Annotated in this window: 50 protein-coding genes and 1 tRNA gene (1 of these 51 cut by a window edge); 26 read left to right on the top strand and 25 right to left on the bottom strand. The window is 54.1% G+C overall.

Annotated features, from left to right (window positions below; genetic code table 11):
- Together ACJ9N4_RS05775 and tssD are read right to left on the bottom strand one after the other, a co-directional pair.
- The coding region (locus ACJ9N4_RS05775; RefSeq protein WP_411500320.1) for a DUF2931 family protein at positions 1-422 on the bottom strand (422 nt) is incomplete at its 3' end.
- Positions 419-2,404 carry a type VI secretion system tube protein TssD gene (tssD, locus tag ACJ9N4_RS05770; protein ID WP_182918952.1) on the bottom strand — a complete coding sequence of 662 codons (1,986 nt, stop codon included), beginning with the start codon at positions 2,402-2,404 and terminating at the stop codon, positions 419-421. The genes ACJ9N4_RS05775 and tssD, both read right to left, overlap by 4 nt.
- Before the next feature lie 278 nt (positions 2,405-2,682).
- Between tssD and parC the strand changes: the two genes are divergently transcribed.
- The 3 genes from parC to ftsP all read left to right on the top strand — a co-directional run bounded on the left by parC (position 2,683) and on the right by ftsP (position 7,315).
- Positions 2,683-4,941 carry a DNA topoisomerase IV subunit A gene (gene parC / locus ACJ9N4_RS05765; RefSeq protein ID WP_182272641.1) on the top strand — a complete coding sequence of 753 codons (2,259 nt, stop codon included), beginning with the start codon at positions 2,683-2,685 and terminating at the stop codon, positions 4,939-4,941.
- A 164-nt stretch (positions 4,942-5,105) separates the two neighbouring features.
- A complete protein-coding gene (plsC, locus tag ACJ9N4_RS05760; protein WP_182272640.1) occupies positions 5,106-5,843 on the top strand; it encodes a 1-acylglycerol-3-phosphate O-acyltransferase in 738 nt (245 codons plus the stop codon).
- Between the two features lie 59 nt (positions 5,844-5,902).
- Positions 5,903-7,315, top strand: a complete 1,413-nt coding sequence (gene ftsP / locus ACJ9N4_RS05755; RefSeq protein ID WP_182272639.1) for a cell division protein FtsP — start codon at positions 5,903-5,905, stop codon at positions 7,313-7,315.
- Between the two features lie 31 nt (positions 7,316-7,346).
- Here ftsP and ACJ9N4_RS05750 read toward each other — a convergent pair whose 3' ends face one another.
- Complete coding sequence (locus ACJ9N4_RS05750; protein WP_182272638.1) at positions 7,347-8,822, bottom strand: TrkH family potassium uptake protein; 1,476 nt, start codon at positions 8,820-8,822, stop codon at positions 7,347-7,349.
- A gap of 111 nt (positions 8,823-8,933) precedes the next feature.
- Here ACJ9N4_RS05750 and ACJ9N4_RS05745 point away from each other — a divergent pair, with 111 nt between their 5' ends.
- On the top strand, positions 8,934-11,195 hold the full coding sequence (locus tag ACJ9N4_RS05745; protein WP_182272637.1) for a YgiQ family radical SAM protein: 2,262 nt from the start codon (positions 8,934-8,936) through the stop codon (positions 11,193-11,195).
- A 32-nt stretch (positions 11,196-11,227) separates the two neighbouring features.
- Here the strand turns inward: ACJ9N4_RS05745 and dkgA are convergent, their stop codons facing one another.
- A complete protein-coding gene (dkgA, locus tag ACJ9N4_RS05740; protein ID WP_182272636.1) occupies positions 11,228-12,055 on the bottom strand; it encodes a 2,5-didehydrogluconate reductase DkgA in 828 nt (275 codons plus the stop codon).
- A 106-nt stretch (positions 12,056-12,161) separates the two neighbouring features.
- On the bottom strand, positions 12,162-13,325 hold the full coding sequence (yqhD, locus tag ACJ9N4_RS05735) for an alcohol dehydrogenase (protein WP_182272635.1): 1,164 nt from the start codon (positions 13,323-13,325) through the stop codon (positions 12,162-12,164).
- A gap of 194 nt (positions 13,326-13,519) precedes the next feature.
- Between yqhD and ACJ9N4_RS05730 the strand changes: the two genes are divergently transcribed.
- Entirely contained in the window at positions 13,520-14,419 is a 900-nt protein-coding gene (locus ACJ9N4_RS05730) for an AraC family transcriptional regulator (protein WP_182272634.1), read from the top strand.
- A 48-nt stretch (positions 14,420-14,467) separates the two neighbouring features.
- Here the strand turns inward: ACJ9N4_RS05730 and yghB are convergent, their stop codons facing one another.
- Both yghB and metC read right to left on the bottom strand, forming a co-directional pair.
- A complete protein-coding gene (yghB, locus tag ACJ9N4_RS05725) occupies positions 14,468-15,127 on the bottom strand; it encodes a DedA family general envelope maintenance protein YghB (RefSeq protein WP_182272633.1) in 660 nt (219 codons plus the stop codon).
- Between the two features lie 142 nt (positions 15,128-15,269).
- Positions 15,270-16,457: a cystathionine beta-lyase gene (gene metC / locus ACJ9N4_RS05720; RefSeq protein ID WP_182272632.1), complete on the bottom strand. Its 1,188-nt coding sequence runs from the start codon at positions 16,455-16,457 to the stop codon at positions 15,270-15,272.
- Between the two features lie 251 nt (positions 16,458-16,708).
- Here metC and exbB point away from each other — a divergent pair, with 251 nt between their 5' ends.
- Both exbB and exbD read left to right on the top strand, forming a co-directional pair.
- Positions 16,709-17,440 carry a tol-pal system-associated acyl-CoA thioesterase gene (exbB, locus tag ACJ9N4_RS05715; RefSeq protein WP_182272631.1) on the top strand — a complete coding sequence of 244 codons (732 nt, stop codon included), beginning with the start codon at positions 16,709-16,711 and terminating at the stop codon, positions 17,438-17,440.
- Positions 17,441-17,446: 6 nt separating this feature from the next.
- On the top strand, positions 17,447-17,872 hold the full coding sequence (exbD, locus tag ACJ9N4_RS05710; RefSeq protein ID WP_182272630.1) for a TonB system transport protein ExbD: 426 nt from the start codon (positions 17,447-17,449) through the stop codon (positions 17,870-17,872).
- A gap of 45 nt (positions 17,873-17,917) precedes the next feature.
- Here exbD and ACJ9N4_RS05705 read toward each other — a convergent pair whose 3' ends face one another.
- Together ACJ9N4_RS05705 and ACJ9N4_RS05700 are read right to left on the bottom strand one after the other, a co-directional pair.
- Positions 17,918-18,349, bottom strand: coding sequence for a cytoplasmic protein (locus ACJ9N4_RS05705; RefSeq protein ID WP_182918951.1), 432 nt, complete (start codon positions 18,347-18,349; stop codon positions 17,918-17,920).
- A 1-nt stretch (position 18,350) separates the two neighbouring features.
- The gene (locus ACJ9N4_RS05700; RefSeq protein WP_182272628.1) at positions 18,351-18,755 is read right to left on the bottom strand and encodes a hypothetical protein; all 405 of its coding nucleotides are present in this window, start codon (positions 18,753-18,755) and stop codon (positions 18,351-18,353) included.
- 104 nt (positions 18,756-18,859) lie between these two features.
- Between ACJ9N4_RS05700 and ACJ9N4_RS05695 the strand changes: the two genes are divergently transcribed.
- The gene (locus ACJ9N4_RS05695) at positions 18,860-19,363 is read left to right on the top strand and encodes an ESA_00282 family adhesion-associated protein (protein WP_182272627.1); all 504 of its coding nucleotides are present in this window, start codon (positions 18,860-18,862) and stop codon (positions 19,361-19,363) included.
- Between the two features lie 81 nt (positions 19,364-19,444).
- Positions 19,445-19,933: a TIGR00645 family protein gene (locus ACJ9N4_RS05690; protein WP_182272626.1), complete on the top strand. Its 489-nt coding sequence runs from the start codon at positions 19,445-19,447 to the stop codon at positions 19,931-19,933.
- Positions 19,934-19,985: 52 nt separating this feature from the next.
- Here the strand turns inward: ACJ9N4_RS05690 and ACJ9N4_RS05685 are convergent, their stop codons facing one another.
- The gene (locus ACJ9N4_RS05685; RefSeq protein ID WP_411500319.1) at positions 19,986-21,026 is read right to left on the bottom strand and encodes an aldo/keto reductase; all 1,041 of its coding nucleotides are present in this window, start codon (positions 21,024-21,026) and stop codon (positions 19,986-19,988) included.
- Positions 21,027-21,244: 218 nt separating this feature from the next.
- On the opposite strand from ACJ9N4_RS05685, the gene ACJ9N4_RS05680 reads away from it, so the two are divergent.
- A complete protein-coding gene (locus tag ACJ9N4_RS05680; protein ID WP_182272624.1) occupies positions 21,245-22,888 on the top strand; it encodes a methyl-accepting chemotaxis protein in 1,644 nt (547 codons plus the stop codon).
- Between the two features lie 39 nt (positions 22,889-22,927).
- On the opposite strand, the gene ACJ9N4_RS05675 is transcribed toward ACJ9N4_RS05680, so the two are convergent.
- The gene (locus tag ACJ9N4_RS05675) at positions 22,928-23,911 is read right to left on the bottom strand and encodes a sensor domain-containing diguanylate cyclase (protein ID WP_182918948.1); all 984 of its coding nucleotides are present in this window, start codon (positions 23,909-23,911) and stop codon (positions 22,928-22,930) included.
- A gap of 345 nt (positions 23,912-24,256) precedes the next feature.
- Here ACJ9N4_RS05675 and ACJ9N4_RS05670 point away from each other — a divergent pair, with 345 nt between their 5' ends.
- A complete protein-coding gene (locus tag ACJ9N4_RS05670; protein ID WP_182272622.1) occupies positions 24,257-24,529 on the top strand; it encodes a hypothetical protein in 273 nt (90 codons plus the stop codon).
- 87 nt (positions 24,530-24,616) lie between these two features.
- Here the strand turns inward: ACJ9N4_RS05670 and ACJ9N4_RS05665 are convergent, their stop codons facing one another.
- Together ACJ9N4_RS05665 and yghU are read right to left on the bottom strand one after the other, a co-directional pair.
- The gene (locus tag ACJ9N4_RS05665; protein ID WP_411500318.1) at positions 24,617-24,949 is read right to left on the bottom strand and encodes a glycine zipper family protein; all 333 of its coding nucleotides are present in this window, start codon (positions 24,947-24,949) and stop codon (positions 24,617-24,619) included.
- A 189-nt stretch (positions 24,950-25,138) separates the two neighbouring features.
- Positions 25,139-26,005: a glutathione-dependent disulfide-bond oxidoreductase gene (yghU, locus tag ACJ9N4_RS05660; RefSeq protein WP_182272620.1), complete on the bottom strand. Its 867-nt coding sequence runs from the start codon at positions 26,003-26,005 to the stop codon at positions 25,139-25,141.
- Between the two features lie 182 nt (positions 26,006-26,187).
- On the opposite strand from yghU, the gene gss reads away from it, so the two are divergent.
- The 4 genes from gss (at position 26,188) to ACJ9N4_RS05640 (ending at position 30,160) form a co-directional block, all read left to right on the top strand.
- Positions 26,188-28,050: a bifunctional glutathionylspermidine amidase/synthase gene (gene gss / locus ACJ9N4_RS05655; protein ID WP_182918947.1), complete on the top strand. Its 1,863-nt coding sequence runs from the start codon at positions 26,188-26,190 to the stop codon at positions 28,048-28,050.
- A 162-nt stretch (positions 28,051-28,212) separates the two neighbouring features.
- Positions 28,213-28,446 carry a helix-turn-helix domain-containing protein gene (locus ACJ9N4_RS05650; RefSeq protein ID WP_182272618.1) on the top strand — a complete coding sequence of 78 codons (234 nt, stop codon included), beginning with the start codon at positions 28,213-28,215 and terminating at the stop codon, positions 28,444-28,446.
- On the top strand, positions 28,439-29,005 hold the full coding sequence (locus ACJ9N4_RS05645) for a hypothetical protein (protein ID WP_182272617.1): 567 nt from the start codon (positions 28,439-28,441) through the stop codon (positions 29,003-29,005). Before ACJ9N4_RS05650 ends, ACJ9N4_RS05645 begins: the two co-directional genes overlap by 8 nt.
- Positions 29,006-29,008: 3 nt before the next feature.
- Positions 29,009-30,160, top strand: a complete 1,152-nt coding sequence (locus ACJ9N4_RS05640) for a DNA cytosine methyltransferase (protein ID WP_182272616.1) — start codon at positions 29,009-29,011, stop codon at positions 30,158-30,160.
- A gap of 125 nt (positions 30,161-30,285) precedes the next feature.
- Here ACJ9N4_RS05640 and ACJ9N4_RS05635 read toward each other — a convergent pair whose 3' ends face one another.
- From ACJ9N4_RS05635 to ACJ9N4_RS05615, 5 genes are read right to left on the bottom strand one after another with little or no spacing between them, the layout of a single operon-like run.
- A complete protein-coding gene (locus ACJ9N4_RS05635; RefSeq protein ID WP_196390490.1) occupies positions 30,286-31,056 on the bottom strand; it encodes a 3-hydroxybutyrate dehydrogenase in 771 nt (256 codons plus the stop codon).
- A gap of 10 nt (positions 31,057-31,066) precedes the next feature.
- Positions 31,067-32,458, bottom strand: a complete 1,392-nt coding sequence (locus tag ACJ9N4_RS05630; RefSeq protein ID WP_182918943.1) for a GntP family permease — start codon at positions 32,456-32,458, stop codon at positions 31,067-31,069.
- Between the two features lie 56 nt (positions 32,459-32,514).
- On the bottom strand, positions 32,515-33,696 hold the full coding sequence (locus ACJ9N4_RS05625; RefSeq protein WP_182272613.1) for an acetyl-CoA C-acetyltransferase: 1,182 nt from the start codon (positions 33,694-33,696) through the stop codon (positions 32,515-32,517).
- Positions 33,693-34,361, bottom strand: coding sequence for a CoA transferase subunit B (locus ACJ9N4_RS05620; RefSeq protein ID WP_182272612.1), 669 nt, complete (start codon positions 34,359-34,361; stop codon positions 33,693-33,695). The genes ACJ9N4_RS05625 and ACJ9N4_RS05620 overlap by 4 nt, the downstream gene beginning before the upstream one ends.
- Positions 34,362-34,363: 2 nt before the next feature.
- The gene (locus ACJ9N4_RS05615) at positions 34,364-35,071 is read right to left on the bottom strand and encodes a CoA transferase subunit A (protein ID WP_411500317.1); all 708 of its coding nucleotides are present in this window, start codon (positions 35,069-35,071) and stop codon (positions 34,364-34,366) included.
- 140 nt (positions 35,072-35,211) lie between these two features.
- On the opposite strand from ACJ9N4_RS05615, the gene ACJ9N4_RS05610 reads away from it, so the two are divergent.
- The gene (locus tag ACJ9N4_RS05610; RefSeq protein ID WP_196390488.1) at positions 35,212-36,096 is read left to right on the top strand and encodes a LysR family transcriptional regulator; all 885 of its coding nucleotides are present in this window, start codon (positions 35,212-35,214) and stop codon (positions 36,094-36,096) included.
- A gap of 176 nt (positions 36,097-36,272) precedes the next feature.
- Here ACJ9N4_RS05610 and ACJ9N4_RS05605 read toward each other — a convergent pair.
- Positions 36,273-36,348: transfer RNA gene (locus ACJ9N4_RS05605), tRNA-Phe, on the bottom strand.
- A 470-nt stretch (positions 36,349-36,818) separates the two neighbouring features.
- Between ACJ9N4_RS05605 and ACJ9N4_RS05600 the strand changes: the two genes are divergently transcribed.
- Entirely contained in the window at positions 36,819-38,954 is a 2,136-nt protein-coding gene (locus ACJ9N4_RS05600; protein WP_411500316.1) for an ornithine decarboxylase, read from the top strand.
- A gap of 54 nt (positions 38,955-39,008) precedes the next feature.
- On the opposite strand, the gene ACJ9N4_RS05595 is transcribed toward ACJ9N4_RS05600, so the two are convergent.
- Complete coding sequence (locus ACJ9N4_RS05595; RefSeq protein WP_182272607.1) at positions 39,009-39,701, bottom strand: response regulator; 693 nt, start codon at positions 39,699-39,701, stop codon at positions 39,009-39,011.
- Positions 39,691-41,328, bottom strand: a complete 1,638-nt coding sequence (locus tag ACJ9N4_RS05590; RefSeq protein WP_395122970.1) for an ATP-binding protein — start codon at positions 41,326-41,328, stop codon at positions 39,691-39,693. Before ACJ9N4_RS05590 ends, ACJ9N4_RS05595 begins: the two co-directional genes overlap by 11 nt.
- 336 nt (positions 41,329-41,664) lie before the next feature.
- Here ACJ9N4_RS05590 and ACJ9N4_RS05585 point away from each other — a divergent pair, with 336 nt between their 5' ends.
- Genes ACJ9N4_RS05585 through citG form a run of 8 tightly spaced genes read left to right on the top strand, consistent with a single transcriptional unit; the run spans position 41,665 to position 48,988 of the window.
- On the top strand, positions 41,665-43,026 hold the full coding sequence (locus ACJ9N4_RS05585; RefSeq protein WP_411500315.1) for a 2-hydroxycarboxylate transporter family protein: 1,362 nt from the start codon (positions 41,665-41,667) through the stop codon (positions 43,024-43,026).
- Positions 43,027-43,043: 17 nt separating this feature from the next.
- Positions 43,044-43,907, top strand: a complete 864-nt coding sequence (locus ACJ9N4_RS05580; protein WP_182272605.1) for a fumarylacetoacetate hydrolase family protein — start codon at positions 43,044-43,046, stop codon at positions 43,905-43,907.
- A gap of 13 nt (positions 43,908-43,920) precedes the next feature.
- Entirely contained in the window at positions 43,921-44,943 is a 1,023-nt protein-coding gene (gene citC, locus ACJ9N4_RS05575; RefSeq protein ID WP_182272604.1) for a [citrate (pro-3S)-lyase] ligase, read from the top strand.
- A 16-nt stretch (positions 44,944-44,959) separates the two neighbouring features.
- The gene (citD, locus tag ACJ9N4_RS05570) at positions 44,960-45,253 is read left to right on the top strand and encodes a citrate lyase acyl carrier protein (protein ID WP_182272603.1); all 294 of its coding nucleotides are present in this window, start codon (positions 44,960-44,962) and stop codon (positions 45,251-45,253) included.
- On the top strand, positions 45,250-46,125 hold the full coding sequence (citE, locus tag ACJ9N4_RS05565; RefSeq protein WP_182272602.1) for a citrate (pro-3S)-lyase subunit beta: 876 nt from the start codon (positions 45,250-45,252) through the stop codon (positions 46,123-46,125). Before citD ends, citE begins: the two co-directional genes overlap by 4 nt.
- A 10-nt stretch (positions 46,126-46,135) precedes the next feature.
- Entirely contained in the window at positions 46,136-47,653 is a 1,518-nt protein-coding gene (gene citF, locus ACJ9N4_RS05560) for a citrate lyase subunit alpha (RefSeq protein WP_182272601.1), read from the top strand.
- Positions 47,654-47,655: 2 nt separating this feature from the next.
- On the top strand, positions 47,656-48,195 hold the full coding sequence (citX, locus tag ACJ9N4_RS05555) for a citrate lyase holo-[acyl-carrier protein] synthase (RefSeq protein WP_196390459.1): 540 nt from the start codon (positions 47,656-47,658) through the stop codon (positions 48,193-48,195).
- A complete protein-coding gene (citG, locus tag ACJ9N4_RS05550; RefSeq protein ID WP_182272599.1) occupies positions 48,173-48,988 on the top strand; it encodes a triphosphoribosyl-dephospho-CoA synthase CitG in 816 nt (271 codons plus the stop codon). Before citX ends, citG begins: the two co-directional genes overlap by 23 nt.
- 75 nt (positions 48,989-49,063) lie before the next feature.
- On the opposite strand, the gene ACJ9N4_RS05545 is transcribed toward citG, so the two are convergent.
- The 4 genes from ACJ9N4_RS05545 to mutY all read right to left on the bottom strand — a co-directional run bounded on the left by ACJ9N4_RS05545 (position 49,064) and on the right by mutY (position 53,472).
- Positions 49,064-50,320, bottom strand: a complete 1,257-nt coding sequence (locus ACJ9N4_RS05545) for a nucleoside permease (protein WP_182272598.1) — start codon at positions 50,318-50,320, stop codon at positions 49,064-49,066.
- Between the two features lie 667 nt (positions 50,321-50,987).
- Complete coding sequence (gene mltC, locus ACJ9N4_RS05540; RefSeq protein ID WP_182274572.1) at positions 50,988-52,064, bottom strand: membrane-bound lytic murein transglycosylase MltC; 1,077 nt, start codon at positions 52,062-52,064, stop codon at positions 50,988-50,990.
- Between the two features lie 56 nt (positions 52,065-52,120).
- On the bottom strand, positions 52,121-52,393 hold the full coding sequence (locus ACJ9N4_RS05535) for an oxidative damage protection protein (RefSeq protein ID WP_182918927.1): 273 nt from the start codon (positions 52,391-52,393) through the stop codon (positions 52,121-52,123).
- A 26-nt stretch (positions 52,394-52,419) separates the two neighbouring features.
- A complete protein-coding gene (gene mutY / locus ACJ9N4_RS05530; protein WP_411500314.1) occupies positions 52,420-53,472 on the bottom strand; it encodes an A/G-specific adenine glycosylase in 1,053 nt (350 codons plus the stop codon).
- A 144-nt stretch (positions 53,473-53,616) separates the two neighbouring features.
- On the opposite strand from mutY, the gene trmB reads away from it, so the two are divergent.
- Positions 53,617-53,703: the beginning of a tRNA (guanosine(46)-N7)-methyltransferase TrmB gene (gene trmB, locus ACJ9N4_RS05525; RefSeq protein ID WP_182272595.1), read on the top strand. It continues 633 nt past the right edge of the window; the window shows 87 of its 720 coding nt (coding positions 1-87); the start codon lies at positions 53,617-53,619; its stop codon lies beyond the right edge, outside the window.

Here is a 53,703-nt window from a genome sequence, read left to right as displayed (position 1 = left end):
TCGGCAGGCGTTTTCATTCTTTGCCAGGTTTCCGGCCCGAATACGGCGCGGGTTTCATAGGTTTTTTGATCGGCATAAGAATCCCAGCAGAAGACGATGTATTGCGGCGGTTTTTTGACTTTGTTGAAATTGACGCTGGGGCCACGAATGTCTGAAGCCCAATTGTTGATGGAATCCGGGCTCTGGAACGTTGGATCAAGCATGTAGAAGGTATAAAGATAACCATCCGTATCGATTATCCGCACATGACTGGTATCAGCCATCAAATCTCTGGGGGTGACAAAGGTAAAGCTCCATTCCCCATAGGGAAGCGTCCAGTCGCCGCTGGCGGCCTGCTTTGACTGCAAAGGGTATTTTTTTTGTGGGCTGCAAGCAGCCGTCGTCAGGAGTAGGGCAAGTGCAACTATGTTGTGTATTTTCATCGTTTTTTTCCATCCATATTGTAAATCGTTCTCTTCCAGTTTGTGTCTGGCCTGTTCACAAAGCCGACCGTTTCGGAGGCCGATACGCCACCCTGTAATTCCCCGGTCTGCTTAAGTTCCACTGCGTTCCAGTGTGCAGAGCAGTGGATATAGTTTCTCGCTATTATGTCCACCTCTTCAGGTGTAAAACCGGATGCCGTTGCATGCCGACGAACCGCTTTCCCCATCTCCCGGGCATGTACACAAAACGGTTTTAATTCATCAGGGATGCGATGTTTACTCATCGTCTCTACATCCTTAAACGCTGCACCCGCTTCTGTCGCCGCATCGACCATGACCCGCAAGACCACCTTCGACCAGTCATATCTCACAATGCGATGGCGTAGCGTCAGGGCTGCATAAGTGCGCTTTTGCGGCTGGCTGTAGCGGTCGGCAGGGGCAAAATCGTCTTCCCAGACTTCGGGCGTGATGGTATGAGAATGTGCTATGGGCATGATGGCCGGTGAGTGCTCCAGCCTCTCTAGCTGCGCTATGGCTTGATGGTAGACGCGGGACTGTGCCCAGGGGTGATTGTATGGCAGCGTTTCAACCTGCGGGCGGGTCAGAAAGAGATCCTCGCGAAGCTGCGGCAGATAGCCACCGCCGATATCAGAATGCGCGCCGGGAAGTTCCAGCTCCGGCCAGGCGGGAACGACGCTGTTGAGGGCGAAGTTATAGCGGCATTCATGTCCGGCGGTGATGTGAAACACCTTCTGCGCCACGCCGGGACGCAGAGCGATATTGACGCTGCCTGTATCGGCGCTGTGTGGATCCAGACCGTTCGCTACCGTGCCGACTGCGGCCACGGTGTCCATAATGCCGAGAAAACGGGTATGACCTGCAGGTTTTCCACGATAGCTGTACTCGGCCATTCCTTTCAATATGGCCTTAGTAATTGCCATGTCTTCAGTCTGTACACGATTAGCAAAGTGACGGGCTGCGGCTGCGCCCCGGCTGAAGCCAAAGATATCAAACAGCAGATTCTCGACGACAAACTTCCCTTTCAGCAACGTTAAGGTGGCATCTATCACTTTAGCCAGTTGCTTAACCGCGTCGTCGGTTTTAGCAATAATCCCCGTCTCTGCGGTTCCCAGCCCCAGTCCTATCGGGTCATCGGGTTCACCTGCCCGAGTGCCTATTCCTTCAACATAGACAAAACCCTGAATGTAGCAGCCTTCTGGTGGAAATTTTTGCTCATACAACTCATTCAGCCAGTAGATATTCGTGTAGTACCCCAGATAGCTGCCTGCCCCAATGCCGTTAACCCCCATCTTCTCTGACGCATTTCTGGCAAGAATGCTTTCCGCGTCCAGGTTATCGATATCATAGTGCTGCGCCTGAAGCGTCTCGAGCATGCTTTGCGTGTTTACCGCGTTATTGCCCGTGCCGTCGAAGAACACGCCCAGCACCAGCGTCACCTTACGCTCCGGTGGCTCTGGCGGAAGCCGCATTTTCTGCACTACCGGAAAAAGACGGCCGTAATTTTCCGGCGTCAGCAGGTAGTCAAACTCGGTACCGGCTATCAGATGGCGACACAGGATATAATCGTAATTCACCGAAATATATTCGTAATGTAAATTATCTCCCCTGTATTGCTGATGAATGGACTGCATCGTCGCGCCACGAAGTTCGATAAGATAATATTTCTCCAGTCGCCCATATCTATTTGTTCGGTAAATATCAAACGTCATCTTCAGGCGTTCATTATTATTAATGGCATTGCAAAGTAACGGAGAGCTTTTATCCAGGAGTTTGCAAAAATTCAGCCCATGGTGGTGAATGCCACCCGGCGAGCCGCTTTCCACCTGCGTCAGGCTGAAGACCTGAATTTCGTCTTCACGCCCCAGTTGATAGCGGTTGCCGATGGAGGCTTGCGAACCACAGCCAGCAGAAATTTTTCCCTGAATCTCACCCTCAAGCGTTAAATAAATAAGATGGCTCATCTATTTTCCCTGAATGAGGTTTTTCATCATGGAAAAGCGTAACGATAAGGCCAAATAATTAACCTGCTATTTATCACATTAAGCAGTAAACGCTGCTGATTATTTAAACGTAAAAAGAAACGCTAATAAATTAAATATCGGTAATGCGTATCTGCTATGCACCAGAAAGGGCCGCTTAAGCGGCCCTTTTTCTTTGTGACTCAACACGGCAGATAGGGTAGTATCTGCGGCAATATTGCCTGAAACCCATCGGTTTCTGAGTTGAGGAATCACACGTAATGAGCGATATGGCAGAGCGCCTCGCGCTACATGAATTCACGGAAAACGCCTACCTGAACTACTCCATGTACGTCATCATGGACAGGGCGTTGCCGTTTATCGGTGATGGCCTGAAGCCCGTCCAGCGTCGCATCGTCTATGCGATGTCTGAGCTGGGGCTGAGCGCCAGCGCCAAGTTCAAGAAATCCGCCCGTACCGTCGGTGACGTGCTGGGTAAATACCATCCGCACGGTGATAGCGCTTGCTACGAAGCGATGGTACTGATGGCTCAGCCGTTCTCTTACCGTTACCCGCTGGTCGACGGGCAGGGGAACTGGGGTGCGCCGGATGATCCGAAATCCTTCGCGGCGATGCGTTATACCGAATCCCGTCTGTCTAAATATGCTGAAGTGCTGCTGGGTGAGCTGGGTCAGGGAACCGTCGACTGGGTGCCAAACTTCGACGGTACGATGCAGGAGCCGAAAATGCTGCCTGCGCGTCTGCCGAACATCCTGCTGAACGGGACCACCGGTATTGCGGTTGGTATGGCGACGGACATCCCGCCGCACAACCTGCGTGAAGTGGCGAAAGCCGCCATCACCCTGATTGAACAGCCGAAAACCTCGCTGGATGAGCTGCTGGATATCGTTCAGGGGCCGGACTACCCAACCGAAGCCGAAATCATCACTTCGCGCGCGGAAATCCGCAAAATCTACCAGAACGGTCGTGGCTCCGTGCGTATGCGCGCGGTGTGGACCAAAGAGGACGGTGCGGTGGTGATCACCGCGCTGCCGCATCAGGTTTCCGGTGCGAAAGTGCTGGAGCAAATCGCGGCTCAGATGCGCAATAAAAAGCTGCCGATGGTGGACGACCTGCGCGATGAATCTGACCACGAGAACCCGACCCGTCTGGTGATCGTGCCGCGCTCCAACCGCGTCGACATGGAGCAGGTGATGAACCACCTGTTCGCGACGACCGATCTGGAAAAAAGCTACCGCATCAACCTGAACATGATTGGCCTGGACGGTCGCCCGGCGGTGAAAAACTTGCTGGAGATCCTCAGCGAGTGGCTGACTTTCCGCCGCGATACGGTGCGCCGTCGTCTGAACCATCGTCTGGAAAAAGTGCTTAAGCGCCTGCATATCCTTGAAGGTTTGCTGGTGGCGTTCCTCAATATTGATGAAGTGATCGAGATCATCCGTACCGAGGACGAACCGAAACCCGCGCTGATGTCGCGTTTTGGCATTAGTGAAACCCAGGCCGAAGCGATCCTCGAGCTGAAACTGCGCCATCTCGCCAAACTGGAAGAGATGAAGATCCGCGGTGAGCAGAACGACCTGGAAAAAGAGCGCGATCAGCTGCAGGCGATCCTGGCGTCCGAACGCAAGATGAACAACCTGCTGAAGAAAGAGCTGCAGGCCGATGCCGATGCCTTTGGCGATGACCGTCGTTCTCCGCTGCACGAGCGCGAAGAAGCGAAGGCGATGAACGAGCACGACATGCAGCCGTCAGAGCCGGTGACGATTGTGCTGTCCCAGAGCGGCTGGGTGCGCAGTGCCAAAGGGCATGATATCGACGCGCCTGGGCTGAGCTACAAAGCGGGCGACAGCTTCAAAGCGGCAGTGAAAGGGAAAAGCAACCAGCCGGTGGCATTTATCGATTCCACGGGCCGCAGCTACGCCATTGACCCCATCACGCTGCCTTCCGCGCGTGGACAGGGTGAACCGCTGACCGGCAAGCTGACGCTGCCGCCGGGGGCGACGGTTGACCATATGCTGATGGAAGCCGATGAGCAGAAACTGTTGCTGGCCTCCGACGCGGGTTATGGCTTTATCTGTACCTTTAACGATCTCGTGTCGCGCAACCGTGCCGGTAAGGCGCTGATTAGCCTGCCGGATAACGCGCACGTCATGACGCCGCTGGTGATTGAGAACGAGAGCGACATGCTGCTGGCGATCACCACCGCCGGGCGAATGCTGATGTTCCCGGTCAGCGACCTGCCGGAACTGTCGAAAGGGAAGGGCAACAAGATCATCAATATCCCGTCGGCGGAAGCGGCAAAAGGCGAAGATGGCCTGGCGCACCTCTTTATTCTGCCGCCGCAGAGTACGCTGACCATCCACGTGGGCAAGCGTAAAATCAAACTTCGTCCGGAAGAGTTGCAGAAAGTGGTGGGTGAGCGCGGTCGCCGTGGCTCACTGATGCGCGGCCTGCAGCGCATCGACCGCGTGGAGATTGACTCTCCTGCGCGAAGCCACGCGGGCGACAGCGAAGAGTAATCTGGCTCTGACCCCCTCTTTCCCGGAGGGGGTATTTCAGTAAAATTTCCCGCAAAAACGTTGTTAATTCATGCGTTGCGATTAACAATACGCGCTCGTAATAAAGTCCTTACCTGGCCACAGGTGAAGTATAATTGTCAGCTGTTGGGGCTTCAGAGGTCGCTATGCTATACATTGTTCGTCTTATTCTTACCGTTATCTATTGCATTCTGGTCTGTGTTTTCGGCTGCATTTATTGCCTGTTCAGCCCGCGTAATCCGAAGCATGTCGCCACTTTTGGCCACATGTTTGGCCGTCTTGCACCGTTATTTGGCCTGAAGGTTGAAAAACGTATTCCTGAAGGCGCAGAGCAGTTTGGTAACGCCATCTATATCGCTAACCATCAGAACAACTACGATATGGTGACAGCCGCAAACATCGTTCTGCCACCGACGGTGACCGTGGGGAAAAAGAGCCTGCTGTGGATCCCGTTTTTTGGCCAGCTGTACTGGCTTACCGGTAACCTGCTTATCGACCGCAACAACCGTGCAAAAGCGCACAGCACCATTGCGGAAGTGGTGAATCACTTTAAAAAGCGCAAAATCTCTATCTGGATGTTCCCGGAAGGGACGCGTAGCCGTGGCCGTGGCTTGCTGCCATTCAAAACGGGTGCGTTTCATGCAGCAATTGCGGCAGGCGTTCCAATTATTCCAGTGTGTGTTTCTAATACTTCTAATAAGATTAATCTTAACCGCCTGAATAACGGGCTGGTGATTGTCGAAATGCTGCCGCCGGTGGATACCAGTAAATACGGTAAAGATCAGGTACGCGAGCTGGCAGCACACTGCCGTGAACTGATGGCTCAACATATTGCATTGCTCGACAAAGAAGTCGCAGAGAGAGAAGCCGCCGGTAAGGTATAAACCGGCGTTAAAAGGGAAAACGAATTCCCGCGTTGTTAGTCGTTTCAGATGGAGCTTATATGTCACTCAGTCGGCGTCAGTTTATTCAGGCTTCGGGGATCGCCCTTTGTGCAGGCGCAATACCGCTGACAGCCAACGCCGCCGGGCAGCAACAGCCGCTGCCCATTCCGCCGTTAATTGAATCCCGTCGCGGGCAGCCGCTTTTCCTGACGCTACAGCGCGGCCACTGGTCATTTACTCAGGGAACGCGAGCGTCTGTCTGGGGGATTAACGGGCGCTATCTTGGGCCAACCATTCGCGTGTGGAATGGCGATGACGTTAAGCTGATCTACAGTAACCGTACGTCCGAAAATGTCGCCATGACCATCAGCGGGTTGCAGGTACCAGGGCCGTTGATTGGTGGTGCTGCTCGCATGATGTCGCCAAACGCCGACTGGGCCCCCGTGCTGCCTATTCGTCAGGGCGCGTCCACCCTGTGGTACCACGCCAACACGCCTAACCGCACCGCTCAGCAGGTTTACAACGGCCTGGCCGGGATGTGGCTGGTGGAAGACGACGTCAGCAAATCCCTGCCGCTCCCGAACCACTATGGTGTGGATGACTTCCCGGTCATTATCCAGGACAAACGTCTGGATAACTTCGGTACGCCGGAATACAGTGAGCCGGGCAGCGGTGGCTTTGTCGGCGACACGCTGCTGGTTAACGGCGCGCAAAGCCCGTATGTCGACGTCTCGCGCGGCTGGGTGCGCCTGCGTCTGCTTAACGCCTCTAACTCGCGTCGCTATCAGCTGCAGATGAGCGATGGCCGGGCACTGCACGTGGTTGCAGGTGATCAGGGCTTTTTACCTGCGCCGGTTTCCGTCAAACAGCTTGCGCTCGCGCCAGGTGAACGCCGTGAAATTCTCATTGATATGACCAACGGGGATGAAGTGTCGATCACCTGCGGTGAAGCGGCGAGCATCGTTGACCGTATTCGTGGTTTCTTTGAGCCGTCGAGCATTCTGGTCTCCACGCTGGTGCTGACCCTGCGACCAACGGGCCTGTTGCCACTGGTGACCGATAGCCTGCCAATGCGCTTGCTGCCGCAGGAGATCATGAGCGGTTCGCCGGTACGTAGCCGTGAGATCCACCTGGGTGATGATCCGGGCATTAACGGTGCGTTGTGGGACGTCAAGCGCATTGATATCACCGCACAGCAGGGAACCTGGGAGCGCTGGACGGTACGCTCGGACATGCCGCAGTCGTTCCACATTGAAGGGGTAAGCTTCCTTATTCGCAACGTTAACGGTGCGATGCCCTTCCCGGAAGACCGTGGCTGGAAAGATACCGTCTGGGTGGATGGACAGGTCGAGCTGCTCGTCTACTATGGCCAGCCTTCGTGGCCGCACTTCCCGTTCCTGTTCCACAGCCAGACGCTGGAGATGATGGACAGGGGGTCCGTAGGACAAATGCTGGTGAACCCCGCGCCGTAACCTGTGACATTCCCGGCTTGCCGGGAATGGCTTATGCCCGCCAGAAGAAACGTGAGCAAAGGATCAGTACCGGGTAAATTTCCAGTCGACCCAGAATCATTGCCGCGCACATCAGCAACTTGGCCTCTTCTTTTAGCGTGCCGAACGTCGATGCCGTTTCCCCGAATCCCAGCCCCATATTGTTGATGCAGGCCGCCACGGTTGCAAATGAGGTAAACAGATCGTACCCCATCAGGTTCAGCATCCAGACGAAAAGACCCGTGATCATCACGTAGAGAAAGAAGAAGCTCCACACCGAGCGCAGAACGCGTTCATTCACCACGCTTTTGCCCACTTTGATGCTCAACAATGCTCTGGGATGTGCCAGCTGGTTCAGCTCCTGAACACTCTGTTTGAACATGATGAGGAAGCGCAGGGCTTTGATCCCGCCGCAGGTTGAACCAACGCAGCCGCCAAAAAAGCTGGCACTCAACAACAGGAAGATGGTGTGAGCGGGCCATTTTGCATAATCGGCCGTGGACAGGCCGTTATCCGTCATCATTGAGCTGGCCAGAAAGAAGGCGTGAACCAGGCTATCGGTGGCGTTGTACATCCCCGCATGCCAGACCTGCCAGGCCGTGATCGCGATGATAACCGTAGCGGCAGCCAGAAAGAATTTAACCTCAGGGCTGCGGCGAATCGGTTTGAATGTGCGCCTGGTAATCACGACATACCACAGGGTAAAGTTGAATGCGGAGAGCAGTGAAAACAGGCCAGCGACAACTTCAATCGCATTGCTGTCATAAAAACCGATGCTCTCGCTGCGGGTCGAAAAACCGCCCAGAGAGACGGTTGAAAGCCCGTGACAGAGCGCATCGAAGAAGGGCATGCCTGCCAGCCAGTAGGCCAGCGTACAGGCAATGCCAAGAATGAGATAGGTGACCCACAGCGTACGGGCGGTATCGGCAAGCCTCGGTGTGAGTCGCTCCTCTTTAAACGGGCCTGGCATTTCTGACTGATACAGTTTCATGCCACCGATCCCCAGTAAGGGCAGTACCGCCACGGCCAGAACGATAACCCCTAAGCCACCAATAAAATTAAGCTGCGCGCGGTAGTAAAGATACGATTTCGGCAGGGCACTGACGTCACCAATCACCGTTGCGCCCGTGGTGGTGATACCTGAAACCCCTTCAAAAAGAGCGTCGGCAAACGAGAGATGCAGCCCATCATCCAGCCACATTGGCATGGCGCTGATAAATGAAAACAGGAGCCAGAACAGAACAATAATCACAAAGCCATCGCGGGTGCGCAGCTGTATTCCGGCGTGTCGTGTGGCCCGCCATGCGATGCCGCCGAGAGTGAAGAACGTTAAAAAGGTGCTTAAAAACGTGAAAAAGTTACGCTCTTTGTTTATCAGGGCGATGACCATTGGAGGCAGCATGGAAAGGCTGTAGAGAAGCACCAAAAAACCGCAAAGATGGAGCACCACCCGCAGTTGGGAAACATTTAACGAGTCATTGAACTTCACAAATAAACTCCGTGCCAGAACACATTCCGGTGGCTGGTTACCGGAAGAATATAGTGGATATTATGATCCAAAATTGCCAATGCGCGGTATTTTAACAACTTCCATGATTTTATGTTTTATGTGTGCATCCTTTTCTTCATTTATGGCGGAGTAACAGCGTATAATCCCGCTCCTTTTGTTTATTTTTTCTTCGGAAGCATTATGAGCGCAATTTCCCTGATCCAGCCGGATCGTGACCTCTTCTCCTGGCCCCAGTACTGGGCTGCTTGTTTTGGGCCGGCTCCGTTCCTGCCGATGTCCCGTGAAGAGATGGACCTACTGGGCTGGGATAGCTGCGATATCATTCTGGTCACGGGCGATGCCTACGTCGACCACCCAAGCTTTGGCATGGCGATTTGTGGCCGTATGCTCGAAGCACAGGGCTTCCGTGTCGGGATCATTTCTCAGCCTGACTGGAACAGCAAAGACGACTTTATGCGTCTGGGTAAGCCAAACCTGTTCTTCGGTGTCACCGCTGGCAACATGGACTCGATGATCAACCGTTACACCGCTGATCGTAAGCTGCGCCATGACGACGCCTACACCGCCGATAACGTGGCGGGTAAACGTCCTGACCGTGCCACGCTGGTCTACACTCAGCGCTGTAAAGAAGCCTGGAAAGATGTGCCCGTCATTCTCGGGGGCATTGAGGCGAGCCTGCGCCGTACCGCACACTATGATTACTGGTCTGACACCGTGCGCCGTTCGGTGCTGGTAGATTCCAAAGCCGACATGCTGATCTTTGGCAACGGCGAACGTCCGCTGGTGGAAGTTGCGCACCGTCTGGCGCAGGGTGAGCCTGTAGGCAACATCCGCGACGTGCGTAACACCGCGATTATGGTCAAAGAGGCACTGCCGGGCTGGAGCGGGGTGGATTCCCGCATCATTGATATGCCGGGCAAAATTGACCCGATCCCGCATCCATACGGCGAAGATCTGCCGTGTGCAGATAACAAACCGGTTGAGCCGAAGAAAACCGAAGCGAAAACTATTGTCGTTCAGCCTCCGCGTCCTAAACCGTGGGAAAAAACCTATGTGCTGCTGCCGTCCTTCGAGAAGGTCAAAAGCGACAAGGTACTTTACGCTCATGCCTCCCGTATTCTGCATCACGAAACCAACCCGGGATGCGCACGCGCGCTGATGCAAAAACACGGTGAACGTTATATCTGGGTTAACCCGCCGGCGATCCCACTCTCAACCGAAGAGATGGACAGCGTCTTTGCGCTGCCGTATAAGCGTGTACCCCATCCGGCATACGGTAAAAGCCGTATTCCGGCCTATGAGATGATCCGCTTCTCTATCAATATTATGCGCGGCTGCTTCGGCGGTTGCTCGTTCTGCTCTATTACCGAGCACGAAGGCCGTATTATTCAGAGCCGCTCTGAAGATTCTATCGTCAACGAGATCGAAGCGATTCGCGACACGGTCCCTGGCTTTACCGGCGTGATCTCCGATCTTGGCGGTCCAACCGCCAACATGTACATGCTGCGCTGTAAGTCGCCGCGTGCGGAGCAAACCTGTCGTCGTCTCTCCTGTGTCTATCCGAGCATTTGTGAGCATATGGACACCAACCACGAGCCAACGATCAACCTCTATCGCCGCGCACGTGACCTGAAGGGCATCAAGAAGATCCTGATTGCCTCTGGCGTGCGTTACGATATTGCCGTGGAAGATCCGCGCTACATCAAAGAGCTGGCAACGCACCACGTCGGTGGTTATCTGAAGATTGCCCCGGAGCACACCGAGGAAGGCCCACTGTCCAAAATGATGAAGCCGGGCATGGGGAGTTACGATCGCTTTAAAGAGCTGTTCGATACCTACTCGAAGCAGGCGGGTAAAGAGCAGTATCTGATCCCGTACTTCATCTCTGCGCACCCGGGTACGCGTGATGAAGATATGGTGAACCTGGCGCTGTGGCTGAAACAGCGTCGCTTCCGTCTGGATCAGGTGCAGAACTTCTATCCGTCACCGCTGGCAAACTCGACGACCATGTATTACACCGGCAAGAACCCGCTGAGTAAGATTGGTTACAAGAGTGAAGACGTGGTGGTGCCGAAAGGGGATAAGCAGCGTCGTCTGCATAAAGCGCTGCTGCGTTACCACGATCCGGCTAACTGGCCGATGATCCGCCAGGCACTGGAAGAGATGGGTAAAAAACACCTGATTGGTTCGCGTCGCGACTGTCTGGTGCCAGCTCCGACGCTGGACGAAATGCGCGAAGCGCGCCGTCAGAACCGCAATACGCGTCCGGCGCTGACCAAGCACACGCCGATTGTGCATCAGCGTTCGAACGGCAATTCCAGTGCGAAGAAGCCAGTGAAGCGTAAAGCGTAAAAGAAAAACCCCGGCAAGCCGGGGTTTTCTATTTACCCACCAAACTGATCCGGATCGGGTCCTAGCCGCTTACCCTGATCCAGCTTCGCAATTTCGCCCAGCTCGTCTTTGTCCAGGCGGAAATCCCAGACGTCGAAGTTCTCAGCGATGCGCGCGGGCGTGACCGATTTCGGGATCACCACCAGGCCGTTGTCCAGATGCCAGCGAATGACAATCTGCGCCGGACTTTTGCCGTACTTATCCGCCAGCTCGCGAATAATTTTCTGATCGAAAACGCCTTCGCCACCCTGTGCAAGAGGGCTCCAGGATTCGGTCTGGATCTTGTGGGTCGCATTCCAGGCATGCAACTGACGCTGCTGCATCAGCGGGTGTAGCTCTATCTGGTTGATAACCGGCGCAACACCTGTTTCGTCAATCAGACGTTGCAGGTGGTGGATCTGGAAATTGCAGACGCCGATGCTTTTCACCAGCCCAAGCCGCTGTAGCTCAATCATCCCTTCCCAGGCTTCCACATAATGATCGATGGCCGGAACCGGCCAATGTATGAGGTAGAGATCGATGAAATCGAGCTGAAGCTTATCCAGGCTCTCCTGCAAGGCTTCGCGGGGGCGTTTCTGATCGTCATTCCACAGTTTGGTGGTAATGAAAAGGTCATCGCGGGGCATGCCAGCACTGGCCAGTGCTTTACCCACGCCGTCCTCATTTTTGTACGCGGCGGCGGTATCAATTGACCGATAGCCGACTTCCAGTGCTTTATGAATGGCGGAGACGACCTCGTCGTTACCGGCTTTCCATACGCCGAGCCCCAGTTGGGGCATTACGTTGCCATCCTGAAGCCTGATTACGGTTTGGTTTGCCATTATTCCTCCTTCATTTGCCATCCATCGGGGGGCGAACCCCCGATGGTGTATGTGCATTAAGTCTGGACGAAATGTCAAAAAACGAAAGGCGGGATGACAAAAACGCTTAGCGTGCCGCTTCGTAGATGCGACGGCTCACGTCCAGCGTAATGTCGCCGTGCTCGCCCAGATGAGTCATGCCGTGTTCTTCGAGTTTTGCCAGCAGAGCAGGGATGGAACTGCCATCCAGGCCATAACCGGAGAGGCGCGTTGGGACGCCCAGCGCTTCAAAGAAGTTACGGGTTGCTTCGATAGCAGCATCAATGCGCGCATCGTCAGAACCTTCGGTGATATTCCACACACGCTCAGCGTACTGCAGCAGTTTGGCGCGTTTGGTGTCACGTTTTTCATTCCACAATGCAGGCAGAACCACCGCCAGCGTCTGGGCGTGATCCAGACCGTGCATAGCCGTCAGTTCATGGCCCAGCATATGCGTTGCCCAGTCCTGTGGCACACCTGAACCGATCAGGCCGTTAAGGGCCTGAGTTGCCGCCCACATTACGTTGGCACGCACGTCATAGTTTTCTGGCTCTTTCAGCGCTTTCGGGCCTTCTTCGACCAGCGTCAGCAGAATACCTTCTGCGAAACGATCCTGAATTTTGGCATTTACCGGCCAGGTCACGTACTGCTCAACGGTGTGAACAAAGGCGTCGACCACACCGTTAGCCACCTGGCGTGCAGGCAGGGTATAGGTGTAAACCGGATCCAGAATAGCGAACACTGGCTGAACGTGTTCGTTCATGAAGGCCTGTTTGTCACCCGTGGTTTTACGGGAGATAACCGCACCTTTGTTGGATTCTGAGCCAGTGGCTGGCAGGGTCAGAACAGAGCCCATCGGGATTGCGCTTTTGATGTCGCTGCCGCGGGTTTCGAGGATATGCCACGGGTCGATACCGTCGGCATAATGTGCCGCAGCGGCGATGAATTTCGTCCCGTCCAGAACAGAACCGCCACCAACTGCCAGCAGGAAGGTGATTTTCTCTTCGCGGGCGATTTTTACTGCGTTCATCAGCGTTTCATAAGACGGGTTCGGCTCAATACCACCGAACTCACGGACGTCCAGACCTTGCAGGGCGCTGTACACCTGATCCAGCACACCGGTTTTTTTCACGCTGCCGCCACCGTAGGTGATCAGCACGCGGGCGTCAGCCGGGATCTGCGCACGCAGGTCGGCGATAGCGCCTTTACCAAACAGGATGCGGGTTGGGGTGTGGAGAATAAAGTTGTTCATTGTTCGTTCCCTATAGTGGGTGAAAAACCGTGGTGGCGAGATGGCTACCTGATGCTGCACATTGTGGCTGGCCGGGGCTATCCTCTCAATGCACATTCCTGCCGATGTCTTGCCCATTTCTACAGAGCACTGGAGAAAATGGGGAAAACTGCGCACACTGTCAGGGTCGGAAACCGTACCCGGAGTAACTCAACATGAACCGTGAAGCGATCTGTCTTCAGCTAACTTCTCAGATTAAGAGGCTGATAGATAAAGAAAAGATGCCAGATAATCTGCTGCCAGATATTCGCCTGCTCTACGGGACGAAGCCCGGGACACGCACGCCGGTGATGTACCAGCCGGGCATCGTTTTTCTCTTTTCGGGCCATAAAATTGGCTATATCAATGAGCGTGTATTCCGTTATGACACCAACGAATACCTGCTGCTGACAGTACCTTTACCCTTTGAATGTGAAACTTTCGCGACAGAGGCGGTTCCACTGGCGGGTATTCGCGTTAATGTTGATATTCTCCAGCTGCAGGAACTGCTGATGGAGATTGGCGAAGATGAGCTTTTCCAGCCATCGATGGCGGCGAGCGGGATTAACTCGGCAACGTTATCGGAAGAGATCCTCTGCGCCATTGAGCGTCTGCTGGACGTGATGGACAGGCCGCTGGATGCCCGCATTCTTGGCAAGCAGATCGTTCGCGAAATTCTCTACCATGTACTGCTGGGGCCGGGGGGCGGTGCGTTACTGGCGCTGGTGAGCCGCCAGACGCATTTCAGCCTGATCAGCCGCGTCCTCAAGCGCATTGAAAGCCAGTACACGGAAAACCTGAGCGTTGACCAGCTGGCGGCAGAGGCCAACATGAGCGTTTCGGCGTTTCACCATAATTTTAAATCAGTGACCAGCACCTCGCCGCTGCAATATCTCAAAACCTACCGGCTGCATAAGGCACGCATGCTGATGATCCACGATGGCATGAAGGCCAGTGCCGCGGCAATGCGGGTGGGCTATGAAAGTGCGTCGCAGTTTAGTCGGGAGTTTAAGCGCTACTTCGGCGTTACGCCGGGGGAAGATGCCACGCGCATCAGAACCATACAGGGGGCTTAAGGGGAGAGTGTAGGCCGGGTAAGTGCAGCACCCCCCGGCTTTTTTACATCAGGCGCTGCAGTATTTCTTCTTAATCACCACAATCAGCGTTCCGACCAGCCCTGCAACCAGCAGGAACATCGGCAGAATCATCAGGAAGGTCATGACCTGGTCTTCATGATGTTTCACAAACGGGATCATATTCAGCGCGAAGCCGAGTGAGGTCACGACGCCAACCCACAGCAGGGCGCTCAGCCAGTTGAAGAACTGGAAGCGGCGATTAGACAGGCCGGAGATGCCCGCCATTGTTGGCAGTAGGGTGCGAACAAATGCCAGAAAACGCCCGACCAGCAGTGCCAGCAGGCCATGCCGGTCAAACATGCAGGTCGCACGTTGATGATATTTATGTGGCAACTGCGCCAGCCAGCTTTTCACGACGCGCGTGTTTCCGAGCCAACGGCCCTGCAAATAGCTCAGCCAGCAGCCCAGACTGGCTGCAGAGGTAAGGATCACCATCGTCGACGTGAAGTCCATGACACCTTTACCGATTAACGCTCCGGCGAGCAAAAGCAGGCTATCGCCGGGTAAAAACGAGGCTGGCAGCAATCCATTTTCCAGGAACAGGGTCGCAAACATCACGAAATAGACGATACCTATGACGTGAGGGTCTGCCAGCGCGGCAAAATCGTGTTGCCAGAGCGCTGCGATAATATCTTGAATAACAGCCATGGACTTTCCTGTGGGACAGCAGATATGACGTGATTGTACTCCCAATTATACTCGCTGGGTTTGATCGTGGGCGCAACTCATGCAGACTTTTCTGCTTGCAGTGTCCACAAAAGCGTCCAGGAGTACATTTTCAGCCAGCACTTTACACGATACGCTCAAATCCTGCCGACAAATCCGCAATTAAATCGTCCACATTTTCTAAACCAATATGCAGACGGATCAGTGTTCCGCTGAAATCCACTTCGCCACCCGGACGCAGGGCTGCGATCTGTTCTGGCTGGTTAGGCAAGATCAGGGATTCAAACCCGCCCCACGAGTAGGCCATGCTGAAGAGGGTAAAATTATCCAGATACTGGGCCAGCTCGTCATTATTCAGCCTTTTTTTAAGAACAAATGAGAACAGCCCGCTGCTACCTGTAAAGTCACGTTGCCAGAATTCATGGCCTTTGCTGCCCGGGAGCGCCGGATGGTTGACCCGTTCAACCTGAGGATGCTGTGCCAGCCACTCGGCCACCTTCAGGCTGCTTTCATGGTGCTGACGCAAACGCACACCCAAAGTACGAATACCGCGGCTGGTCATGTAGGCGGTATCGGCATCGACCATCTGACCCATCAGATAGGCATTTTCGCGCAGTTGATCCCAGCAACGGGCGTTGGACACTGCCGTGCCAATCATGCCGTCGGAGTGACCAATCAGGTATTTCGTTGCCGCCTGAATAGAGATATCAATGTCGAATTCCAGCGCTTTAAACAGCACGCCCGCCGCCCAGGTGTTGTCGATCATGATGATCGCTTCCGGTGCTTTGCTGCGCACGGCTTTCACGATGGCAGGAACGTCATGCACTTCCATCGTGATAGAACCCGGGGATTCCAGGAATACGATGCGTGTGTTTGGCTGAATAAGTTCTGCGATACCCTCACCAATCAGCGGATCAAACCAGCTGGTCGTCACGCCGAGCTTGCTGAGGATTTTGGTACAGAAATCCTGGCTTGGCTCATAGGCGGTGTTGGTCATCAGGATATGGTCACCCTGTTCGACAAACGCCAGAATGGTATTGGCCACCGCTGCTGCACCGCACGGGAACAAGGCGCAGCCCGCGCCACCTTCCAGCTCGCACATGGCTTCCTGCAATGAAAAATGGGTTAGCGTGCCACGACGGCCATAAAACAGCCCACCGCTGGCGCGGTTACGCGTGGCAATTTTCTTGTCCTCAACGGTATCAAACACCAGCGAGGAGGCGCGTTGAATCACGCTGTTGACCGATCCCAGTGTGTATTTTTTACTGCGCCCGGCCTGTACCAGCGTGGTATCAAGATGCTTCTTTGTCATGTTCGCTAACCCTGTTTTTATACGTCTGGACGTCCAGACTACCACGATTGTAACATTGTGCACCCGGATGCTTATCGAATAAGCAGAAAATTTTATGAATAATACGCATAAGCAATTTTTACTGCGTAAGCGCAATGAAAGTGAGCGTAAATGGCGGCAGCATGTAAATACTAATGAGAACCACTATCAATTCGATGGTGTTTTGATATCATTACGCTCAGATTTTGTGATTTGCGTCCTGGAGATACAGAGTGGGTAATAATTTGATGCAGGCGGATCTCTCCGTCTGGGGCATGTATCAGCATGCTGACATCGTGGTTAAGATTGTGATGATCGGCCTGATTCTGGCGTCCGTTGTCACCTGGGCTATTTTCTTCAGCAAGAGTGCCGAGCTTCTCGCGCAGAAGCGTCGCCTCAAGCGCGAGCAACAGCAGCTGGCCGAAGCCCGCTCTCTGGATCAGGCTTCTGATATAACCTCATCCTTCCACCCGAAAAGCCTGACCACTCTGTTAGTTAACGAAGCGCAGAACGAGCTGGAACTTTCCGCAGGCAGTGAAGATAACGAAGGTATTAAAGATCGTACTGGTTTCCGTCTGGAACGTCGCGTTGCAGCCGTGGGTCGTCACATGGGCCGTGGTAATGGTTATCTGGCAACTATCGGTGCGATTTCTCCGTTTATCGGCTTGTTTGGTACGGTCTGGGGCATCATGAACAGCTTTATCGGCATTGCGCAGACTCAAACGACAAACCTGGCCGTGGTGGCACCGGGTATCGCCGAAGCGCTACTGGCGACGGCTATCGGTCTGGTTGCGGCAATTCCGGCAGTGGTTATCTATAACATCTTCGCGCGTATGATTGGTAGCTACAAGGCGACTCTCGGTGACGTCGCCGCGCAGGTTTTGCTGCTGCAAAGCCGTGATCTTGACCTGAATGCCAGCGCTGCTAAACCGGTACACGCTGCGTCCAAACTGCGCGCAGGTTAATCCACTATGGCAATGCGTCTTAATGAAGATCTGGACGATAACGGTGAAATGCATGAAATCAACGTGACGCCGTTTATCGACGTCATGCTGGTTCTGTTGATTATCTTCATGGTTGCTGCGCCGCTGGCGACGGTGGATGTGAAGGTGAATCTTCCCGCCTCCTCCAGCCAGCCGCAGCCGCGCCCGGAAAAGCCTGTCTATCTGTCGGTGAAAGCGGATAAATCCATGTTCCTGGGTAACGACCCGGTGACGGATGAATCGGTCATTCCGGCACTGGAGCAGCTTACCGGTGGTAAGAAAGACACCACCGTTTTCTTCCGCGCGGATAAAACCGTCGATTACGAAACCATGATGAAGGTAATGGACACGCTGCATCAGGCGGGGTATCTGAAGATTGGTCTGGTCGGTGAAGAGAGAGCGGCCGCGAAATAAAATGAAGAGCTGGCGAAAGTCAGCTTTTTTTTTGCACGTACTGAATTAGTTTTTTGTTTCTTCCCCGGCATGCGCATCTTCATTGAGCGCGACACAGGTGACATTTGACGTGCGATACTCGCCGTCGGACAGTTTGCGCGTCAGGCGCAGGGTGGCGGTTTCTCTGGCGAGCAGATACTGATAATTGGCCTCCAGCCGCCCCAGGAGCTTCTCCTTCAGCTCCGGACGTTGTTCGATAATGGCATTAATCACTGCACCGTAAATCTCTTCCTTAACCTGTAAAGAATAAATTTCACGGCGGTTCTGCCACTTCAGGCGTACCAGCGTCGCAGGAATGGATATCAGGTCTTGCGTAATACGCGTCATCTCGGCGTTTTTTGTGTTTCTCAACGCATCGAGATTTTGCTCTAAGATAAACTCATCACTTTTTTTGTCATCTAAAGTCAAATATACGTTGTTATCGTTAACTTCTTTCACGTTAATCTTCCCCGAGGTCATAAAAAATGGGGCTGTTTTTTTCGCGAGTAATTAGATTAAGCCAAATTTCATTGCCCGCTTCATTTATTTCTTTGGTTTTTTCAGCCATTATTTGACTTAGTTTCTGGGCATCTATTTCACCTTCGGCCTGCAGGTCATCCAGCAGGTGTACAAAGGCTTCAATTTTTACAGCGCGAAATAAACGGTCTTTTATATGGCGATCATGCTCTTCCAGCAACATATTACGGGATTTCCCGGTACGGGAGACACCAATTAATATGTCGGGCTCAAAATCAGAGAGCTTTCTTTTTCCCTTAGTGAAATTAACCTCTTTTTCTGCTTCCGTCGGTTGCTGTTCCACAGGCGCAATGCGGTACTTAGCCGGAACGAGATTGTCGGGAAGCATTTTTTAATTTCCTTTAATTTCAACGGGGTGGGGTTGGTAAAGGCGTGAGATTCGTTGACAATAACATGAGGCAATTTTAAAATCAAAAAAAATGGAGCCTACCCATGAACAGTATTTTTTTTACGGTCATTACATTACTATTATTGACCGCTGGCGTTCTTTTATTGATGCAAGAGTTCAATAAAACAAAAGTGTCGAAAGACGCCAGTGAGCCCCCGCAACCTGAACTGATGACAAAAGAGGAAGGTGAAGACCATTTCTCCGTTTTGATGAACTCGGTGACGCCGGTTTGGTACTGGCGGGTGAACCATGAATATATCGATTTTCTGCACGCGACAATAAAGCGAATGAAGATGTCGGAAATTAATGACACGCCGGGTCTGTTTGAGGCGCAACGCCGCTGCAGCGACCTGAATTCTGCTGTCTATAAATATTATGACAATATCAAGAAGCGCTGTCTGAATGGTGAGAAAGTTTCGTATTCTGATTTAGACGTATTAAACCTGCGTCAATGTTTTCGTGAGTTCAGTCTGGAAGCCTACCCGGAGCTGGTGGTGCTGGTCTGGCCGGAGTACGCACGTCCAGAGGTAAACCCTGACGATGTGTAGGTGTTTTGTTGGTTAGTTGTTGCAAACAGTGAGCGTCGTTGAGATATACTGCGCGCTGGTTTCGTTTGCAGACAGGACACTATGGAACGCTTTTTTGAAAATGCAATGTACGCCTCACGCTGGCTATTGGCTCCCGTCTATTTTGGCCTTTCCCTGGCACTGGTCGCACTGTGCATTAAGTTCTTCCAGGAAATTTTTCACGTCTTGCCTGACATCTTTTCCATTGCCGAAGCGGATTTGATCCTGGTGCTGTTGTCGCTGGTGGACATGACGCTGGTGGGGGGATTACTGGTAATGGTGATGTTCTCTGGCTATGAGAACTTCGTCTCCCAGCTCGATATCTCTGAGCACAAAGAGAAGCTCAGCTGGCTGGGTAAAATGGATGCTTCGTCACTGAAAAATAAAGTGGCGGCTTCGATTGTGGCAATCTCTTCTATCCACTTGTTGCGCGTGTTTATGGATGCGAAGAATGTCCCGGATAATAAGCTGATGTGGTATGTGATTATCCATCTGACATTTGTGCTGTCGGCGTTTGCGATGGGGTATCTGGATAAGATCAGTAAGAAGTAAATACACACACCTTATTCCTCTCCCCACAGGGGAGAGGGTGAAAGGCCGCACCTTATTTATCCGACGACGCCTGCCATAAATTCAATTCGCCATCCGCAACATGCCGATCAATCCGTTCCAGCTCATCTTCGGTAAAGCGCAGGTTATCCAGCGCCTGAACATTCTCTTCCAGTTGTTCCGGCCGACTCGCACCAATCAGCACTGACGTCACGCGCTCATCTTTCAGCAGCCAGCTCAGCGCCATCTGCGCCATTGTCTGCCCACGGGCATGCGCCATCTCATTCAGCAGACGCAGGCTAGTGAGGTTAGCTTCAGTCAGCATTTTTTCCGTCAGGCCGCGTACCTTCTTACCTTCGCGCTGCATACGCGAACCTTCAGGAATACCGTTCAGATATTTTCCGGTAAGCAATCCCTGAGCCAGTGGGGTAAACGCAATGCAGCCCGTACCGTTTGCTTCCAGCGCATCCAGCAGTCCGGTTTTGTCTACCCAGCGGTTTAGCAGGTTGTAGGACGGTTGGTGGATAAGCAGCGGAATCTTCCACTCCCGCAGCAGCTCAGCCATTGTTTGCGTGCGTTCCGTGGAGTAGGAGGAAATACCCACATACAGCGCTTTTCCGCTCTGCACGGCGTGCGCCAGCGCAGCGGCAGTCTCTTCCATCGGCGTGTTTTCATCCACGCGGTGGGAATAGAAAATATCAACATACTCCACGCCCATGCGCTTCAGGCTCTGGTCGAGACTGGCGAGCAGGTATTTGCGTGAACCACCTGAACCGTACGGCCCTGGCCACATATCGTAGCCCGCTTTGGTGGAGATAATCAGCTCGTCGCGATATGCGGCAAAATCTTCCCGCAGCAGACGGCCAAAATTCTCTTCTGCGCTACCTGCCGGTGGGCCGTAGTTATTGGCGAGGTCGAAATGGGTAATGCCGAGATCGAAGGCCTTACGCAGCAGCGCACGCTGGGCGTCGAGAGGCTGGACGTGACCAAAGCTATGCCACAAACCAAGCGACAGCGCAGGCAGGCGCAGGCCACTTTTTCCACAGTGGCGGTATTGCATATTCTCATAGCGGCCGGTGTAAGGGTGCCAGGACATGATGTCTCCTTTCTTGTCGATGAATTTTCGAAACAGCGTTTTCATTCTGTTCTTATCAAATCACATTTCATGGCGATAAGCGATGGCGTGCCTGGCTGCCACGATTTTCCGCAAAGCCAAAAATTATCACAAAAGGTTATATTTTCTTCGCTTCCTGCCGATAACGAGGGTAAGACTCGCCTCTGGGCGAATTAACCCTCACGGCAAGGAATGTTCTTATGCAGATGCTTCGTAATTTCACGATCCGCTTCGTCATGCTGACGATACTGGGGATCTTTTGTTTAATGTGGGCGGGCGTCGGCCTGTATAGCTCCTGGTCTCTGTCCCGGGTTTCCGATGGCAATGAGGTTGATCGTCAGTTGGTTCAGCAGATGACGGTGCTCAGCCAGGGTAACGATCAGTACTTCCGTTTCGTCACACGCCTGAGCCGTGCGATGGAAACCAAAGCCGCTGGCGGTACGCCAGACCTGGCTTCTGCTCAGCAGGCGCTGAACAACATGAGTAAAAAGCTTGAAGAGATGAAGGCTATCTCACCAGGCCCGATGGATGAACAGGTTTCCGCGCAGGTGATCAGTACCTGGCAGGCGTTGCTCGATCAGGGTATTACACCGCAGATGCAGCAGGCACAGCAGGCGTCGCTGGATGGCTATCGTCAGCAGGCCAATAACGTCACGCCGCCGCTGAGCCGTGCATTCGGAGCAGCAGCAGAGAGCTTTAACAAAGCCGCAGGTGACAGACTCGACAGCACCCGCGTGGTGGTGGACAGCCTGACCAACGTGACCCGCACGGTTATCATCACCGCCACCATCATCGGCCTGTTGATCCTGCTCTTCACCGACCGCTACCTGGTTGCGATGCTGGTGAAACCGCTGAATCGCATCCGCCATCAGTTCAGCCAGATTGCACAGGGCGATCTCAGCCATCCGATTGAATCGTTTGGCCGCAACTGCGTGGGACAATTGGTTCCTCTGCTCAGCGCCATGCAGGACAGCCTGCGTGAAGCGGTCAGCACCATCCGTTCCGGCAGTGAAAATATCTGGCGCGGTGCGACGGAGATCTCCAGCGGTAACAACGATCTCTCTTCCCGTACCGAAGAGCAGGCCGCCGCGCTGGAAGAGACCGCCGCCAGCATGGAGCAACTGACGGCCACGGTGAAGCTGAATGCGGAAAGTGCGCGTCAGGCCAGCCAGCTGGCGGATGTCGCCTCCACGACGGCCAGCCGTGGCGGCTCGCTGGTGGATGATGTGGTGACCACCATGAGCGGTATTTCCGATAGCTCCAGGAAAATTGCTGAAATTACCAACGTGATTAACAGCATCGCCTTCCAGACCAATATTCTGGCCCTCAACGCCGCGGTAGAAGCAGCGCGAGCGGGTGAACAGGGGCGTGGTTTCGCCGTAGTGGCAGGCGAGGTGCGTAACCTGGCAAGCCGCAGTGCAAACGCGGCAAAAGAGATCGAAGGGCTGATTGCTGATTCCGTTTCCCGCGTCGAGCAGGGGGCGAAGCTGGTGAACGACACGGGTACCACGATGGAGGCCATTCTGCGTGCTGTGACCGAAGTCACCACTATCATGAAGCAGATTGCATCTGCGTCGGAAGAGCAAAGCAAAGGCATTTCGCAGGTCGGCGTGGCCATCAGCCAGATGGACGGTGTCACCCAGCAAAACGCCTCGCTGGTGGAGCAAGTTTCCGCTGCGGCTTCTGCGCTGGAACGCCAGACGGAAGAACTGCAACGCTCCGTGCAAAAATTCCGCCTCTCGGCTCAGGAACCCCAGAACGTGGTCACTGCCGCACCGCTTAAAACGCCTGCGCGCGCAGCCGATACCCGTACAAGCACCCCGGACGACTGGGTTTCCTTCTGATTTTCTGTTCCCCGTAAGGCCGCCTTGTGCGGCCTTTTTTCACCTGTCCGTTCCCGTGCGGGAAACCGAAATCAGCGTTGTCCCAATCGCCACACCGTTTTTACCGGTGTGTTTAATCTGGTACATCGACTGATCCGCACGCCGCAGTGCGTTCACAAAATCATCCTGCGGCTGCACTTCGTCGATCCCAATTGATGCCCCGACCTGTGCCTGACCGTTATCCAGCTCGAAGAGTTGCAGTGCTGCGCGCAGGCAGTTATGCGCCGTGCTGTTGATCAGCAAACTGGCGAGGGGAAAGGGGAGCAGTAAGACAAATTCATCTCCGCCCAGGCGTCCTACAATCGTCCCTTCCGGGCAGCCTGCGCGCAGGCGCTGGCTGAGCTGAATGAGCAGCTCATCGCCGCTGCGGTGGCCGAACGCATCATTAACCGCTTTAAAATCATCCAGGTCGATAAACGCGACGCAGAGCGGGCCGTGTTCTTTGAGCGTTGCGAAATGTTTGACTAAGGCATGGCGGTTGGCAAGGCCGGTGAGCGGATCGTGGTTGGCAAGCTGCGCGAGCTGTTCCTCGTACTGCTTCTCTTTAGTCATGTCGATGTGTGTGCCAGTGACTTTAAGCGGGTTGCCGTGCGCGTCCCATTCGCTGACGCGCCCGCGATCCAGCACCCAGGTGATAGTGCCGTTTTTATTCTGCATGCGGTGCAGCGCTTCGTAGAAAGGGGTTTTCCCCTGCAGGTGGTCATAGAACGCTTCCAGTACCTGCTGTTTATCGTCCTGGTGGAGATGTTCGCGCCAGACCTCAAACTGTGCGCTCAGCTCTTTTGGCTGATAGCCGAGCATTGATCCCCAGCGACGGTTATAAATAATCAGTTTTCCCGTCGGCACATCGAGCTGCCACAAACACAGACCTGTGCCGTCAAGCGCGGCATTGAGTTTACTGCGGGCGTCACGCGCCAGCCTGACAAGCCGGGCGTTATGCTTTTTCAGATTCTGGATCTGTTGTTTTAGCGCCTGTTCTGACATGTAAGGATTCTTCGGAAAAAAGAATGATTTTTGCCAGTTTACCCGAGCTTGTAAATATTGTGTTGAAAAAATAGGCTAATTTGCGTTAAGGGAAATATCGGCAGGGAGATCCAATATTGGCCGACGTTTGCACTGAATAACCTGTACTGAGAATTATACTGTATTGCCCGATTTACACAGGAAATTTTGTATTGTGCCTTATCCGGTCTGAATAATTATTTCCTTATTATAATGTAACAATAAATTTGGCATTTTCTGCACATTACAAATAATGAATATTAATCTGGGCTTAAGATTTCTTTGGCATGCTGATATTTCTTAGTTATCCCAGGAATAATACATTTTATGAAAAGTCTCTTTATTTTACTTGCTGCCCTGGCAGGGTTGGCTATGGCAAATTCTGCGCTGGCTCAGAGTGTTACCGTGGATGTTCCGAGCGGTTATAAAGTGGTGATTGTGCCGTCATCCACCACGGTTCCACAGGCGGTGAGCGTTGCGCCTGCACCGTCGCAGACCACCTATGTCGCACCTGCACCGGTTTATCACCCACGTGCGCGTCATGTTGCCAGCGTGGCGGAAGGTATGGTGATTGAACATCAGTATGACGATCACCATTAATTTTCTGTTCTGAAAGGGCGGAATATAGAGGGAAGGTGAAATACGGTTTACAGGCCGGGCGAACGCGGTGCCGCCCGGCACTATGTATTAGTGCGTTGCTTCGCCAATCAGCGCACCGGAACCTGCTCCGACAGCTGCGCCTTTCAGCACGCTTTTACCGGTAATTGCTGCCGCACCCGCACCCACGGCAGCACCCACGGCACCGCCTTTACGCGCCGCTTTACCTTTGTCGCCGTTCTTGAACATTGCGCCAGTACCGGCACCCACGACGGCACCGCCAACGGTGGATTTCACGTCTTTGCCCACTGCCGCGCCAATGGCCGCACCTGCAATTGCGCCACCTGCGGTTTTATCAATCGCCATGCCTGAGGCAGAAAAAATTAATGTGCTGATGATCAGCGTAGTTTTAATCAATTTCATGACAGTTCCTTTGTAACTGCTGTAAGGGTTATATCCGGCTTCACTCAGGTCGAGATAAGCCTTCAGGATACTGCCAGCATTACTGTTCTGACCATTAGGCCAAACATGCCCTCAACGTCCATCGCTATGCCGCAGAAGCATTCTGCGACGTTCGGTGGTTAACCGGGCGGAGAACCGCCCGGTGGGGGATTACGCCTGACGTTTGTCTTCGGTATGGGTATCGAAGTCGCTCGCCGCATGGCGTTCATGTAGCTGCTCGCTTAGCTCACCGTTGGTGCGGTTAACGATGCGCCCGCGCTTCACCGCAGGGCGGTGCGCTACGTCTTTGGCCCAGCGCTGTACGTTGGTGTACTTCTCTGCATCCAGAAACTCGGCGGCGTTATAGACACTGCCAAGCGCCACGCAGCCAAACCACGGCCAGATAGCCATATCGGCGATGGTATATTCCTCACCTGCCACGTAACGACTGCGTGCCAGTTGCTTATCCAGCACGTCGAACAGGCGTTTGGCTTCCATCGTAAAGCGGTCAATTGCGTACTCAATCTTCACCGGCGCATAGTTATAGAAGTGGCCGAATCCGCCGCCGAGGAAAGGCGCAGCGCCCTGCAACCAGAACAGCCAGTTCAGGGTTTCAGTACGGCCAGCCGGATCTTTGGGCAGGAAATGACCAAATTTTTCTGCCAGGTAAAGCAGAATACTGCCGGATTCAAACACGCGCGTTGGCGGGGTTGTGGAGTGGTCACGCAGTGCCGGTATTTTCGAGTTCGGGTTCACGTCCACAAAACCGCTGGAGAACTGATCGCCCTCGCCGATGCGGATCAACCATGCATCGTACTCCGCTCCCGTCACGCCCAGCGCCAGGAGCTCTTCAAGCATGATGGTCACTTTCTGGCCGTTCGGTGTACCCAGTGAATAGAGCTGCAGCGGGTGCGTGCCGACTGGCAGGACTTTCTCGTGTGTCGCGCCGGAGACTGGACGGTTGATATTGGCGAACGCGCCGCCGTTGTTCTTTTTCCACTCCCACACTTTCGGTGGCTGGTAAGTGTTGTCTGACATGTTGGCCTGCCTTTTTAGTGATGTGTTGAGGCAGTGTAGCAGGAGATAGATGAACCGTTTAACGATGCGAGCGTAATGGAAGGGGGCGGTGTATGATAACGCCACCTCTGTCTGGTTAATTGCAACGTGCAGACGACAACAACCTTTCAAAAAATTGCCGCCTGCCTTTTTAGGTTGGATACATGCGTAAAGGAAAGTTAAGCAGTGACGCACCGTTCGGGACGTTGTTAGGCTATGCGCCGGGTGGCGTGGCGATTTACTCTTCAGATTACGGCAGCCTTGATCCGCGTAGCTACCCGGAAGATGCGGATTTCCGAAGCTATATCGGCAACGAATACATGGGCCATAAATGGCAGTGTGTTGAGTTTGCGCGCCGTTTCCTGTTCCTCAACTATGGTTTTGTCTTTACCGACGTCGGCATGGCGTGGGAAATCTTCTCGCTGCGCTTTTTGCGTGAAGTGGTGAACGATAACATCCTGCCGTTACAGGCATTTGCCAATGGCTCAAAACGCGCACCGCGCGCCGGGGCACTGCTTATCTGGCAAAAGGGCGGCGAGTTCCACGAAACCGGCCACGTGGCGGTGATCACCCAGCTGTTGGGCGATAAAGTACGTATTGCGGAGCAGAACGTTATTCACTCACCGCTCCCGCTGGGGCAGCAGTGGACGCGTGAGCTGAAACTGAGCGTTGAGAACGGCTGTTACACAATCCATGACACCTTTAACGACACCGAAATTCTTGGCTGGATGCTTCAGACCGATGACGTTGAGCACAGCATTCCGCAGCCGGAAATCGACGGTGAATTGCTGAAAATTAGCGGTGCGCGGCTCAAAAACAGACGCCAGTTCGACGGGAAATGGCTCAACGAAGCTGATGCACTGCAGCAGGCTTACGTGCGCGCGAACGGTCATGTTATCAATAAAGACCCGTGCCAGTATTTCACCATTACGGAAAGCGCCGAGCAGGAGCTGATCAAAGCGACCAACGAACTGCACCTGATGTACCTGCACGCGACCGATAAGGTGCTGAAAGACGATAACTTACTGGCACTTTTCGACATCCCCAAAATCCTCTGGCCTCGCCTGCGCCTCTCCTGGCAATGGCGTCGCCACCATATGATCACCGGTCGTATGGATTTCTGTATGGATGAGCGCGGTATTAAGGTCTATGAGTACAACGCTGATTCCGCGTCCTGCCATACGGAGGGTGGGTTGATCCTTGAGGAGTGGGTGAAACACGGCTATCGCGGTACCGGGCACAACCCGGCGGAAGGTTTGCTGGAAGAACTTACCGGTGCGTGGAAACACAGCCATGCGCGTCCGTTTGTGCACATCATGCAGGACAACGATGTTGAAGAGGATTATCACGCGCTCTTCATTCAGCGTTCACTGATGCAGGCCGGATTTGAAACCAAAATTCTGCATGGGCTTAGCGCGCTAAGCTGGGATACAGCCGGGCAGTTGATCGATGATGAAGGTCGCCACGTCAACTGCGTGTGGAAAACCTGGGCGTGGGAGACGGCGATCGAGCAGATCCGCGAGGTAAGTGAAACGGAGTACGCTGCCGTACCGATCCGCACCGGACACCCCGAAGGTGACGTTCGTCTGATTGATGTGTTGCTGCGCCCGGAAGTGCTGGTATTCGAACCGCTGTGGACGGTGATCCCGGGCAACAAGGCGATTTTGCCGGTGTTGTGGCAACTCTTCCCGAACCACCGTTATCTGCTCGATACTGATTTTGACGTTAACGACCTGCTGAAGCAGACCGGTTATGCCGTCAAACCGATTGCCGGACGCTGCGGCAGCAATATTGATTTGATCAGCTCACAGGATGAACTGCTGGATAAATCCAGCGGCAAGTTTGTCGATCGCAAAAACATCTACCAGCAGCTGTGGTGCCTGCCGAACGTTGACGGTAAGTACATTCAGGTCTGTACCTTTACCGTTGGCGGTAACTACGGCGGCACCTGCCTGCGCGGGGATGATACGCTGGTGGTGAAGAAAGAGAGTGATATTGAACCGCTGATAGTGGTGAAGGATGAATAACCGTCACGGTTTTTAAACCGAGATCCGCAAGCAGCCCTTGCGGATTTTTTTATGGGAAAGTGACCTTCCTCCGCCATAATTTATGCGTGATGTGACTTATAGTCCGTGGACTCATAGTCATCAGGATATTGATCATGTCTCTCTGTTAAATGGGAGACGTAAATGTCAGAAGAGCTAATTTTAAAAGCCTTTGGTAAGAAAATGTACAGGTTAAGGATTGAGCTACAGTTAAGCCAGGAACAGGTGGCTGAGCGAGCTCAACTTGATCGGACATATGTTAGTTCTGTTGAGCGCGGACAGAGAAACATCAGCCTTCTGAACATATGCAAACTGGCTGCTGCGCTGGAAGTTTCACCAGAAAGTCTCCTGGCTAATCTGGGAGAATGCGATGAGTAATACGTTGGATAATGCCTTTGTTTTCTATTCTCGTCATATCTATGACGAAGAAAAAATCAATCTGTTGAGGTCACATAACCTAAAAGTTGCAGGGCATGTTCCCTCGGTTTTATGGGAGTTGTTTGGTTCAATTCTTACAGGGCGACGTGGTAATGGTGTTACGGGAGCTGACCTTCAGGGCTGGGAAGTAAAGTCGTCCGCGTTGAGGAGCGCTTACGAATATCAGTATCACCTGAATACGGGTGAAGCCAAGCTTTTGGAGGATTGCGAAGTCAATCATCTCTTTTGCTCCTATTCAACCGATTATCGCGATCTTGTCGTCAAAGCTATTCCTGGTAGCGCACTTAAAGAACCCTTTTTTGACGCCTGGCTGCCAGATTATCGGGCGAACTATGACCGAACTGTAGGTAGTGCTTCCAGACGTCAACGTTTCAGAAAATCGATATCATATGGCTTCGTGCAAGAGCATGGACGTACAATCCTTGAAGTTAGATCTGGTGAAATATACAGTAGAAATGATAGTCTTTTAGACGAATTCAACAGATTGGTGGCTAGCTGAAAAATGAGATTTGCGGAGTTTTTTGCTGGGGTGGGATTAGTGCGGGAAGGGCTTGAGGGCTCTGGTTGGCAATGTGTATGGGCCAACGATATTTCTGCCGATAAAATGAGCACTTATGTGGAAAACTATGGTGATGATCATTTCCATCTGGAAGACATCTGGAAGGTAGCGGCTGAACCTGAAAAACTTCTTCCAGAAGACGTTTTCCTTTATACGGTTTCATTCCCTTGTACCGACTTATCCGTGGCTGGAGCCAGAGCCGGGCTTGCAGGGGAAGAGTCAGGAACGCTTCACGCTGTTTTAAAGATTCTTGAGCAAAAAAAGCTTGCGAACGATTTACCCAAAATGGTCATGCTAGAGAATGTATCAGGCTTCTTGACGTCGCATGGCGGGAAAGATGTTGTTGAGACAGTCAAGGCATTGTCAGAGCTTGGGTTCGTCGTTGATATCATTGAACTGGACGCTGTTCTTTTCACTCCGCAGAGTCGGCCTCGTGTTTTTTTGATTGCAGTAATAGACACTATTGCAACGAAATTTATGCATGTAAAAAATGCTGGGGGCCTTTTCAATTCCTGGTGGCAGAAGTTTGATGAACAGCCAAAGCTCCGCTCAGCCAGACTGAAAAAGATCATCGCTTCTCATGAAGATTTACATTGGGGATTATTTGATATTCCTCTTCCTGAGCCAAGGACAACAACACTGGGTGATATCATTGAACATGATATCCCGGATGATTCTTCCTTATGGTGGTCAGATGATCGTAAACATCATTTGTTTGCTCAGATGAGCCCTGCTCATCAGACAAAGTTACAGGCAATGATGGATAACAAATTCTTCTCATACGGTACTGTATTCAGAAGAATGAGAGCAGGAGCCTCTATGGCTGAACTGCGAACTGACGGTATCGCTGGATGTTTAAGAACTCCCCGAGGGGGCTCCAGCAAACAGATATTGATACGAGCCGGGAACGGCGGATGGAACGGGCGATTGCTTACTCCCAGAGAATATGCTCGTCTACAGGGGGTACGTGATAGCTTTGTGTTACCAGATAATGCTAACAAGGGATATTTCGCAATGGGAGATGCCGTTTGTGTGCCAGCGATTGAGCATCTTTCAAAATATGCACTTACTCCTGCCTATGATTTTTCACGGTAAAATCAACATCCTGTCAAGACATTATTGGGGCAATGCAACGCCCCATTGGTGAGTACGTTCCGGTGTCGAAGAATCTGGCATCCGATAAAACCAGCTCCACCTGCTAACCGCCAGGTGGGCATGTTTTACTGAGCGACCCAGCCGCCATCCATATTCCAGGCTGCACCGCGCACGTGAATGGCATTCTCGCTGCATAAAAACAGCGCCAGTTCACCCAGCTGTTCAGGCGTAACAAACTCACCTGAGGGCTGTTTTTCCGCCAGCAACTGCTCGCGTGCGTTTTCCGGAGCTACGCCGTCCGCGATACGGCGGTCAATTTGCTGTTGCACCAGCGGTGTTAAAACCCAGCCAGGGCAGATAGCATTGCAGGTAATGCCGGTGCGGGCGGTTTCCAGCGCGAGGGATTTGGTGAATCCAATTACGCCATGCTTGGCGGCAACGTAGGCAGATTTCTCTTTTGATGCGACCAGCCCGTGAACGGAGGCGATATTGATAATGCGCCCCCAGTTTTTCTCGCGCATGGCGGGCAGCGCGAGCCGGCTGGTGTGAAACACGGACGAGAGGTTAATGGCAATAATGTCATTCCATTTGTCTACCGGGAAGGCATCAACAGGGGCGACGTGCTGTATCCCGGCGTTATTAATCAGAATATCCACGCCGCCAAAGTGAGCGTCGGCATAGCGCATCATGGCCTCGATTTGTAACACGTCCCGTAAATCCGCATCGTGATAGCCTGGTGTGACCCCTGACGTTGCTATTTCAGCTCTTGCATGCTCACTGTCACCAAAGCCATTGAGTATGAGTTGTGCGCCCGCCTTTGCCAGCACGCGGGCGATCCCCAGACCAATCCCGCTGGTGGAACCCGTCACAAGCGCCGTTTTACCGTTCAAATTCATTTTATTCTCCTTACACAATGCCGGTCAGATAGAACACGGCAATGACAAAAAGCACCGCCAGACTTTTAATGATCGTAATGGCAAAAATACCGCCATAGGCCTGGCGATGGCTAAGACCTGTAATTGCGAGCAGCGTAATCACGGCACCATTATGGGGCAGTGTATCCATACCGCCGCTGGCCATCGAAGCCACGCGGTGTAGCACCTCAAGAGGTATATTGGCGGCGTGCGCGGCGGCAATAAAGGCGTCAGACATTGCCGCGAGCGCAATACTCATCCCCCCGGAGGCGGAACCGGTGATCCCGGCGAGGACGGTTACACTGATCGCTTCGTTTAACAGCGGGTTTGGGATCGCGGCCAGCCCTTTGGACAGAACCAGAAAACCAGGCAGCGCGGCAATAACGGCCCCGAAACCATATTCAGACGCCGTATTCATGGCCGCCAGAATCGCGCCACTGACCGCCGTCCGACTGCCTTCGGCCAGGCGTCCGTGAATATTACGAAAGCCGAAGATCAGCACCAGCAGGATGCCGGAGAGCAGCGCGGCCTCCACCGCCCAGATGGCGGTGATTTTGCTGACTTCGGTCACAATCGGCTTCGCCAGACCCGGCAGCGTCAGTTCATGGCTCGTGCCGTACCAGCCGGGGATCCAACGGGTAAACAGCAGGTTCAGTATCCCGACGACCAGCAGTGGGGCAATCGCAATAAGTGGGTGGGGAAGGTTAATATTATCGGGTGTTTCAGGTTCGTTTTTCAGATCTGAACCATAGCCCTCATTATTATTGAGTGCCTTACGACGCTGGCGCTCCAGCCATAGCAGACCAAAGCAGATAATAAACAGCGAGCCGATAACGCCAAGCCACGGAGCGGCCCAGGCGTTGGTGCCGAAAAAGCTGGTGGGAATAATATTCTGGATCTGCGGTGTGCCAGGCAGGGCGTCCATCGTAAACGAGAAAGCGCCCAGCGCGACGGTGGCGGGGATCAGTCGTTTCGGTATGCCACTCTGGCGGAACAACTCTGCGGCGAAAGGGTAAACCGCAAAGGCAACGACGAACAGCGACACACCGCCATAGGTGAGCAGCGCGCACACGACCACGATCACCGGGATCGCGTGGCGACGTCCCAGTATCTGAATGGCCGCAGCGACAATCGAACGGGAAAAGCCGGAGAGTTCAATCAGCTTGCCAAAGACCGCGCCCAGCAAGAACACCGGGAAGTAGAGCTTAACGAAGCCGACCATTTTTTCCATGAACAGGCCGGTAAATGTCGGGCCAACGGCACCCGGGTCGGTGAGTAGCACTGCCCCCAGTGCTGCGATGGGGGCAAACAAAATAACGCTGTATCCGCGATAGGCTGCCAGCATCAGCAATGCCAGCGCCGCCAGGGCAATCAACACACTCATTACGACTCCTCACTATCATTGTTATATTCGGGTACAAACGAGATGTCCGGGCAGGTTTAGCGCGCGATGGTCAACGCGATCCCTTGTCCGCCGCCTACGCACAGGGTGACGAGCCCTTTTTTGACGTTACGACGCTGCATTTCATACAGTAGCGTCACGAGGATCCGACAGCCGGACGCACCGATGGGATGCCCCAGCGCGATTGCGCCGCCGTTAACGTTCACTTTGCTGCTTTCCCAGCCGAGCGCTTTGCCGACTGCCAGCGACTGCGCGGCAAAGGCTTCATTGGCTTCAATTAATTCCACTTCTTCCAGTGACCAACCCGCTCGCGCCAGCGCCGTCTGACAGGCGCTGACGGGGCCAATGCCCATGACTGCCGGATCGACGCCCGTGACCGCATAGCTCACGATCCGGCCCAGCACCGGTAAGCCACTTTCCCGCGCTTTTTCACCGCTCATCAACAACACTGCCGCCGCACCATCATTCAGGGTTGAAGCATTGCCCGCTGTCACCGTGCCGGTGTCCTGACGAAAAGCCGGACGCAGTCGGGAGAGTTGATCGGGGGTTGTTCCGGGTCGGGGCTGTTCATCACGGTCGATAATCAATGGCGGTTTTTTACCCTGCGTCACCGTGACGGGGGAAATTTCAGCCGCAAACCGATCTGATTCGATAGCCGCCGCCGCTTTTTGCTGTGACAAAACGGCGAAAGCATCCTGCTCCTCGCGTGAAATGCCATACTGCCGGGCGACGTTTTCGGCAGTGATCCCCATGTGATAATCGTTAAATGCATCCCACAGGCCATCGACAATCATGCTGTCCTGCAGGCCTGCGTGACCAAAGCGCAGCCCGGCCCGTGCGCCGTCCAGCAGGTAGGGGGCATTACTCATGCTTTCCTGGCCACCTGCGATAACAACGCTGGCATCACCGCAGCGGATCGCTTGTGCCGCCAGTTGCACGGCTTTTAACCCTGCGCCGCAAACCAGATTCACCGTGACCGCCGGGACGCTGGCAGGTAAACCGGATGTGATTGCTGTCTGTCGCGCCGGGTTTTGCCCACAGCCTGCCGTCAGCACCTGACCAAATATGAGTTCGTCAATTTCACCTGCGGGAAGCTGGCTCTCTTCAAGCAGGCGACGTACCGCGACAGCGCCCAACTCAACCGCTGAAAGGGGGGAGAGTGCACCGCGAAAACTGCCAATGGGGGTTCGCGTTGCCCCGACAATCATGACCTCTTTCATAGGGCGTTCTCCATGAAGCACATTTCGCGAACATCGTCCGCAACGATGATTTTCCCGGCCGTTTTGCGGACTATATCGTCAATGCTGACGCCCGGCGCATACTCCCGGAGAATGAACGCCCCGTTTTCTATCTCCAGCAGAGCCAGATCGGTTAAGACCCGGCGGATACAGCCCACGCCCGTAAGGGGCAGGGTGCAGCGCTGCAGCAATTTTGATTCGCCGTTTTTCGACGCGTGGGTCATCACCACAATGATGTTCTGCGCCCCGGCGACCAAATCCATCGCGCCACCCATGCCTTTCACCATTTTCCCGGGGATCATCCACGAGGCGATATTGCCTTCGATATCCACCTCAAACGCCCCCAGTACGGTCAAATCCACATGGCCACCGCGGATCATGGCAAACGACTGGGCCGAGTCGAAAATGGCGGCACCTGTTCGTGCGGTCACGGTCTGCTTCCCGGCGTTGATCATGTCGGCATCGAGGCTCTGCTCATCAGGAAACGCTCCCATCCCCAGCAGGCCATTTTCGGACTGAAGCATCACGTCCATCCCTGCCGGGATATAGTTCGCCACAAGCGTAGGGATGCCGATCCCCAGATTGACGTAGTAGCCATCGTGCAGTTCTCTGGCAACGCGCATAGCCATCTGTTCACGGGTTAACATAGTCAGACTCCCTCTGCGCGCAGCGTGCGCTGTTCAATGCGTTTTTCAAACTGGCCGACAATAATCCTGTCGACGTAAATCCCCGGGGTATGAATGGCAGACGGGGGCAATTCGCCCGGCGGGACAATTTCCTCCACCTCCACAACCGTTATCCGGCCTGCGGTTGCCATCAGGGGGTTAAAGTTTTGCGCGGTATGTCGGTAGATAACGTTGCCGTACCAGTCCGCTTTCCAGCCCTTGATGAGCGCGAAATCTCCGGTGATGGCCTCTTCCAGGATGTAGTGCTTACCTGCAAACTGGCGCGCTTCTTTGCCAGCCGCGACGGGAGTGCCATATCCGGTTGCCGTGTAAAATGCCGGAATACCGGCTCCGCCTGCGCGCACCTTTTCTGCCAGTGTCCCCTGAGGCGTCAGCTCAATCTCCAGCTCACCGCTCAGCACCTGTTGCTCAAATAACGCATTTTCGCCCACATACGACGCCACGACCTTGCGCACCTGACGTGTTTCGAGCAGGATCCCGAGACCGAAACCATCCACACCACAATTGTTTGAAACTACAGTCAGACCCTGCACCTGACGGCGTCTGACTTCCGCGATCAGATTTTCAGGAATACCGCACAGGCCGAAGCCGCCCGCCAGCAAGGTCATCCCGTCCGTCAGCCCATCCAGCGCCTGCGCATAGCTACCGACGCGCTTATCCAGTCCCGCCATAGTTATCTCTCCCGTTATCTGTGTCGGTATCATTAGGGGCGGTGACTCATTTGTTAATTTTGAATTTGTGACCCATTCATTTGGTTTTTTTATTAATTTGTTGTTAACTAAATTTTTTCAATTAGTTAACAAGGTGAAAAATGAGAATGAGTGTCAAACAGTTACGCGCGTTTTTAGCGGTAGCTCACACTCTGAATTTCGCGCATGCCAGCGAACGGTTGAATCTTTCCCAGCCAGCATTGAGCCTGACGATTAAAGGGCTGGAGGATGCGCTGGGAGGTCCGCTGTTACAGCGGAGCACACGTAAAGTTGCTCTGACGCAGGAGGGGGAGACGTTTTTACCGATGGCGCGGCAGCTGCTTGCCGACTGGGATAATGTCGAAGAGGCCATGCACCAGTGTTTTACGCTACAGCGTGGCAAAATCTCGGTTGCGGCGATGCCGTCATTTGCGGCTAACGTGCTGCCCGAGGTTCTGAAAACCTTTCGCGATCGCTATACCGGGATCAACGTCACCGTGCACGATGTCATCAACGAGCAGGTGATCGAGATGGTGCGGGAGGGACGGGTGGAGATGGGGATCGCCTTTGAGCCAGCGCCGACCCACAACCTGCTGTTTACCCCGCTGGGTCTCGATCGTTTTGTGGCGATCGTGCCGAAAGAGTCGGTTCTGGCTGCCCGAAAAAGCCTGTCCTGGGAGGAGTTGCTGACGCTGGATTTCATTACTCTGCAGCGCCCCTCGGCGGTACGTCTGATGATGGAAGAGGAACTGGCCCGCAGCGGTCGCAGGCTGGATGTCGCGCTGGAAAGTCACCAGCTGGTGACGGTTGGTCGAATGGTTGCCAGTGGGCTTGGCGGCAGCGCCGTCCCGGCTCTGTGCGCGTCGCAGATGACGTCGCTGGGTGCGGTCTGTATTCCGCTGGAGAACCCGTCGATTGAAAAGTGCATCGGTGTTATCCACCCTGGGCATACGCAGCTGTCTAAAGCGGCACATGCCCTGCTTGAAACACTGAAACAGTTTTATTGACCCGTTTCTGTTGATTAATGCACGGTGGTGCTTTCTTTCCTGAGAGCGGATTTGAAGGATGAAAAATACCGGGCGATGGAAAAGGCAGGGTGGGGTGTTTGCGGTTTGTATGATCAGATATTTACCAGAACCCCAAAAGCAAAAAACCAGCCCGTAGGCTGGTTTCTTTAAATTAGTGGTGCCCGGACTCGGAATCGAACCAAGGACACGGGGATTTTCAATCCCCTGCTCTACCGACTGAGCTATCCGGGCAACGGGGCGCATTAAACCCGATTCACCCACCGCCGTCAACGAAATTTGTTGTTTTCGTTACAGACTGCACACTCTCTCACCAGTTCGCCGTAATCTTAAGCGAAAAGTGCGTCCAGAGTGCAGACAGCGGTATGGTGACCACGGCAAACCGCTTAATCCCGTAGATTTCAGCTCTGTTACCAGCATCAGGCTGCAGTCCAGTCATTAATAGCCAAAGAAACACCCTGTTATTTACTCACTGAGAATGCATTATTATTAAGTTTCGCTTCAGGCTGGTGCTAAGTCTGGGGTGGTTTAGTGCATACTGATTCCTTCTTGCACCCTAAAATAAAAGATGACATGATTGCGCGAATTTTCTCCTTTCAGTGTACGGAGCCGCCAATGATGATGATGTCTGTCGCTGCGCGAACGCTCACCCGTATCAACGTAAACTACTCCTGTCTCACCGTTCGGTGAGGGTAACTGCGCTTATGAAAACCATGAAAATCGCCGTCAGCCGCGAGCTGGTCTCTGCTGTGTCCACGCACCGGGAAAAGGTGACGCTGGACAGTACCGATTTTACCGATGTGGCGGCTGTCGTCATTACGGTCGCTGAAAGCTGTAGCGGTATCCTTGCGTTGCTGAAACGTACAGGCTTTCAGTTACCGGTGTTTATATTCTCGCAAGAGCCGATGGATGTTCCTGAAGGTGCCACTGCCACGATTACTGGTAAAGCACAAGAGTTCCTGGAACTGGAGTCTGCCGCCAGCCGTTACGAAGAGAACCTGTTACCGCCATTTTTTGACACCCTGAGTCAGTATGTGGCGATGGGCAATAGCACCTTTGCCTGCCCGGGGCACCAGCACGGCGCATTTTTCAAAAAACACCCTGCGGGGCGGCAGTTCTTTGATTTCTTTGGTGAGAATGTTTTTCGCGCCGATATGTGCAACGCCGATGTGAAGCTGGGGGATCTGCTGATCCACGAAGGCTCAGCCAAGCATGCGCAAAAATTTGCTGCAAAAGTGTTTAACGCAGATAAAACCTACTTCGTGCTGAACGGCACTTCCGCTGCCAATAAGGTCGTCACCAACGCGCTGCTGACCCGTGGCGATCTGGTGCTGTTTGACCGTAACAACCATAAGTCCAACCACCACGGGGCGTTAATCCAGGCGGGGGCAACGCCGGTCTACCTTGAAGCGGCGCGCAACCCGTTTGGTTTTATTGGTGGAATTGATGCGCACTGTTTTGATGATGCGTACCTCAGAAGTCTGATCCGCGACGTTGCACCGGAAAAAGCCGATGAGGCTCGCCCGTTCCGCCTGGCGGTTATCCAGCTTGGCACCTACGATGGCACGATCTACAACGCGCGTCAGGTGATCGACAAGATCGGCCATCTTTGCGACTACATTCTGTTTGATTCTGCGTGGGTGGGCTACGAACAATTTATCCCGATGATGGCGGAAACGTCCCCGCTGTTGCTGGAACTGACCGGGAACGATCCGGGCATTTTCGTGACCCAGTCGGTGCATAAGCAACAGGCCGGGTTCTCGCAAACCTCGCAGATCCATAAAAAGGATAACCACATTCGTGGTCAGGCGCGCTTCTGCCCGCACAAGCGGCTCAACAATGCATTTATGCTGCATGCCTCGACCAGCCCGTTTTATCCGCTGTTCGCGGCGCTGGATGTGAACGCCAAAATCCACGAAGGGGAAAGCGGACGCAGGCTGTGGGCGGAGTGCGTGGAGCTGGGCATAGAGGCGCGCAAGGCGATCATTGCCAACTGCCATATGATCAAACCGTTTATTCCACCGGTGGTGGCGGGGAGGCCGTGGCAGGATCACCCAACGCACGCCATCGCCAGCGAACTTCGTTTCTTCAGCTTTGAGCCGGGCGCAAAATGGCACGGTTTTGAGGGCTATGCCCACGAGCAGTATTTTGTCGATCCGTGCAAATTGCTGCTGACCACGCCGGGTATTGATGCACAAACCGGTAACTACACTGAGTTTGGTATACCGGCGACCATTCTCGCGCACTACCTGCGTGAAAATGGCATCGTGCCGGAGAAGTGCGATCTCAACTCGATCCTGTTCCTGCTGACACCAGCCGAAAGCCACGAGAAGCTGGCGCAACTGGTGGCGATGCTGGGTCAGTTTGAACAGCATATTGAAGACGACACGCCGCTTGCAGACGTGCTGCCGACCATCTACCAGAAATATCCGGTGCGCTACCGCGATTACACCCTCCGTCAGCTGTGCCAGGAGATGCACGATCTTTACGTCAGCTTTAACGTTAAAGATCTGCAGAAGGCGATGTTCCGCCAGGAGAGCCTGCCAGCGGTGGTAATGAACCCGCAGGATGCGAACCAGGAGTATATTCGCGGGAACGTGGAATTAGTGCGCATACGCGACGCGGAAGGTCGCATTGCCGCTGAGGGCGCGCTGCCGTATCCGCCAGGAGTGCTGTGCGTGGTGCCGGGTGAAATCTGGGGTGGGGCGGTGCAACGTTACTTCCTTGCGCTGGAGGAGGGTATCAACCTGCTGCCGGGCTTCTCGCCAGAGTTGCAGGGGGTTTACAGCGAGAAGGATGCGGACGGGATTAAGCGATTGTATGGGTATGTTTTAAGATAGTGCGGGCTGTTGCCCTCACCCTAACCCTCTCCCACAGGGAGAGGGAACGTTTCATCAAACCACACTACGCTTATACATCCTCCGCGGATGCCCAATCTTCCCGTACAGCATCTCCACGCTCAGAAACCCCACCTCTACGCAGTGCTCCAGATAGCGTCGGGTAGTGGTTTTACTTAAGCCTGTTTCGCTCACCACTTCATCCACCGAGAAGCAGTGCGTCGCGTTGTCATTAAACAGCATCTGCACCCGCGCCAGCGTGTTTTCCTCAATGCCTTTGCTGCCGTTATCCTGGCGGTAGTTTTTCGCCTGCAGTTGATACAGCGAATCCACGTTCTGCTGGTCGACAATCTTCCAGACGCGTTGCTGTTCGGCGAACTGCACAAAGCGTTCAAGCGACTGGCTGAGCCGCTTCCAGGAGACTGGCTTCAGAATGTAATCAAATGCGCCGTTGCGAATGGCCTGGCTGCAGGTATCCATGTCGCTGGCGGCAGTGATGAAAATCACCGAACAGTTGGCGCGGGCCAGCATCGGGTTACTGATCAGGGTGATCCCCTTGCCATCCGGCAGGTAGTTGTCCAGCAGCATGAGCTGCGGTTGTTTGCTTTCAAGCTGTGCCTGTGCGTCAGCCAGCGATGAGGCCACCCCCACCAGCCGTAGTCTGGGATGTTTACTGATAAGCTCCGCGTGAAGTTGCGCCAGTTCGTTCTCGTCTTCAACGATCAGTACGTCGATAAGTTCATGTTGCATAATCGGTATCTTCCAGTTCCTGTGCGGGACGTCGCGCGGCTCCCGTCGCGGGAATAAACAGTGAGAAAATGGCACCGCGGGGCGTGTTATCGGCAATTTCTATTGCTCCGCCAGCCTGCGTGACATAGCTTTCGATCAGATACAGGCCAATGCCATGATCGCCGCGTGTTTTGGTGGTGATGCCGCGCTCAAATATCCTTTCACGGATCTCCGGTTTGATGCCAACGCCCTGGTCGGCCACTTCAATGATGAGTTCCTGTTCGTTCAGTTTTATTAGCACATTGACCGGCTCGTGCGGAAGCGGTGCGCGCTGCGTCGCTTCGATGGCGTTATCCAGCAGGTTGCCAATAATTGAAATCAGTTCCGATTCGAGCAGAGGCTGGAAGGGTTTATCCATCCGGCAGGCCGGGTCGAAATTCAGCTCAACCCCTTTTTCGCGGGCACGCGCCGCTTTGCCCAGCAGCAGGCCGCACAGCGTCGGGGAGCTAAAGCGTGATGAGATAAAGTCCAGCAGCTCCTGTGCGTGTTCCGATTGCGCCTGAATGTAACCTATTGCCTCTTCATAACGCCCCATATGCAGCAGACCGGACAGGGTCGTCATACGGTTGAGCTGTTCATGGCGCATAATGCGCAGGTTGTCGACGTAGCGTTTAACCTGGCTGAGCTGTGTGCTGAGAGTGTCGATTTCATTGCGGTCGCGGAAGGTGATGACCCAGCCCTGAAGTGAATCTTCCAGCATAATCCGCACACGGCTGGCAATGACCGTGAGATCGTTAAACCGGCAAATCTCATCATGGGTATCTTTCGCCAGCATAGCCGGTGTATTGAAAAACGGGACGGGGTCGATAACCTGGCTAATCAGTTGCCCTCGCAGCTCCCGCGCTGGCTGGCTTAACCCCAGTAATTTTCTGGCAGCCTGGTTGATGACCTCAATGCGCAGTTCATCATCAATGGCAATCACCCCTTCATAAATAGACTCCATCATCGCCTTTTGCTGGCGCACCAGCAGGCCGATTTCACGTGGCTCCAGAGAGAAGATCTGCTTTTTAATACTGCGGGTGAAAAACCACGAGAAGATGAACAGGGCGAACAGCAGCAGCACGGCAGCAATCAGAATGTTGACCACTTTATTGACGGTGATGGTGTCAAGATAGCTGGTGAGATACCCCACCGAGACAATCCCCACCACCTGCCCGGCATCGTTAAAGATGGGCGCTTTGCTGCGCAGCGAAATACCCAGGCCCCCTTTGCGGATGGTGGTGGTGCTTTTGCCGTGTAAGACCTCTTCGTTGTCCCCACCGACCAGCGTTGTACCCACTTTGTCAGCAAACACGGAATGAAACAGATGCAGCCCCTGATTATCGCCAATCACAATAAAACTGGCATCGCTGTGGGTAGCTATTTTTTGCATAAAGGAATGGATTGCTTTGATATCTTTTTGTTCGACTTCATTACGTAAAGTCGGAATAATTGCAATTTCTTCCGCCTGTATTTTTGCGCGTGTGCTCATCTCCTGATAAAGCTGCCTGCCGACATCGACATAATAATATCCGCCCAGTAATGCAAACAGCACTGAGAAAAAGGCGACCAGCGAAACAAACAGTTTGATCTGAAACGATACTTTCATCACTATCACGCGAGGTATCAAGGAAGGACGCCAATATATCATCTTTTTTTGTACTGACGTCTGCTTTGCCGAAAACTTGTGATCCCTTGCACAGCACGGTCTGTAAAAGATTTATCTGAAAGGAACAGGCTCAGTTCAGAAATGTTATTTGTTTGTTCGGTTAAGAAAAGAAACCATAAAAACCACGGCAATAAATAAGGCGTAAATCACATTAAATAAAAGAAACCATTAAAACCATAGTGGCCATTAAAACTTCGCTTTTAATATGTCATTCCTCACATAAAGTAAGCCTTTGTGACTCTAAGCTGAACGCACAAAATAACTAAGGGGCTTATTATGAGCACAACTGACGATTCATTCTCTGTTACCCACGACCCGATTGATATTCAACGGCCATCACTCAAAGAGCGCTGGTGGCATATTATGGATACCTGGAAAATTGGGATTATTCCACTGCCGCTGTTCGTGCTGGCAGGCGCGCTGATTGCCATTGATTGCCTGGGCGGAAAGCTGCCGAGCGACATCGTGGTGATGGTAGCGACGCTGGCATTTTTCGGTTTTGCCTGCGGTGAATTCGGTAAACGTCTGCCGATTGTCGGCAAGCTCGGCGCGGCGGCGATTTGCGCCACCTTTATTCCCTCCGCGCTGGTCTATTATGGCCTGCTGCCGGACGTGGTGGTTGAATCTACCACCAAATTCTACAAATCCACCAACATTCTTTATCTCTACATCTGCTGCATTATTGTCGGCAGCATTATGAGTATGAACCGCACCGTGCTGATCCAGGGCTTCCTGCGCATCTTCTTCCCGATGCTGTGTGGTGAAATCGTCGGCATGATTGTCGGGATGGGCGTGGGCCTGGCGCTGGGTCTTGAACCGTTCCAGATCTTCTTCTTTATTATTCTGCCAATTATGGCCGGCGGCGTGGGCGAAGGGGCGATCCCGCTCTCCATCGGTTATGCCACATTGTTGCATATGGACCAGGGTGTGGCGCTCGGTCGCGTGTTGCCGATGGTGATGCTGGGTGGTCTGACGGCGATCATTATCTCCGGCTGTCTGAACCAGCTCGGTAAACGTTATCCGCACCTGACCGGTGAAGGCCAGCTGATGCCAAACCGCACTAATGCCGATGCCACCGTCTCTCAACCTGCGTTTTCCGGTAAAGCGGACGTTACTACTATCGCCTCTGGCGCACTGCTGGCGGTACTGCTCTACATGCTGGGTATGCTCGGCCACAAGCTGATTGGCCTGCCTGCACCGGTTGGCATGCTGTTTATGGCGGTGCTGGTGAAGCTGTGCAACGGTGCTTCTCCGCGTCTGCTTGAAGGTTCTCAGGTGGTCTACAAATTCTTCCAGACCTCTGTGACCTACCCAATCCTCTTCGCCGTCGGCGTGGCGATCACCCCGTGGCACGAACTGGTCGCTGCATTCACCGTCAGCAACCTGCTGGTTATCGTCAGCACCGTTTCCGCACTGGTGGCAACCGGGTTCTTCGTGGGTAAAAAGATTGGTATGCACCCGATTGATGTCGCCATCGTTTCCTGCTGCCAGAGCGGCCAGGGCGGTACCGGTGACGTGGCGATCCTGACCGCAGGCAACCGCATGAGCCTGATGCCCTTCGCCCAGATAGCTACCCGTATTGGCGGCGCGATTAACGTCTCCGTCTCACTGCTGATACTGGGCAACTTCCTCGTTTAAGTTTTCAGGAAAGAACAATGAAACTCGCAAGCTTTTTATACCAGGGTAAACGCAGCTACGGCATCGTGCAGGCCGACGGCGTGATTGATTTAGGTCGCCGTCTGGGCGACCGCTACAGCGACCTGAAAGCGCTGTTGCAGGGCAACGGGCTGGTGCAGGCCACCCGTTATCTGAACGATGCAGTAGATGTGCCAATGAGCGCCATCACCTTCTTACCGGTGATTGAGCAGCCGGAAAAAATCCTCTGCGTGGGCATGAATTACGCCGACAAGCGCAAGGAGTTTGACCAGCACAACCCGGCACCGACGCTGTTTGTCCGCTTTCCGGATTCGCAGACCGGCCACAACGAACCGGTGCTTAAGCCGCGTCATTCCAGCGAGTTCGACTATGAGGGCGAGCTGGCGGTGATCATCGGCAAAGGCGGGGAGAACATCAGCCGCGACGATGCGTTGCATCACGTGGCGGGCTACAGCTGCTACATGGATGGTTCCGCCCGCGACTGGCAGCACACCTGGTTCACGGCCGGGAAAAACTGGCGTCAGACCGGGGCGTTTGGCCCGTGGATGGCGACGGCAGATGAGATCCCGGACCCGCACCAGCTGGCTATCCGCACCTGGCTGAATGGCCGCATGGTACAGGAAGACAACACCAGCAGCATGATCCACAAGGTGGCGGAGCTGATCGAATACATCAGCACCTTTACGCGCCTCAGCCCGGGGGATGTGATCATCACCGGATCCCCTGGCGGTGTGGGTAAAAAACGTAACCCGCCACTGTTTATGAAAGAGGGCGATCGTATTGAGGTGGAGATCGAGCATATCGGTCATCTGAGCAATGTGATCATGGAAGCGCCAGCCGCCGGGCTTGCGGCAGCACACTGAGTAAGGCGGCAGCATGCAATCACAACCCATTGATTTTCGTCACACCCTTGTGGCGAAACACCCGGAACGCTTAAGCCAGATCCGTTACCTGCTGGCAGACAGCGGTCTTGGCCTGGACAACGACATCACGCTGTTTGTCGAAGCCTGGGCTGGCACACAGCTGGTGGGTTGTGCCGGGCTTGCCGCCAACGTCATCAAATGTGTGGCGGTAAACGAGCAACTGCGCGGGGAAAACCTGAGCGCACGTTTGCTGGCAGAGGTGGAGAATGCGGCGCTGGAGCGCGGCCATTTTCACCTCTTCCTCTGCACCCGGCCTTGCAACAAGGTACGTTTTGGTCGCAGCGGTTTCTGGCCAATCGCCCAGAGCGGTGATAACGCGGTGTTAATGGAGAACACCCCGCAGGGAATTGAACGTTACTGCCGCTCACTCAGCACGATGCGCAAGCGTGGGGAGAAGATTGGCGCGATTGTGATGAACGCCAACCCGTTCACCCTCGGCCACCGGCATCTGGTGGAGCAGGCGGCACAACAGTGCGATGCGCTGCACCTGTTTGTGGTGCGTGAAGACGCCTCGTTCTTCCCGTTCAGCGCACGCCTGGAGATGGTGCGCGCGGGTGTGGCGCATCTGGCGAACGTGACCGTACATGAAGGATCGCAGTACATCATTTCCCGCGCCACGTTTCCGGCCTATTTCCTGAAGGAGAGCGGCAAAGTGCAGCAGGCGTGGAGTGAGATCGACGTGCTGATCTTCCGCGATTACATCGCCCCGGCGCTGGGGATCACCCATCGCTTTATCGGCTCGGAGCCATTTTGCGATATCACCCGCCAGTACAACCAGACGCTGCACGCCCTGCTTACCTCACATATTGAGGTGGTGGAAATGCCGCGCATTAAGGCCACCGGTAACGCTATTTCGGCATCGGAAGTGCGCCGTTTACTCAAGACACAGCAGTTTTCCCGGATCCGGGAGATTGTCCCGGACTCCACCTTCGCGCATCTCGAAACGCATTACCGCGCGAGTGCGGAAGTCGCATAACTATCAGGAATTTATCATGAAAATTGTAAGGGAGGCGCTGGCCGGTACGCAGGAGTCCAGCGACCTGATGGTGAAAATCGCCCCCGCTCACGACGAGCTGGAGATTGTCATCCACAGTGAAGTGATTAAGCAGTTTGGCGAGCAAATCCGCCAGGTCGTGAATGACACATTGCGCGCCATGAACGTGCACCAGGGATTAATCATTATTGAAGACAAAGGTGCGCTGGACTGTGTGATCCGCGCCCGCCTGCAAAGCGCGCTTCTGCGTGCCGCTGATGAACAGGCCATTAACTGGGGGGCGCTGAAATGAGCAAACTCCGCCGCAGTATGTTGTTCCTGCCGGGCGCGAATGCCGCCATGCTCTCAACGGCGTTTATCTACCGTCCTGACTCCATCATGTTCGACCTTGAAGATGCGGTTGCCCTGCGTGAGAAAGATACCGCGCGCATGCTGGTGTTCCACGCGCTGCAGCACCCGATGTATCAGGATATCGAAACCGTGGTGCGCATTAACCCGCTGAGCACGCCGTTTGGCTTGCTGGATCTGGAAGCTGCCGTGCGGGCCGGTGTGGATGTGATCCGCCTGCCGAAAACCGACACGCCGGATGACATCTATGAGCTGGAAGGCCATCTGGAACGCATCGAGCGTGAATGCGGACGCGAGCCAGGCTCAACCCGCGTAATGGCAGCGATTGAATCGGCGATTGGCGTGATCAACGCCGTGGCGATTGCCCGCAGCTCCCCGCGTTTAATCGGCATCGCACTGGCGGCTTTTGACTACGTAATGGACATGCAGACCGAGCGTGGTGATGGCACCGAACTGTTCTATGCCCGCTGTGCGGTGCTGCACGCCGCCCGCGCCGCAGGCATTGATGCCTTCGACGTGGTGTGGTCAGACGTTAACGATGAGGCCGGGTTCCTGCGCGAGGTCGACTTGATCCGCAAGATGGGCTTTAACGGCAAATCGCTGATTAACCCGCGTCAGATTGATCTGCTGCATAACGCCTATGCGCCAACCCAGCAGGAAGTGGATCACGCGAAACGGGTGATTGAAGCGGCAGAAGAGGGCGAACGTAACGGCCTGGGCGTCGTGTCGCTCAACGGCAAAATGGTCGACGCCCCGATTATTAACCACGCGCAGATGGTGCTGGAACGCGCGGCAGCTTCCGGCGTGCGTCGTTAAGGATTACACAATGAACCAGACAGAACTTCTCCATGTGAATTTTCCCCATCTGCGGGATTTAAAACCGTTTGATACCGCCCATAGCGCAACGCCGTGGCTGAATAGCCCTGACGAAAAACATACCCGCAAGCTGTGCGAGTCCGTTGAAGAGGCCGTGTTACGTAGCGGCCTGCAGGACGGGATGACCATTTCGTTTCACCATGCGTTTCGCGAAGGCGACCGGGTGATCAATAACGTTGTGGCGCTGTTGGCGAAGATGGGTTTCAAAAACCTGACGCTGGCCTCCAGCTCACTGATGACCTGCAACGACGCGCTGATCGAACATATTGAGAGCGGCGTTATCACCCGGATTTACACCTCGGGCATGCGCGGCAGGCTGGCGGATGCCATCTCTCACGGGCTGATGGACGAGCCAGTGCAAATTCACTCCCACGGTGGGCGCGTTAAGCTGTTGCAGGACGGTGAGCTGAATATCGACGTGGCGTTTCTCGGTGTACCGTGCAGTGACGAGTTTGGCAATGCCAACGGCACGCACGGCAAATCAAGCTGTGGCTCGCTGGGCTACGCGATGGTGGATGCTCACTTTGCCCGTAAGGTGGTGCTGCTGACCGAAGCGCTGGTGCCGTTCCCGAATATGCCTGCCAGCCTGGTGCAGGATCAGGTGGATTACATCGTGCAGGTGGAAAGCGTCGGCGATCCGGCGAAAATCAGCGTTGGCGCGGCACGCGTGACCAGTAACCCGCGCGAGCTGATGATTGCCCGCTATGCGGCAGACGTGATTGAACACTCAGGTTATTTCAAACCTGGCTTCTCTATGCAGACCGGCTCCGGTGCAGCGTCCACCGCCTGTACCCGCTTTATGGAAGAGAAGATGGAGCGCAGCGGCGTGAAGGCGCGATTTGCGCTTGGGGGGATCACCGGCAGTCTGGTGGATCTGCACGAAAAAGGGCTGATCGAAAAACTGCTCGATACCCAGTGCTTTGACGGCCAGGCGGCAGCCTCACTGGCGCGTAACCCGAACCATGTGGAGATCTCTACTAACGTCTACGCCAACCCTGGCAGCAAGGCGGCATGCTGCGACCAGCTCGATGTGGTGATCCTCAGCGCCCTGGAAATCGACGTCGATTTCAATGTCAACGTCATCACTGGATCTGATGGCGTGATGCGCGGTGCATCTGGCGGTCACTGTGATGTGGCAGCGGCTGCCAATCTGACCATTGTGGTTGCGCCGCTGTTGCGTAGCCGCATTCCCACGGTGGTGAAACGCGTGACCACACGCCTGACGCCGGGGGAGAGCATCGATGTGCTGGTGACCGATCACGGCATCGCGGTCAACCCGGCACGTCCGGAGATCCGCGAGCGCCTGCTTGCTGCGGGCCTCCGCATTGTGGATATCTACGCGCTCTTTGAGCGTGCAATTTCACTGACTGGTGTACCAAAACCCATTGAATTTACCGACAAAATCGTTGGTGTTATCCGCTACCGTGACGGCAGCGTGATAGACACCGTGCGACAGGTGAAGGAGTAACGATGACTATAGCGACACCCGTGCGGGCGGGTGTCAGCCTGGATGAACTGCTGGCGGCGAAAGAGCGCCGCGCAGCACGCCAGACTGACTGGCTTACGCACTATCAACAACCAGTGATTTCTCTCACCCTGGTGACGCCAGGGGAAATTAAAGACAGCCTGCGCTATCGCAACACGATGGGCGTGGCATTACAGATGTGCGATCAACTGCTGTGGGAAAACCGCTGGCAGGTGCTGGACAGGCAGGTGCTGTGGCTGCCCACCGGGCCAGAAGCGTTGTGGTGTGTAGCGCATCAGGCTGCGGAAATGAAAGCGCACTGTGCGGCGCTGGAGCAGACGCATCCGCTTGGCCGGTTGTGGGATCTGGACGTGATCTGCCCTGAAAATGGTCATGTGGGGCGTCAGTCTCTGGGTTCGCATCTGCGTCGCTGCCTGATTTGTGACGAACCTGCTCACGCCTGTTCCCGCTCGCGAAATCATCCCGTTGAGCAGGTGGTGGCCCGGGTGGAGAAGATGATTGATGACTGGTTTGCTCGCGACTAAACCGCGTCCGGCGGATGTCCCCGGGCTTGCCGAAGAGGCGTTATGGCATGAACTGGAACTGACGCCAAAACCGGGGCTGGTGGATAAGCTTAACAACGGCGCGCATCGCGATATGGATCACACCCTGTTTGTTCGCAGCATCAGGGCGGTTACACCGTGGTTTTCCCGCTTTGCCGAGCTGGGGTCAGAACATGCGGGTAAACCGGTGGCTGAGCAACTGCGCCTCATCCGCCCAATGGGCATTGCCTGCGAGCAGGCAATGTATGCCGCGACAAACGGGGTGAACACCCATAAAGGGGGGATTTTTGCCCTCGGTTTGCTCTGTTTCGCCTCCGGGCGTGTGAACAATGTGTCCGCAGATAGCCTCTGTTGTGAAGTAAGTAACATCTGTCGTGGGATGGTGGCGCGTGAACTGGCCGGGCGCAGCGGGCAGGCAACCGCGGGCGAGCGGCAGTATCAGCAGTATGGTTTAACCGGCGCGCGCGGCGAGGCAGAAAGTGGTTTTAGCACCGTGCGTAAGGTGCTGGAGCAGTGGAGTGGACATTCGCTTCACGGTCTGCTGTTACGCCTGATGGCGGTGAATCAGGACAGCAATCTGGTGTCGCGCGGCGGTATGGAAGGGCTGCGTTACGTACAGGGGTATGCGCGGGAAATGTTGGCCAGCGGTTGGGATCGTGATGCGTTACTTAAGATGGATACCGCGTTGACTGAACGTAACTTAAGCCCCGGAGGCAGTGCGGATTTATTGTCGGTAGGATGGGTCATTTCGAAATGTAGGCCGGGTAAGCGTTAGCGCTACCCGGCACAACAACATCCGCTTATGTCGGCCCGGTAAGCGCAGCGCTACCGGGCGAAAAGGCATCAGGGATTAATGCGCGATTGGCTGTGTACCATGCGTTTCGCGAACGTGCTTGTACTTGAACAGCGCGATGAACGCGAAGAACAGTACCAGCGAGTAAGCGGCGAAGATGAGCCACACGGGATGCCAGTTGGTGATGCCGTTGGTGGTGTATATCTCGACCACTTTACCGCTCACTACGCCGCCCAGAATACAGCCGAAGCCGTTGGTCATCATCAGGAACATACCCTGCGCACTGGCGCGGATTTCAGGCTTCACTTCTTTTTCCACAAACACCGAACCGGAGATGTTGAAGAAGTCGAAGGCGCAGCCGTAAACAATCATCGACAGAACCAGCAGCACGGTGCCGAACGCGCTTGGATCACCGTAGGCGAACAAGCCGAAGCGCAGCATCCACGCCGCGATACTGATCAGCATGACGTTCTTGATGCCGTAGCGGCTCAGGAAGAACGGGATGGTCAGGATGAACAGTGTCTCAGAGATCTGAGAGATGGACATCATCACCGACGCGTGCTCAACGATAAAGCTACCGGAGAACAGTGGGTTGTTATCGAAGCTGTGCAGGAAGGTGTTGCCGAACATGTTAGTGATCTGCAGCTCTGCACCCAGCAGCATGGAGAAGATGAAGAAGATCGCCATGCGTTTGTTTTTAAACAGCGCGAACGCATCCAGGCCGAGCATGGTGCTCCAGCTCTGGTTTTTTTGCTGGTTAGAAACAGGAATATGCGGCAGCGTCAGGGTGAACAGCGCCAGTACGACAGAGAGTGTCGCCCCGATGTAAAGCTGCATATGGCTCAGTTCGAAGCCTGCGAAGCTCACGCCCCACATGGCCATGATAAAGCCGATGGTGCCCCAGATACGGATTGGCGGGAAGTCGGTGATGATCTCCATACCGGCTGATTTCAGGCGGTAGTAAGAGATGGTGTTGACCAGGCCAAGCGTTGGCATATAGGCCAGCGAGTTAAACAGGATCACCATAAACATCGCCCCAGGCGTGGTCACCTGGGCCGCCATAAACAGCGTCCCCGCCCCCACCAGATGGCAAAGCATGTACAGCCATTTTGCGCTGAGCCATTTATCCGCCACGATACCCAGCAGCGTTGGCATAAAGACAGCCGCAATACCGAGCGAGCTGTATACGGCACCAATAGACGCACCATCGAACTTGAGCGTCACAAACATATAGGAACCGAGAGTAGTCAGCCAGCTACCCCACAGGCAGAACTGCAGAAACGACAATATTTTAAGCTGCAGCTTAAGGTTCATGTTACTTTCCTCACAAGTGAGCGGGAGATATGTTGTTATAGGAACATTCAGGGTTGTTATTTGATGCAATTCTATCAGCAGACGATGTTATGTTTTGTTACCTCCCGCAAAAAAATGCAATCCACATTAATTTGCAGTTTAGATTGTGATGCAAATAACATTTTCGTATGGGAAGGGGCTGTGAGGTCTATTCTCCTAACCTTCTCCTTTGGGGCTGAGGGTTCCCCAGTAATTTTGTTCTTCTTAAGCAATTAAACTATTTCATTGAAATATAAGACTTATAGCGACTCCATGGTCCGGCTGAAAATCGCCGAAGCGTTTCCGTAAGGCCGGGGCGAGGCGCAGGGATGCGCCGAGAGGGCATTGCCTGCAGGGATGCAGGCTAATGCCCGACCCGAAGCCTGAAGGAATAAGCTGAGGGTACCGCGCAGCGGCGATTCTCCTGCCGGGAGCCCGGGTTGCCAGGGCGGTGGCGGTGAACCGCCCTGGCACGTTCACCTGTATTGTCGTTACAGAGTAGCAATCAACATAAAGTGAACGGAATAACCACTACTGCTTTATGTTCCCCCTCACCCCAGCCCTCTCCCTCAAGGGAGAGGGGGTATTCTGTGCCAACCTGTAATTTGTGGGGATCCCTCAACCTTTGGGGAGAAGGCAGGGGCAGGGGCTAACGGCGGCGATACCCTTTCTGTGCCGTATTTACCTTGTAAAGATAACGACGGGATTCTGCAGATGGGTGGCGGGTCGTCAGGGTTGAGTACACATCCCCTGGTGCCATGCTGTTGATGATACTGGCTGCCTGCACTTTGTCATTTGAGAAGACGCGCAGCACGCTGCCAGCCCCACCGTTGTACGCAGTGATAACGGCATAGCGGCGCGACGTTGGGTTATCAATTCCGCTCAGATAGACGTTATTCAGCATCGCCAGATACGCAGTGCCGGTATCAATATTACTCTGCGGGTCGAACAGATAGTTTCGGCTCGGCGTACCGGATTTACCCTGCGCGCGGAACACGTCTTTCCCGGCGCTGTGCTGGACAACCTGCATCAGCCCCAGCGCGTCAGAACGGCTCACCGCGTAAGGGTTAAAGGAGGATTCGGTCTGCATAATCGCCAGGATCAGTGACTCATCTACGCCATATTTACGCGAAGCCTGACGCACCATGCCCACGTACTTATGCGCACGTTTGTCGAGGTGGTTTGGCACCAGGTTGATGGTGACGCTGTAGATAATGCGCAACCCGTTGCTGCGGCTCTTCAACCGGGTTTGCAGCAGGTAGTCGGCAAATTTAGTGGCGCGACCTTCCCAGCGGATCGCCTGGCCGGTCTGATCGACCACCTGACCGTACAGGAACGGCTCTTTGGAGATAGTGATGTCGTCGGCATCGGAATAGAGATCAATAGAACCCGGATCGTCACCCATCAGCAGGGTTTTCACGATCGCCTGACGTAAGCGTGCAGCAGGTTCGGTACCTGCGATGGTTTCAACGGTGATCGTACCGTCATCAAAGTTGATGTGGCTACGGGTCTGATAGGCGTCGGTGTACTTAACGTAGTCCTTAGGGCCAGCAATAAGAACTTCGTTAAATCCCCAAATATTTTCGATGTTATGGGCAAACTGCCCCATCAAAATGTCAAAACCGTTGGTGTCCTTGACCCAGGCTTCGTTGTACTCATCGCCTTTTTTTGAAGAACAAGACACAAGCAGCGGTGCAACAAGCGCGAGCGCTAAAAATTTTTTCATCATTCCGGGAGTGCGTGTTGTGTTTGCTTTAACGGCGGAGTTGCCCCCGCACGCTGTTATTTTTCCGGTGGCGTATAGCCTTCGATGTGTACGTCTTTGCCTTCGAACAGGAAATTCACCATCTCCTGCTCCAGCAGTTTGCGGTGTTCCGGGTTCATCATGCTGAGTTTTTTCTCGTTAATCAGCATGGTTTGCTTGTGCTGCCACTGCGCCCAGGCTTCTTTGGAGATCTCGTTATAGATACGCTTACCCAGGTCACCTGGGTAGAGCTGGAAGTCCTGGCCTTCAGCATCGCGCTGCAGGTAAGTACAAAAAATAGTTCTGGCCATACTCATTCCTCTTTTTCAGGCCGATGCTAAACCATTGCACCGGCACGTAATTGCTGTAACAGGCGCTCCACTGGAGCTGCCAGCCCGACTGATGGCGGTTGCGCTAAGTTATACCAGAGAGCGGTTCCTTCATCCATGCAGGAGGTGAATGAGGACACGGGAAGCCACATTGGCACAATATCCAGATGGAAATGGCTGAAAGTATGACGAAACGCCGTCTGTTGCGTAAGGTTATCGGCAGCAATTCCGCGCTGTTTAAGCCATTCCCGAAGCGTGGTTTCATCTTCAAACTGTGGGAAGCAGTATAGCCCACCCCACAGACCGCTTGGTGGGCGCTGAGCCAGGAAAACCTCATCGCCGTGCTGCATCAGCAGCATATATCCGGTGCGCTCTGGCAGCGTCTGCTTCGGCTTTTTGCCTGGGTACTGCGCCCACGAGTTGTTGGCATACGCCACGCAGAGATTATTCACCGGGCAAAGTTCGCATTTCGGTTTTGAGCGCGTACACACCATCGCACCGAGATCCATCATTGCCTGATTAAAACGCTCAACACCGTTGGCGGGCGTAACGTCTTCACTGATTTCCCACAGGCGCTTTTCAACCTCTTTTTTCCCGGGCCAGCCGTCAACTGCATAGCAACGGGCAAGCACGCGCTTCACGTTGCCGTCGAGGATCGGGTAATGCTTGCCTAACGACAGAGAGAGGATAGCGCCTGCGGTTGAGCGTCCGACGCCGGGTAAATCCGCCACTTCGTCGAAGGTTTCCGGGAATGTGCCGTTGTGGCGGGTGGCAACGTGCTGTGCCGCTTTGTGCAGATTACGCGCGCGGGCGTAATAACCCAGGCCCGTCCACAGGTGTAATACTTCGTCCAGCGGTGCATTAGCCAGATCGGTCACCGTCGGGAAGCGCGCCATAAAACGCTCAAAGTAAGGAATGACCGTGGCAACCTGTGTTTGTTGCAACATCACTTCAGAGAGCCATACTTTGTAAGGCGTTTTTTCAATTTGCCAGGGCAGGGTTTTACGCCCGTATTTGTCGTACCAGTCCAGCACCTGGGCTGAAAATTGAGAGGCTTGCATGGTCATCGATTCGTATAATCAGGGACGCAGATTGCAGCACAGCGTCAATCTGCTGTAAACCGGATCTTTCCCATGCTTGCATAGAAGCCTTAACTTTGGATAATGCCCGTTTCCCGAACATTCTCACAAGCAGACAACTCTTTTATGAAAAACGACGTCATTTCACCGGAATTTGATGAAAACGGTCGCCCGCTGCGCCGTATTCGCAGCTTCGTCCGCCGTCAGGGCCGC

The sequence above is a fragment of the Enterobacter sp. LM3 genome (assembly GCF_046622475.1).
Classification (GTDB): Bacteria; Pseudomonadota; Gammaproteobacteria; order Enterobacterales; family Enterobacteriaceae; genus Enterobacter; species Enterobacter cloacae_P.
The sequence above is the reverse complement of the archived record's forward strand: the minus strand, read 5'-3'. Positions and strand labels throughout refer to the sequence as shown.

Excerpts from the sequence above, each read along its gene's own strand:
- tssD (WP_182918952.1), bottom strand. The coding sequence starts at position 2,404 with ATGAGCCATCTTATTTATTTAACGCTTGAGGGTGAGATTCAGGGAAAA.
- parC (WP_182272641.1), top strand. The coding sequence starts at position 2,683 with ATGAGCGATATGGCAGAGCGCCTCGCGCTACATGAATTCACGGAAAAC.
- plsC (WP_182272640.1), top strand. The coding sequence starts at position 5,106 with ATGCTATACATTGTTCGTCTTATTCTTACCGTTATCTATTGCATTCTG.
- ftsP (WP_182272639.1), top strand. The coding sequence starts at position 5,903 with ATGTCACTCAGTCGGCGTCAGTTTATTCAGGCTTCGGGGATCGCCCTT.
- ACJ9N4_RS05745 (WP_182272637.1), top strand. The coding sequence starts at position 8,934 with ATGTTTTATGTGTGCATCCTTTTCTTCATTTATGGCGGAGTAACAGCG.
- dkgA (WP_182272636.1), bottom strand. The coding sequence starts at position 12,055 with ATGGCAAACCAAACCGTAATCAGGCTTCAGGATGGCAACGTAATGCCC.
- yqhD (WP_182272635.1), bottom strand. The coding sequence starts at position 13,325 with ATGAACAACTTTATTCTCCACACCCCAACCCGCATCCTGTTTGGTAAA.
- ACJ9N4_RS05730 (WP_182272634.1), top strand. The coding sequence starts at position 13,520 with ATGAACCGTGAAGCGATCTGTCTTCAGCTAACTTCTCAGATTAAGAGG.
- yghB (WP_182272633.1), bottom strand. The coding sequence starts at position 15,127 with ATGGCTGTTATTCAAGATATTATCGCAGCGCTCTGGCAACACGATTTT.
- metC (WP_182272632.1), bottom strand. The coding sequence starts at position 16,457 with ATGACAAAGAAGCATCTTGATACCACGCTGGTACAGGCCGGGCGCAGT.
- exbD (WP_182272630.1), top strand. The coding sequence starts at position 17,447 with ATGGCAATGCGTCTTAATGAAGATCTGGACGATAACGGTGAAATGCAT.
- ACJ9N4_RS05700 (WP_182272628.1), bottom strand. The coding sequence starts at position 18,755 with ATGCTTCCCGACAATCTCGTTCCGGCTAAGTACCGCATTGCGCCTGTG.
- ACJ9N4_RS05695 (WP_182272627.1), top strand. The coding sequence starts at position 18,860 with ATGAACAGTATTTTTTTTACGGTCATTACATTACTATTATTGACCGCT.
- ACJ9N4_RS05690 (WP_182272626.1), top strand. The coding sequence starts at position 19,445 with ATGGAACGCTTTTTTGAAAATGCAATGTACGCCTCACGCTGGCTATTG.
- ACJ9N4_RS05685 (WP_411500319.1), bottom strand. The coding sequence starts at position 21,026 with ATGTCCTGGCACCCTTACACCGGCCGCTATGAGAATATGCAATACCGC.
- ACJ9N4_RS05680 (WP_182272624.1), top strand. The coding sequence starts at position 21,245 with ATGCAGATGCTTCGTAATTTCACGATCCGCTTCGTCATGCTGACGATA.
- ACJ9N4_RS05675 (WP_182918948.1), bottom strand. The coding sequence starts at position 23,911 with ATGTCAGAACAGGCGCTAAAACAACAGATCCAGAATCTGAAAAAGCAT.
- ACJ9N4_RS05670 (WP_182272622.1), top strand. The coding sequence starts at position 24,257 with ATGAAAAGTCTCTTTATTTTACTTGCTGCCCTGGCAGGGTTGGCTATG.
- ACJ9N4_RS05665 (WP_411500318.1), bottom strand. The coding sequence starts at position 24,949 with ATGAAATTGATTAAAACTACGCTGATCATCAGCACATTAATTTTTTCT.
- yghU (WP_182272620.1), bottom strand. The coding sequence starts at position 26,005 with ATGTCAGACAACACTTACCAGCCACCGAAAGTGTGGGAGTGGAAAAAG.
- gss (WP_182918947.1), top strand. The coding sequence starts at position 26,188 with ATGCGTAAAGGAAAGTTAAGCAGTGACGCACCGTTCGGGACGTTGTTA.
- ACJ9N4_RS05650 (WP_182272618.1), top strand. The coding sequence starts at position 28,213 with ATGTCAGAAGAGCTAATTTTAAAAGCCTTTGGTAAGAAAATGTACAGG.
- ACJ9N4_RS05645 (WP_182272617.1), top strand. The coding sequence starts at position 28,439 with ATGAGTAATACGTTGGATAATGCCTTTGTTTTCTATTCTCGTCATATC.
- ACJ9N4_RS05640 (WP_182272616.1), top strand. The coding sequence starts at position 29,009 with ATGAGATTTGCGGAGTTTTTTGCTGGGGTGGGATTAGTGCGGGAAGGG.
- ACJ9N4_RS05635 (WP_196390490.1), bottom strand. The coding sequence starts at position 31,056 with ATGAATTTGAACGGTAAAACGGCGCTTGTGACGGGTTCCACCAGCGGG.
- ACJ9N4_RS05630 (WP_182918943.1), bottom strand. The coding sequence starts at position 32,458 with ATGAGTGTGTTGATTGCCCTGGCGGCGCTGGCATTGCTGATGCTGGCA.
- ACJ9N4_RS05625 (WP_182272613.1), bottom strand. The coding sequence starts at position 33,696 with ATGAAAGAGGTCATGATTGTCGGGGCAACGCGAACCCCCATTGGCAGT.
- ACJ9N4_RS05620 (WP_182272612.1), bottom strand. The coding sequence starts at position 34,361 with ATGTTAACCCGTGAACAGATGGCTATGCGCGTTGCCAGAGAACTGCAC.
- ACJ9N4_RS05615 (WP_411500317.1), bottom strand. The coding sequence starts at position 35,071 with ATGGCGGGACTGGATAAGCGCGTCGGTAGCTATGCGCAGGCGCTGGAT.
- ACJ9N4_RS05610 (WP_196390488.1), top strand. The coding sequence starts at position 35,212 with ATGAGAATGAGTGTCAAACAGTTACGCGCGTTTTTAGCGGTAGCTCAC.
- ACJ9N4_RS05600 (WP_411500316.1), top strand. The coding sequence starts at position 36,819 with ATGAAAACCATGAAAATCGCCGTCAGCCGCGAGCTGGTCTCTGCTGTG.
- ACJ9N4_RS05595 (WP_182272607.1), bottom strand. The coding sequence starts at position 39,701 with ATGCAACATGAACTTATCGACGTACTGATCGTTGAAGACGAGAACGAA.
- ACJ9N4_RS05590 (WP_395122970.1), bottom strand. The coding sequence starts at position 41,328 with ATGAAAGTATCGTTTCAGATCAAACTGTTTGTTTCGCTGGTCGCCTTT.
- ACJ9N4_RS05585 (WP_411500315.1), top strand. The coding sequence starts at position 41,665 with ATGAGCACAACTGACGATTCATTCTCTGTTACCCACGACCCGATTGAT.
- ACJ9N4_RS05580 (WP_182272605.1), top strand. The coding sequence starts at position 43,044 with ATGAAACTCGCAAGCTTTTTATACCAGGGTAAACGCAGCTACGGCATC.
- citC (WP_182272604.1), top strand. The coding sequence starts at position 43,921 with ATGCAATCACAACCCATTGATTTTCGTCACACCCTTGTGGCGAAACAC.
- citD (WP_182272603.1), top strand. The coding sequence starts at position 44,960 with ATGAAAATTGTAAGGGAGGCGCTGGCCGGTACGCAGGAGTCCAGCGAC.
- citE (WP_182272602.1), top strand. The coding sequence starts at position 45,250 with ATGAGCAAACTCCGCCGCAGTATGTTGTTCCTGCCGGGCGCGAATGCC.
- citF (WP_182272601.1), top strand. The coding sequence starts at position 46,136 with ATGAACCAGACAGAACTTCTCCATGTGAATTTTCCCCATCTGCGGGAT.
- citX (WP_196390459.1), top strand. The coding sequence starts at position 47,656 with ATGACTATAGCGACACCCGTGCGGGCGGGTGTCAGCCTGGATGAACTG.
- citG (WP_182272599.1), top strand. The coding sequence starts at position 48,173 with ATGACTGGTTTGCTCGCGACTAAACCGCGTCCGGCGGATGTCCCCGGG.
- ACJ9N4_RS05545 (WP_182272598.1), bottom strand. The coding sequence starts at position 50,320 with ATGAACCTTAAGCTGCAGCTTAAAATATTGTCGTTTCTGCAGTTCTGC.
- mltC (WP_182274572.1), bottom strand. The coding sequence starts at position 52,064 with ATGAAAAAATTTTTAGCGCTCGCGCTTGTTGCACCGCTGCTTGTGTCT.
- ACJ9N4_RS05535 (WP_182918927.1), bottom strand. The coding sequence starts at position 52,393 with ATGGCCAGAACTATTTTTTGTACTTACCTGCAGCGCGATGCTGAAGGC.
- mutY (WP_411500314.1), bottom strand. The coding sequence starts at position 53,472 with ATGCAAGCCTCTCAATTTTCAGCCCAGGTGCTGGACTGGTACGACAAA.